The organism is Mesorhizobium sp. WSM4307 (genome assembly GCF_007003945.1).
In the GTDB taxonomy this organism is placed as follows: Bacteria; Pseudomonadota; Alphaproteobacteria; order Rhizobiales; family Rhizobiaceae; genus Mesorhizobium.
On the sequence record NZ_VFTB01000014.1, the window covers coordinates 111699 to 167013 of the forward strand.

General features: G+C 58.9%; 57 protein-coding genes and 4 pseudogenes (2 of these 61 only partly in view). 33 read left to right on the top strand and 28 right to left on the bottom strand.

From position 1 onward, the window contains the following. The 9 genes in view from FJV83_RS29950 to FJV83_RS29990 are tightly spaced (at most 11 nt apart) and all read left to right on the top strand, a layout consistent with a single transcriptional unit that may run on beyond the window. Window positions 1-121, top strand: partial view of a VirB3 family type IV secretion system protein gene (locus tag FJV83_RS29950; RefSeq protein ID WP_095793393.1) — the final stretch only. 161 nt of this gene lie to the left of the window's left edge; only the last 121 of its 282 coding nucleotides appear in the window; the start codon falls outside the window, past its left edge; it ends in the stop codon at window positions 119-121. A gap of 10 nt (window positions 122-131) precedes the next feature. Beyond that, window positions 132-2588 carry a conjugal transfer protein TrbE gene (gene trbE, locus FJV83_RS29955; RefSeq protein WP_142885349.1) on the top strand — a complete coding sequence of 819 codons (2457 nt, stop codon included), beginning with the start codon at window positions 132-134 and terminating at the stop codon, window positions 2586-2588. Continuing rightward, window positions 2585-3343 (top strand): P-type conjugative transfer protein TrbJ, encoded by a 759-nt coding sequence (gene trbJ, locus FJV83_RS29960; protein WP_095774552.1) that lies wholly within the window; start codon window positions 2585-2587, stop codon window positions 3341-3343. The genes trbE and trbJ overlap by 4 nt, the downstream gene beginning before the upstream one ends. An 11-nt stretch (window positions 3344-3354) precedes the next feature. Continuing rightward, window positions 3355-3666, top strand: coding sequence for a putative entry exclusion protein TrbK-alt (trbK-alt, locus tag FJV83_RS29965; protein WP_095774686.1), 312 nt, complete (start codon window positions 3355-3357; stop codon window positions 3664-3666). A gap of 2 nt (window positions 3667-3668) precedes the next feature. After that, on the top strand, window positions 3669-5033 hold the full coding sequence (gene trbL, locus FJV83_RS29970; RefSeq protein WP_142885348.1) for a P-type conjugative transfer protein TrbL: 1365 nt from the start codon (window positions 3669-3671) through the stop codon (window positions 5031-5033). Window positions 5034-5036: 3 nt separating this feature from the next. Next, a complete protein-coding gene (trbF, locus tag FJV83_RS29975; protein ID WP_095789529.1) occupies window positions 5037-5726 on the top strand; it encodes a conjugal transfer protein TrbF in 690 nt (229 codons plus the stop codon). Beyond that, window positions 5723-6784: a P-type conjugative transfer protein TrbG gene (gene trbG / locus FJV83_RS29980; RefSeq protein ID WP_095774549.1), complete on the top strand. Its 1062-nt coding sequence runs from the start codon at window positions 5723-5725 to the stop codon at window positions 6782-6784. The genes trbF and trbG overlap by 4 nt, the downstream gene beginning before the upstream one ends. Further along, a complete protein-coding gene (locus tag FJV83_RS29985) occupies window positions 6781-7920 on the top strand; it encodes a TrbI/VirB10 family protein (protein ID WP_142878003.1) in 1140 nt (379 codons plus the stop codon). Before trbG ends, FJV83_RS29985 begins: the two co-directional genes overlap by 4 nt. Window positions 7921-7923: 3 nt before the next feature. Beyond that, complete coding sequence (locus FJV83_RS29990; protein WP_095774547.1) at window positions 7924-8145, top strand: DUF2274 domain-containing protein; 222 nt, start codon at window positions 7924-7926, stop codon at window positions 8143-8145. Between the two features lie 33 nt (window positions 8146-8178). On the opposite strand, the gene FJV83_RS29995 is transcribed toward FJV83_RS29990, so the two are convergent. Next, entirely contained in the window at window positions 8179-8649 is a 471-nt protein-coding gene (locus FJV83_RS29995; protein ID WP_095774546.1) for an Lrp/AsnC family transcriptional regulator, read from the bottom strand. 126 nt (window positions 8650-8775) lie between these two features. Between FJV83_RS29995 and FJV83_RS30000 the strand changes: the two genes are divergently transcribed. Continuing rightward, window positions 8776-11181, top strand: coding sequence for a transketolase (locus tag FJV83_RS30000; RefSeq protein ID WP_142878013.1), 2406 nt, complete (start codon window positions 8776-8778; stop codon window positions 11179-11181). Between the two features lie 783 nt (window positions 11182-11964). Here the strand turns inward: FJV83_RS30000 and FJV83_RS37800 are convergent. After that, window positions 11965-12100, bottom strand: a pseudogene (locus FJV83_RS37800) (DUF2231 domain-containing protein); the annotation flags it as partial. 134 nt (window positions 12101-12234) lie between these two features. Between FJV83_RS37800 and FJV83_RS37805 the strand changes: the two are divergent. Further along, window positions 12235-12369 (top strand): hypothetical protein, encoded by a 135-nt coding sequence (locus FJV83_RS37805; protein ID WP_348643999.1) that lies wholly within the window; start codon window positions 12235-12237, stop codon window positions 12367-12369. On the opposite strand, the pseudogene FJV83_RS30015 reads toward FJV83_RS37805, so the two are convergent. From FJV83_RS30015 to FJV83_RS36750, 3 genes and pseudogenes are all read right to left on the bottom strand, one after another. Then, window positions 12342-12522 (bottom strand): annotated as a pseudogene (locus tag FJV83_RS30015) (LysR family transcriptional regulator); the annotation flags it as partial. The gene FJV83_RS37805 and the pseudogene FJV83_RS30015 overlap by 28 nt on opposite strands. A gap of 197 nt (window positions 12523-12719) precedes the next feature. Next, window positions 12720-13010 (bottom strand): DUF982 domain-containing protein, encoded by a 291-nt coding sequence (locus FJV83_RS30020; protein WP_095774545.1) that lies wholly within the window; start codon window positions 13008-13010, stop codon window positions 12720-12722. Between the two features lie 282 nt (window positions 13011-13292). Beyond that, window positions 13293-13814 carry a hypothetical protein gene (locus FJV83_RS36750; RefSeq protein WP_142878004.1) on the bottom strand — a complete coding sequence of 174 codons (522 nt, stop codon included), beginning with the start codon at window positions 13812-13814 and terminating at the stop codon, window positions 13293-13295. Window positions 13815-13888: 74 nt separating this feature from the next. Between FJV83_RS36750 and FJV83_RS30030 the strand changes: the two genes are divergently transcribed. The 6 genes from FJV83_RS30030 to FJV83_RS30055 all read left to right on the top strand — a co-directional run bounded on the left by FJV83_RS30030 (window position 13889) and on the right by FJV83_RS30055 (window position 17861). Continuing rightward, a complete protein-coding gene (locus FJV83_RS30030) occupies window positions 13889-14488 on the top strand; it encodes a cupin domain-containing protein (protein WP_095774544.1) in 600 nt (199 codons plus the stop codon). A gap of 405 nt (window positions 14489-14893) precedes the next feature. Further along, window positions 14894-15097, top strand: a complete 204-nt coding sequence (locus FJV83_RS30035) for a hypothetical protein (RefSeq protein ID WP_095789532.1) — start codon at window positions 14894-14896, stop codon at window positions 15095-15097. A gap of 418 nt (window positions 15098-15515) precedes the next feature. Beyond that, on the top strand, window positions 15516-15950 hold the full coding sequence (locus tag FJV83_RS30040) for a hypothetical protein (protein ID WP_095774542.1): 435 nt from the start codon (window positions 15516-15518) through the stop codon (window positions 15948-15950). Next, window positions 15947-17167, top strand: coding sequence for a divalent metal cation transporter (locus FJV83_RS30045; protein WP_142878005.1), 1221 nt, complete (start codon window positions 15947-15949; stop codon window positions 17165-17167). The genes FJV83_RS30040 and FJV83_RS30045 overlap by 4 nt, the downstream gene beginning before the upstream one ends. Then, window positions 17167-17526, top strand: a complete 360-nt coding sequence (locus tag FJV83_RS30050) for a hypothetical protein (protein ID WP_095774540.1) — start codon at window positions 17167-17169, stop codon at window positions 17524-17526. The genes FJV83_RS30045 and FJV83_RS30050 overlap by 1 nt, the downstream gene beginning before the upstream one ends. Before the next feature lie 2 nt (window positions 17527-17528). Further along, complete coding sequence (locus FJV83_RS30055) at window positions 17529-17861, top strand: hypothetical protein (RefSeq protein ID WP_142878006.1); 333 nt, start codon at window positions 17529-17531, stop codon at window positions 17859-17861. Window positions 17862-18725: 864 nt separating this feature from the next. On the opposite strand, the gene FJV83_RS30060 is transcribed toward FJV83_RS30055, so the two are convergent. Continuing rightward, window positions 18726-19028, bottom strand: coding sequence for a hypothetical protein (locus FJV83_RS30060; RefSeq protein WP_142878007.1), 303 nt, complete (start codon window positions 19026-19028; stop codon window positions 18726-18728). 976 nt (window positions 19029-20004) lie between these two features. Here FJV83_RS30060 and FJV83_RS30065 point away from each other — a divergent pair. Next, window positions 20005-20781: a class I SAM-dependent methyltransferase gene (locus tag FJV83_RS30065; protein ID WP_095789653.1), complete on the top strand. Its 777-nt coding sequence runs from the start codon at window positions 20005-20007 to the stop codon at window positions 20779-20781. Window positions 20782-21574: 793 nt separating this feature from the next. Here the strand turns inward: FJV83_RS30065 and FJV83_RS30075 are convergent. Then, window positions 21575-21814 carry a hypothetical protein gene (locus tag FJV83_RS30075; RefSeq protein WP_142878009.1) on the bottom strand — a complete coding sequence of 80 codons (240 nt, stop codon included), beginning with the start codon at window positions 21812-21814 and terminating at the stop codon, window positions 21575-21577. Window positions 21815-22794: 980 nt separating this feature from the next. Between FJV83_RS30075 and FJV83_RS30080 the strand changes: the two genes are divergently transcribed. Both FJV83_RS30080 and FJV83_RS36635 read left to right on the top strand, forming a co-directional pair. Next, window positions 22795-23094, top strand: coding sequence for a DUF1236 domain-containing protein (locus tag FJV83_RS30080; RefSeq protein ID WP_095793424.1), 300 nt, complete (start codon window positions 22795-22797; stop codon window positions 23092-23094). A gap of 519 nt (window positions 23095-23613) precedes the next feature. Further along, window positions 23614-23778 carry a hypothetical protein gene (locus tag FJV83_RS36635; protein ID WP_179296032.1) on the top strand — a complete coding sequence of 55 codons (165 nt, stop codon included), beginning with the start codon at window positions 23614-23616 and terminating at the stop codon, window positions 23776-23778. Window positions 23779-24211: 433 nt separating this feature from the next. Here FJV83_RS36635 and FJV83_RS30090 read toward each other — a convergent pair whose 3' ends face one another. Then, window positions 24212-24658 carry a hypothetical protein gene (locus tag FJV83_RS30090; RefSeq protein WP_245318228.1) on the bottom strand — a complete coding sequence of 149 codons (447 nt, stop codon included), beginning with the start codon at window positions 24656-24658 and terminating at the stop codon, window positions 24212-24214. Window positions 24659-24972: 314 nt separating this feature from the next. On the opposite strand from FJV83_RS30090, the gene FJV83_RS37275 reads away from it, so the two are divergent. The 3 genes and pseudogenes from FJV83_RS37275 to FJV83_RS30105 all read left to right on the top strand — a co-directional run bounded on the left by FJV83_RS37275 (window position 24973) and on the right by FJV83_RS30105 (window position 26311). Then, entirely contained in the window at window positions 24973-25467 is a 495-nt protein-coding gene (locus FJV83_RS37275) for a hypothetical protein (RefSeq protein ID WP_245438105.1), read from the top strand. A gap of 248 nt (window positions 25468-25715) precedes the next feature. Further along, window positions 25716-25874, top strand: a pseudogene (locus FJV83_RS37280) (alpha/beta hydrolase); the annotation flags it as partial. Window positions 25875-25984: 110 nt separating this feature from the next. Next, entirely contained in the window at window positions 25985-26311 is a 327-nt protein-coding gene (locus tag FJV83_RS30105; protein WP_095789540.1) for a hypothetical protein, read from the top strand. A 726-nt stretch (window positions 26312-27037) separates the two neighbouring features. Here FJV83_RS30105 and FJV83_RS30110 read toward each other — a convergent pair. After that, complete coding sequence (locus tag FJV83_RS30110; protein ID WP_142878010.1) at window positions 27038-27310, bottom strand: hypothetical protein; 273 nt, start codon at window positions 27308-27310, stop codon at window positions 27038-27040. A gap of 977 nt (window positions 27311-28287) precedes the next feature. On the opposite strand from FJV83_RS30110, the gene FJV83_RS30120 reads away from it, so the two are divergent. The 3 genes from FJV83_RS30120 (at window position 28288) to FJV83_RS30140 (ending at window position 30602) form a co-directional block, all read left to right on the top strand. Next, window positions 28288-28509, top strand: coding sequence for a DUF768 domain-containing protein (locus tag FJV83_RS30120; protein ID WP_095789654.1), 222 nt, complete (start codon window positions 28288-28290; stop codon window positions 28507-28509). 1485 nt (window positions 28510-29994) lie between these two features. After that, window positions 29995-30204: a hypothetical protein gene (locus FJV83_RS30135; protein ID WP_095789655.1), complete on the top strand. Its 210-nt coding sequence runs from the start codon at window positions 29995-29997 to the stop codon at window positions 30202-30204. Window positions 30205-30299: 95 nt separating this feature from the next. Next, window positions 30300-30602 (top strand): hypothetical protein, encoded by a 303-nt coding sequence (locus FJV83_RS30140; protein WP_245437838.1) that lies wholly within the window; start codon window positions 30300-30302, stop codon window positions 30600-30602. A 233-nt stretch (window positions 30603-30835) separates the two neighbouring features. Here FJV83_RS30140 and FJV83_RS30145 read toward each other — a convergent pair whose 3' ends face one another. From FJV83_RS30145 to FJV83_RS30155, 3 genes are all read right to left on the bottom strand, one after another. Beyond that, entirely contained in the window at window positions 30836-31192 is a 357-nt protein-coding gene (locus FJV83_RS30145; protein ID WP_095789656.1) for a lactoylglutathione lyase, read from the bottom strand. A 658-nt stretch (window positions 31193-31850) separates the two neighbouring features. Beyond that, window positions 31851-32441 (bottom strand): DUF1003 domain-containing protein, encoded by a 591-nt coding sequence (locus FJV83_RS30150; protein ID WP_210202258.1) that lies wholly within the window; start codon window positions 32439-32441, stop codon window positions 31851-31853. Window positions 32442-32729: 288 nt separating this feature from the next. Further along, window positions 32730-32951: a hypothetical protein gene (locus FJV83_RS30155; protein ID WP_095774526.1), complete on the bottom strand. Its 222-nt coding sequence runs from the start codon at window positions 32949-32951 to the stop codon at window positions 32730-32732. 85 nt (window positions 32952-33036) lie between these two features. Here FJV83_RS30155 and FJV83_RS30160 point away from each other — a divergent pair, with 85 nt between their 5' ends. Then, on the top strand, window positions 33037-33897 hold the full coding sequence (locus FJV83_RS30160) for an ATP-dependent DNA ligase (protein WP_095793391.1): 861 nt from the start codon (window positions 33037-33039) through the stop codon (window positions 33895-33897). A gap of 43 nt (window positions 33898-33940) precedes the next feature. Next, a pseudogene (locus tag FJV83_RS37285) lies at window positions 33941-34156 on the top strand (hypothetical protein); the annotation flags it as partial. A gap of 57 nt (window positions 34157-34213) precedes the next feature. On the opposite strand, the gene FJV83_RS30170 reads toward FJV83_RS37285, so the two are convergent. From FJV83_RS30170 to FJV83_RS30200, 6 genes are all read right to left on the bottom strand, one after another. Beyond that, window positions 34214-34399 carry a hypothetical protein gene (locus FJV83_RS30170; RefSeq protein WP_142878453.1) on the bottom strand — a complete coding sequence of 62 codons (186 nt, stop codon included), beginning with the start codon at window positions 34397-34399 and terminating at the stop codon, window positions 34214-34216. 844 nt (window positions 34400-35243) lie between these two features. After that, window positions 35244-35462, bottom strand: a complete 219-nt coding sequence (locus FJV83_RS30180; protein WP_095789545.1) for a hypothetical protein — start codon at window positions 35460-35462, stop codon at window positions 35244-35246. A gap of 6 nt (window positions 35463-35468) precedes the next feature. Then, window positions 35469-35735: a hypothetical protein gene (locus FJV83_RS30185; RefSeq protein WP_095789546.1), complete on the bottom strand. Its 267-nt coding sequence runs from the start codon at window positions 35733-35735 to the stop codon at window positions 35469-35471. A gap of 85 nt (window positions 35736-35820) precedes the next feature. Next, a complete protein-coding gene (locus FJV83_RS30190) occupies window positions 35821-36021 on the bottom strand; it encodes a hypothetical protein (protein ID WP_095789547.1) in 201 nt (66 codons plus the stop codon). Between the two features lie 323 nt (window positions 36022-36344). Beyond that, window positions 36345-36518, bottom strand: coding sequence for an RNA-binding protein (locus FJV83_RS36640; protein ID WP_179296034.1), 174 nt, complete (start codon window positions 36516-36518; stop codon window positions 36345-36347). Between the two features lie 224 nt (window positions 36519-36742). Continuing rightward, window positions 36743-37624 carry an SRPBCC domain-containing protein gene (locus FJV83_RS30200; RefSeq protein WP_185973336.1) on the bottom strand — a complete coding sequence of 294 codons (882 nt, stop codon included), beginning with the start codon at window positions 37622-37624 and terminating at the stop codon, window positions 36743-36745. A gap of 1810 nt (window positions 37625-39434) precedes the next feature. Here FJV83_RS30200 and FJV83_RS30210 point away from each other — a divergent pair. Then, window positions 39435-39626 carry a hypothetical protein gene (locus FJV83_RS30210; RefSeq protein WP_095789551.1) on the top strand — a complete coding sequence of 64 codons (192 nt, stop codon included), beginning with the start codon at window positions 39435-39437 and terminating at the stop codon, window positions 39624-39626. Window positions 39627-40140: 514 nt separating this feature from the next. Continuing rightward, a complete protein-coding gene (locus FJV83_RS30220; protein ID WP_095789552.1) occupies window positions 40141-40443 on the top strand; it encodes a hypothetical protein in 303 nt (100 codons plus the stop codon). A 107-nt stretch (window positions 40444-40550) separates the two neighbouring features. Here the strand turns inward: FJV83_RS30220 and FJV83_RS30225 are convergent, their stop codons facing one another. Both FJV83_RS30225 and FJV83_RS30230 read right to left on the bottom strand, forming a co-directional pair. Beyond that, window positions 40551-41543 carry a glycosyltransferase family A protein gene (locus FJV83_RS30225; RefSeq protein WP_095789553.1) on the bottom strand — a complete coding sequence of 331 codons (993 nt, stop codon included), beginning with the start codon at window positions 41541-41543 and terminating at the stop codon, window positions 40551-40553. Then, window positions 41540-42847, bottom strand: coding sequence for a cytochrome P450 (locus FJV83_RS30230; RefSeq protein ID WP_179296036.1), 1308 nt, complete (start codon window positions 42845-42847; stop codon window positions 41540-41542). Before FJV83_RS30230 ends, FJV83_RS30225 begins: the two co-directional genes overlap by 4 nt. Window positions 42848-43300: 453 nt before the next feature. Here FJV83_RS30230 and FJV83_RS30235 point away from each other — a divergent pair, with 453 nt between their 5' ends. Continuing rightward, a complete protein-coding gene (locus tag FJV83_RS30235; RefSeq protein WP_142878450.1) occupies window positions 43301-44077 on the top strand; it encodes a hypothetical protein in 777 nt (258 codons plus the stop codon). 200 nt (window positions 44078-44277) lie between these two features. Here the strand turns inward: FJV83_RS30235 and FJV83_RS30240 are convergent, their stop codons facing one another. Continuing rightward, the gene (locus FJV83_RS30240) at window positions 44278-44502 is read right to left on the bottom strand and encodes a hypothetical protein (RefSeq protein WP_095774490.1); all 225 of its coding nucleotides are present in this window, start codon (window positions 44500-44502) and stop codon (window positions 44278-44280) included. Between the two features lie 296 nt (window positions 44503-44798). Between FJV83_RS30240 and FJV83_RS37290 the strand changes: the two genes are divergently transcribed. Together FJV83_RS37290 and FJV83_RS30255 are read left to right on the top strand one after the other, a co-directional pair. Further along, window positions 44799-45629 (top strand): pyridoxamine 5'-phosphate oxidase family protein, encoded by an 831-nt coding sequence (locus FJV83_RS37290; RefSeq protein ID WP_246689111.1) that lies wholly within the window; start codon window positions 44799-44801, stop codon window positions 45627-45629. A gap of 416 nt (window positions 45630-46045) precedes the next feature. Further along, window positions 46046-46354, top strand: coding sequence for a hypothetical protein (locus FJV83_RS30255; protein WP_095774488.1), 309 nt, complete (start codon window positions 46046-46048; stop codon window positions 46352-46354). Window positions 46355-46870: 516 nt separating this feature from the next. Here FJV83_RS30255 and FJV83_RS30265 read toward each other — a convergent pair. The 7 genes from FJV83_RS30265 to FJV83_RS30295 all read right to left on the bottom strand — a co-directional run. Then, on the bottom strand, window positions 46871-48217 hold the full coding sequence (locus tag FJV83_RS30265) for a calcium-binding protein (RefSeq protein ID WP_142885347.1): 1347 nt from the start codon (window positions 48215-48217) through the stop codon (window positions 46871-46873). A 556-nt stretch (window positions 48218-48773) separates the two neighbouring features. Then, the gene (locus FJV83_RS30270) at window positions 48774-49778 is read right to left on the bottom strand and encodes a PleD family two-component system response regulator (protein ID WP_095776171.1); all 1005 of its coding nucleotides are present in this window, start codon (window positions 49776-49778) and stop codon (window positions 48774-48776) included. Between the two features lie 14 nt (window positions 49779-49792). Further along, window positions 49793-50812 (bottom strand): chemotaxis response regulator protein-glutamate methylesterase, encoded by a 1020-nt coding sequence (locus tag FJV83_RS30275; protein ID WP_142878148.1) that lies wholly within the window; start codon window positions 50810-50812, stop codon window positions 49793-49795. A gap of 22 nt (window positions 50813-50834) precedes the next feature. Continuing rightward, entirely contained in the window at window positions 50835-53102 is a 2268-nt protein-coding gene (locus FJV83_RS30280) for a hybrid sensor histidine kinase/response regulator (protein WP_142878149.1), read from the bottom strand. Further along, entirely contained in the window at window positions 53099-53803 is a 705-nt protein-coding gene (locus FJV83_RS30285) for a chemotaxis protein CheW (protein ID WP_142878150.1), read from the bottom strand. The genes FJV83_RS30280 and FJV83_RS30285 overlap by 4 nt, the downstream gene beginning before the upstream one ends. Beyond that, entirely contained in the window at window positions 53803-55044 is a 1242-nt protein-coding gene (locus tag FJV83_RS30290; RefSeq protein ID WP_142878151.1) for a protein-glutamate O-methyltransferase CheR, read from the bottom strand. The genes FJV83_RS30285 and FJV83_RS30290 overlap by 1 nt, the downstream gene beginning before the upstream one ends. Next, on the bottom strand, window positions 55044-55315 hold the 3' portion of the coding sequence (locus tag FJV83_RS30295; RefSeq protein WP_095776179.1) for a chemotaxis protein CheW. The gene runs 193 nt beyond the window's last position; the window shows 272 of its 465 coding nt (coding positions 194-465); the start codon falls outside the window, past its right edge; it ends in the stop codon at window positions 55044-55046. The genes FJV83_RS30290 and FJV83_RS30295 overlap by 1 nt, the downstream gene beginning before the upstream one ends.

Consider the following 55315-nt stretch of genomic DNA (forward strand, 5'->3'; position numbering starts at 1 on the left):
GGTCGGTCTCATCATCTGGGCGCTCGGCCATTTCACGGCGGTCTGGGCCGCCAGGCGCGATCCGCTGTTTTTCGAAGTCGGGCGCCGGCACCTGCGGCTGCCCGCACATCTTTCGGTTTGAGGGTCTCGGCATGATGAACCTTGCCGAATATCGTCGGACCGCCAGCGGCCTGGCCGATTATCTGCCTTGGGTCGCCCTTGTCGCGCCCGGTGTCGTGCTCAACAAGGACGGCAGCTTCCAGCGCACCGCGACGTTTCGTGGCCCCGATCTCGATTCCGCCGTTGCAGCCGAACTGGTTGCGGTGGCCTCGCGCATCAACAATGCCTTTCGTCGCCTCGGCTCGGGCTGGAGCATCTTCGTCGAGGCGCAGCGCCATGAAGCCGCGACGTATCCCGAGACCCAGTTTCCCGACGCCGCCTCCGGCCTGCTCGACGCCGAGCGCAAAGCCGATTTCGAAGAAGCGGGGGTTCATTTCGTCTCGAGCTACTTTCTAACCTTGCTTTTCCTGCCGCCGCCTGAAGACGCGGCGCGTGCCGAAGGATGGCTTTACGAAGGTCGCGAGCAATCAAGCGTGGATCCTCGCGCGATCCTGCGCGCCTTTGTCGACCGGACAGAGCGCGTGCTGTCCCTGCTCGACGGATTCATGCCTGAATGCCAGTGGCTCGATGACGGACAAACGCTGACCTATCTGCATTCGACGGTCTCGACCAAACGCCACCGGTTGCGGGTTCCCGAGACGCCGATCTACCTCGATGCGCTCGTGGCCGATGAGGTGCTGACGGGCGGCCTCGAGCCACGCCTTGGCCACCAGCATCTTCGCGTGCTGACCATCGTCGGCTTCCCGACCGCGACAACGCCCGGCCTGCTTGACGATCTCAATCGGCTCGCCTTCCCGTACCGCTGGGCGACGCGGGCGATCCTGCTCGACAAGACCGATGCCGCCAGGCTCCTGACCAGGATCCGGCGCCAGTGGTTTGCCAAGCGCAAGAGCATTGCCTCGATCCTCAAGGAGGTGATGACCAACGAGACGTCCGTGCTCGTCGACACCGACGCCGCCAACAAGGCGGCGGACGCCGACGAGGCGCTGCAGGAACTCGGCGCCGACATGTCGGGCATGGCCTATGTCACCGCGACCGTCGCTGTATGGGATGCCGACCCGCGCGTGGCTGACGAGAAATTGCGGCTTGTCGAGAAAGTCATCCAGGGTCGCGACTTCACGACAATCATCGAGACTGTCAACGCCGTCGAGGCCTGGCTCGGCTCCTTGCCCGGGCACGCCTATGCCAACGTCCGCCAGCCTCCCGTCTCAACGCTCAATCTTGCTCACATGGTCCCACTCTCTGCCGTGTGGGCGGGGCCGGAACGGGACGAGCATCTGGTCAGTCCTCCCTTGCTTTACGGCAAGACAGAAGGCTCGACCCCATTCCGGTTGGTCCTGCATGTCGGCGATGTCGGCCATACCCTGGTCGTTGGCCCTACAGGCGCCGGCAAGTCGGTGCTGCTCGCGCTGATGGCCCTGCAGTTCCGCCGCTACGACAAGGCCCAGGTTTTCGCCTTCGACTTCGGCGGTTCGATCCGCGCCGCCGCGCTCGCTATGCGCGGTGACTGGCACGATCTGGGTGGCGGGCTTGCCGAGAGCGTGGAGGCATCCGTTTCGCTGCAGCCGCTGGCCCGCATTCACGACACATATGAGCGCGCCTGGGCCGCCGACTGGATCGTCGCGATGCTCACACGCCAGGGCCTCCAGATTAATCCAGATGCCAAGGAGCATATCTGGGCCGCGCTGACATCGCTTGCGTCGGCGCCGGTCGAGGAACGCACCCTCACTGGCGTTAGCGTGCTGTTGCAGGCCAATGAGCTGAAGCAGGCGCTGCGCCCCTATTGTGTTGGCGGCCCTTACGGCCGGCTGCTTGACGCCGAGACCGAACATCTCGGACACGCATCCGTGCAGGCGTTCGAAATCGAGGGCCTCATCGGCACGCAAGCCGCACCAGCCGTGCTCTCCTACCTGTTCCATCGCATAGGCGACCGGCTCGACGGCCGTCCGACGCTGCTCATCATCGACGAAGGCTGGCTTGCCCTCGACGATGCGGGGTTCGCCGGTCAATTGCGCGAATGGCTGAAGACGTTGCGCAAGAAGAACGCCAGCGTCGTCTTCGCCACCCAGTCGCTGTCCGACATCGACAGTTCGAACATCGCGCCGGCGATCATCGAAAGTTGTCCGACCAGGCTGTTGCTGCCGAACGAGCGCGCGATCGAGCCGCAGATCACGGATATCTATCGCCGCTTCGGTCTCAACGATCGCCAGATAGAAATCCTGGCGCGCGCGACGCCCAAGCGCGACTATTACTGCCAGTCGCGGCGCGGCAATCGGCTGTTCGAACTGGGCCTCTCCGAAATCGGCCTCGCGCTTTGCGCTGCATCCTCCAAGGCGGATCAGGCCCTGATCGCCAGCATCGTGGCCGAACATGGTCGCGACGACTTCCTGCCGGCCTGGCTGCGCGCCCGAGACGTTGGCTGGGCCGCTGACCTCATTGCCGGGCTTTCTAACCTGAACCTACAAACGCAAAAGGAGTCTCGGTCATGAATACTTATCGTTTGCGCGCGCGCTCTCTTGCCCTTGGCGCCATGCTCTGCGCGCCGCTCGCGATCGCACCGGTGCTGCTGACAACGCCAGCCCAGGCGTTCATCGTTTTCGATCCTTCCAACTACGCCCAGAACGTTCTGACGGCCGCGCGGTCGCTTCAGCAGGTGACGAACCAGATCACCTCGCTGCAGAACCAGGCGCAGATGCTGATCAACCAGGGCCGCAATCTCGCGAGCTTGCCCTTCTCTTCACTGCAGGCGCTGCAGCAATCGGTACAACGCACGCAACAGCTGCTCAACCAGGCGCAGAACATCGCCTTCAATGTCGAGCAGGTCGACAGGATGTTCCAGGAGAAATACGGGAAGGTTTCTCTGTCCGCGCCGGAGCAGCAGCTTGTCGCGGACGCGCGCTCGCGATGGCAAAATACAGTCGGTGGTCTTCAGGACGCCATGCGTGTGCAGGCGGGAGCCGTCGCAAACATCGACACCAACCGCGTGCAGATGTCGTCGCTGGTCGGAGCCAGCCAATCGGCGACGGGCGCGCTGCAGGCGACGCAAGCCGGCAATCAGCTTCTGGCGCTGCAGGCCCAGCAGCTCGCTGACCTGACGGCTGTTGTCGCCGCCAACGGCCGCGCCGCGGCGTTGAGCGAAGCGGAACGCTCCGCGGCCGCCGAACAGGGACGCGAGCAGCGTCGTCGCTTTTTGCGCGCCGGATCCGGCTACCAGGCCGGCAATGGCGCGATGTTCAACCGCTGAGGTTGCGCGACGTGGATGGCAAGATACTCCTTCGCCTGGGCGCCGTCGTCTTCGTCGCGGCGGCGATCGCGGCTGCCCCGCTCGAAATGACCCGCGACAGGCAAACGCCGGACGGTTCTGGTTCGCCGGCCCCGGTCACGCTGGCGCCAAGTGCGCTGCGTGAAGGCCTTCGCCACTGCCAGAGCCTTGGCGAGGCCGCGCTCCTTGACAAGGATTGTTCGCGCCTGTGGGCCGCGCAACGTGATCGCTTCCTCGGCTTCAGATCACCGTCGGCGGGCCAGGCATTGGGCGCCCCAGGTTCGAGTGGCCAAGGGAAACGATAGACATGGGCAACACCGGCGTCATTGACCAGTTCCTCGCTACGTTCACGCGCTATATCGACAGCGGCTTCGGCCTGCTCGGCGGCGAAGTCGCCTTCGTCGCTACCACGCTCATCGTCATCGACGTGACGCTTGCCGCGTTTTTCTGGAGCTGGGGCGCCGATGACGACATTCTGGCCCGGCTCATCAAGAAGACGCTTTTCGTCGGTGTCTTCGCCTATCTGATTTCCAACTGGAACAGCCTGGCGCGCATCGTTTTTGAAAGTTTCTCAGGTCTTGGCCTGAAAGCCAGCGGCACCTCCTTCACGGTCGAGGACCTGCTGCGGCCCGGCAAGGTGGCGCAAACCGGCCTCGATGCCGGGCGGCCGTTGCTCGAAGCCATCTCGGGCCTGATGGGCTATGTCTCCTTCTTCGAGAATTTCATCCAGATCGCCTGCCTGCTCTTCGCCTGGGCGCTGGTGCTGCTCGCCTTCTTCATCCTGTCCGTGCAGCTTTTCGTCACGCTGATCGAATTCAAGCTGTCGACGCTGGCTGGCTTCGTCCTCATCCCGTTTGGTCTCTTCGGCAAGACGGCCTTCATGGCCGAGCGGGTGCTTGGCAACGTCATCTCGTCCGGTATCAAGGTGCTGGTGCTGGCCGTCGTCATCGGTATCGGCTCGACGCTGTTTGGGGAATTTACCCAAGGCTTTGGCGGCGAGAGCCCGACCATCGATCAAGCCATGGCGATTGTTCTGGCGGCGCTGTCGTTGCTTGGCCTCGGCATATTCGGCCCCGGGATCGCGAACGGCATTGTCTCAGGCGGACCGCAGCTCGGCGCCGGCGCGGCCGTCGCCACCGGTCTTGCAGCGGGTGGCATGACGCTTGCCGGGTTCGGCGCAGCCGGTCTGGCGGCGCGGGGCGGGGCGTCAGCGTTGTCGGGAGCGGCGTCGGCAGCGCGCGGCGCGACCGCGCTCGCCGGTGGCGGCTCGGCGGCTTTCATGCTCGCGGCGGCCGGACAGGCCGGCGCCGCCGGCCTCGCCTCCGGCGCGGGCGGCATCGCAAGCGCCGGCGCCTCCGCTGCCGTTTCACCACTCAAGCGCGCCGCGGCACGCGCCGGCCAGTCATTCAAGGCGAGCTTCACCGCCGGCGCCAGTTCGGCGGCCGGGATCACTGGTGGATCTTCAACCATGGGTACGGTTGGCAATGCCGCTTCGCCGCCTACGGTTCCTTCTTCCTGGGTCGGCAATCCATCCGGCACCCAGCCCGAATGGGCCAAACGCCTGCAGCGATCCCAGCGTCTGTCACACGGCGCCCAGACTGCCGCCCATGCCGTGCGGGGCGGCGACAGCCACGGCGGCGGCGCTTCAATTTCTCTTTCTGAAGGCGAATAACCAATGAATGTCTTTCGGCGCCCAGCCGTTCACTACGGCAAGATCCCTCGACCGGAAACGCCTTATCAGAAGGCAGCCCAAATCTGGGATGAGCGCATCGGTTCCGCGCGCGTTCAGGCAAGGAACTGGCGTGCCATGGCTTTCGGGTCGCTGATCCTGTCGACCGGCCTCGCCGCCGCCCTTGTCTGGCTGTCGGCGCGTGGCACTGTCGTGCCCTGGGTGGTGCAGGTCGATGCGCTGGGACAGGCGCAGGCGACCGCGCCCGCGATCGCCGGCTACAAGCCGACCGATCCTCAGATTGCGTGGCATCTCGCCCGTTTCGTCGAACAGGTGCGCTCCATCCCTTCTGATGCGATCATCGTGCGCCAGGACTGGCTGCGTGCCTACGAATGGACCACCGACCAGGGTGCCGCCGCGCTCAACGACTACGCTCGCGCCAACGATCCGTTCTCCAAGGTCGGCAAGCAGCAGGTTTCGGTAGAGGTGTCGTCGGTCATCCGCGCCTCGCCGGATTCGTTTCGTGTCGCCTGGATCGAGCGGCACTACGACCATGGGCAGCTCTCGGGAACGGAGCGCTGGACCGGAATCCTGACAATCGTCATGCAGCCGCCGAGCGACGCGGAACGGCTTCGCGCCAATCCGCTCGGAATCTACGTCAACGCCATCAACTGGTCGCGGGAGATGAGCCAATGAGCCTCAGATTGCGTGTTGTCGCTGTCCCTTCACTCAGAGGATACCTGCTGTCGACCGCGCTGGTGTCGGCAGCAGCATTCCTCGCAGGGTGCGCCGCGACGCCAACAAAGCCGCCGAACATCCGCTACGATCCCTATGTGCCGCCCTTGGCCGCTCTGCCGAAGATCGCACGCGAAGAACGACCAAGGCCGCTGCTCATGCCCCCGGCCTGGGCTCCCGCGCGCGGCGGTGGCGCCGGCAACACACCGACCGCGCGGGTGGAGAACGCCAATGCCGTAGCGCGTGTAGAGCCGCGCCGGAAGGGCTACTACAACGCCATCCAGATCTATCCCTGGAGCGAGGGCGCGCTCTATCAGGTCTATGCCTCACCCGGTCAGATAACCGACATAGCTCTCGAGCCCGGCGAGAGCCTTGCAGGCGAGGGTCCGATCGCGGCAGGGGATACGGCGCGCTGGATCATCGGTGACACCGAAAGCGGATCGGGCATTACCCGGCGCGTGCATGTCCTGGTGAAACCCTCGCGGGCCGACATCAAGACCAATCTCGTCATCGCCACGGATCGGCGCAGCTATATGCTCGAACTGCGCGCGGGGGCCAAGACCTACATGCCCGCCGTCGCATGGTCCTACCCGGCGCCGCGGGCCGGTTCGCGACAAGCCATCCCGACGACGCCGGTGATACCCGACATGGCCGCGCGCAATTACCGCTACGGCCTGACAGGCGATGCGCCACCCTGGAAGCCCGTCAGCGTCTTTGACGATGGCCGCAAGGTTTATGTCGCGTTTCCGCGTGGAATCGTGCAAGGCGAGATGCCGCCGATCTTCGTCATCGGCCCGGACGGCGAAGCCGAGATCGCCAACAGCCGCGTCTACCAGAACATCCTGATCGTCGACCGCCTCTTCGGCGCGGCCGAACTGCGTCTTGGCAGCGGCAAGCGGCAGCAGACGGTAAGGATTGTCCGACTCGACGGACGAGCACAGGGCCGGCTGCGGCAAATGCCGAGCGTCGGCCGCGTTGGAACGGCCGGCGCAAAAACAGGCGGAGGGGAGCAGCCATGACCGATAGCGATGTTGCCGCCGAACCGATGCGGCTTCGCGCCGACCCGCCGCGCGTGACCCGCCTGTCGCGCAAGGTGCTCGCCAGTATAGGCTTGGCCACCTCGCTCAGCATTGGCGTTGCGCTGGTGTACGCTCTGCGGGACGGCGACACGAGCAAACAAGGCGACGAGCTGATTTCGACGTCAAATCGTCAGCCCGCCGATGGGTTGGCAAGCTTGCCGCGCGACTATTCCGGCCCGATCCTCGGGCCGCCGCTGCCTGGCGATCTCGGCAGGCCGATCCTCGATGCGCAAAACAAGGGACAGTCACCGATGATCGCGACCCCCGCGGTGGACGAGGCAGAGCAGCGCCGGGTGACAGAAGAGGAGGCGGCCAGAACGTCGCATGTCTTCTTCCAGGAAGGACAAGGAAGCGCAACGATCGCCGATACATCTGGATCGCTTGCCATGCCAAACCTCGGCGAGCCCGCCGGGCAGGCCGGCCAGCCGAATGCGCAGGACCGCCAATCCGCTTTCCTCAACACCGCGGCGGATCGCCAGACCGTGGCTCCCGATCGCGTCATGCCCCCGGCGTCACCTTATGTGCTCCAGGCCGGCGCTGTAATCCCGGCTGCGCTCGTCACAGGCATCCGCTCGGATCTGCCCGGCCAAATCAGCGCCCAGGTAACGGAGAATGTCTATGACAGCCCGACCGGCCGGGCGCTGCTCATTCCACAGGGAACACGCATTGTAGGCCAGTACGACAACGGGGTTGGGTTCGGGCAACGCCGCGTGCTGCTTGTCTGGAACCGGCTGATTTTTCCCGATGGACACTCCATCGTTCTGGAACGGCAGCCCGGCACGGATCCGCAGGGCTATGCCGGTCTAGAGGATGGTGTCGACTACCATTGGGGAGAGCTGTTCAAGGCAGCGACGCTGTCGACGCTCCTGAGCGTCGGCGCGCAGGCGGGCTCGTCCGGCCAGGAAAGCGAAATTGCGCGCGCGCTGCGAGACGGCGCCTCCGACAGCGTCAGTCGGGTCGGCCAGCAGATCGTCCAGCGCCAGCTCGACATCGCGCCAACGCTTGCGATCAGACCGGGATTCCCGGTTCGCGTCCTCGTCACCCGCGACCTTGTGCTTGAACCTTACGGAGGCTGAAGAATGGCCAAGTTGAAACTGGCTGCGATCACCGACGACAGGCCGGTCAAGATCACGGTGGAGTTGCCGGCTCCGCTGCATCGCGACCTGGTGAGATATGCAGAGATTCTCGGGCGCGAGGTGGGGCAACCCTCTGCTGATCCTTTGCGTCTGATCGCGCCGATGCTTGAGCGGTTCATCGCGACCGATCGCGGCTTTGCGAAAGCCAAGAAAGAGAAGCCCTGATCCAGGGACGCCGCCAAAGCGCACGTCAAGGGTCTACTCGATAGGCAGCGGTTGCGCGTGCTTCACTTGCCCCAAGGCAAAGCTCGATTCTATCGAAGCGACCCCTTCGAGCCGGGTGAGGGTGCGCTTCAGAAAGGCCTCATAGGCCTGCAGGTCCTTTACGACAATGCGCAACAGATAGTCACGCTGTCCTGTCATCAGGTAGCACTCGACGATTTCCGGCCAGCGTTGGACGGCCTTCGCGAAACGGTCGAGTTCCTCTTCGCGCTGCCGCTCGAGCTTGATCGAGGCGAATACGCTGATGGGCAATCCGACTTTCAACTGATCGACGATCGCGACATAGCTTGTAATGACACCGGCCGCTTCCAGATTGCGGACCCTGCGGGCACAGGGGGACGGTGACAATCCCACCGCCTCGCTCAGTTGCTCGCTTGTCGCATGCGCGTTGGATTGCAAGACTGTCAGGATCTTGCGGTCAATATCATCGAGAGCCATGCTTGACATTTTTGGTCTCCAGAGCCGGCAAGGTTCGCTGATATAGCCAATCGTGTGGCATTTTACAGCGCAAATTGGCCAAAATCGCTTTTGGTGGTGGTCTATGGTCGGGTCCGTCAAATGAGGGCGGCGAAGATGGACACACAACAGCTCAAATTGCTGGCGGCGCTGGAGAAAAAGGTGCTGTGGCTCTCCACCTGGATGATCCACAACGCCAATCACATCCGGCCCAACGAAGACGGGCTGAAGGTCGGCGGCCACCAGTCATCGTCCGCTTCGCTGGCGACGATTATGACGGTTCTCTACTTCGCGGTTCTTCGGCCGCAGGACAGGGTTGCGGTCAAGCCGCACGCCAGTCCTGTGTTTCACGCCATCCAGTATCTTTTCGGCAATCAGAGCCGCGAAAAGCTGGAGAATTTTCGCGGCTACAAAGGGGCCCAATCCTATCCCTCGCGGACAAAGGATGCCGACGACGTCGACTTCTCGACCGGTTCCGTTGGCCTGGGCGTTGCCCAGACGCTGTTTGCGTCGATTGTGCAGGATTATCTTCACGCCAAGGGATTGGGCGCGCAACTGCCGGTTGGAAAGATGGTCGCCCTGATCGGCGACGCCGAGATGGACGAGGGCAATATTTTCGAGGCGCTTCTGGAGGGGTGGAAGCATGGCCTTCGCAACACATGGTGGATCGTGGACTACAACCGGCAAAGCCTCGACGCGGTCGTGCGCGAAGGCCTGTGGGAACGGTTCGAGTCGCTGTTCAGGAACTTCGGCTGGGACGTGGTCCTGGTCAAATACGGCCACTTGCTGGAAGCGGCTTTCTCAGAGGCGGGCGGCGCGACGCTCAAACAATGGCTGGATCATTGTCCTAACCAGCTCTATTCCGCGCTGACGTATCAAGGCGGCGCGGCGTGGCGAAAACGCCTGCTTGACGATATCGGCGACCAGGGTGCGGTATCCAAGCTCATAGAGAGCCGCAGCGACGAAGAGTTGGCTCGGCTGATGACCAATCTAGGTGGTCACGACTTGCCGACACTGGTCGAGGCCTTCGCCAACGCGCGCACGCATGATCGACCGGTTTGCTTCATCGCCTACACCGTCAAGGGCTTTGGTTTGCCGCTGGCCGGCCACAAGGACAATCATGCCGGGCTGATGACCAAGGCCCAGATTGACGAGTTGCGCGCTGCACACGGCGTCAGGGCGGGCAGGGAGTGGGAACCTTACGAAGGTCTTTCGCAAGTGTCGGATATCTCTGATTTTGTCCGCAACGCCCCCTTCAATGCCAAAGGCAGAAGACGCTACACATCGGTCCATATCGATGTGCCTGCCGTCCTAAATGTGCCTCTGCAACCGCAAATGTCGACCCAGCAGGGTTTCGGCTTGCTGATGCATGAGATCAGCAAGCGGGAGGACGAATTCGCGAGGCGCATCGTTACGACGTCGCCGGACGTCACCGTCTCGACCAATCTTGGCGCCTGGGTAAACCGCCTTGGGCTGTTTGCGCGCAACGAGATGGCCGATCTCTTTCGCAAGGAACGAATTCCATCGACTTTCAACTGGGATTTCTCACCCAAGGGACAACACATCGAACTCGGCATTGCCGAAATGAATCTCTTCATCCTGCTTTCGGCGCTCGGCCTTTCACACTCGGTCTTCGGCGAACGTCTGTTGCCGGTTGGAACGCTCTATGACCCATTCATCGAGCGCGGGCTCGATGCGTTGAACTACGCCTGCTACCAGGACGCTCGCTTCATCGTGGCCGCGACACCCTCAGGCGTGACGCTGGCGCCGGAAGGCGGCGCCCACCAGTCGATAGCAACGCCGCTCATCGGTATGGCGCAGGATGGTCTGGCCACTTTCGAGCCCGCCTTCGTCGACGAGCTGGCGACGATCATGCGGTTCTCGTTTGACTATGTTCAGCGCTCGGGAGATGCCGAGCCCGATGAGACCACCTGGCTACGGGACGCCGTTGGCGGCTCTGTCTATTGCAGGCTGTCTACGCGCTCGATCGAACAGCCGAGCCGCGAGATCGGGCCGGAGCTTTCCCGGCATATCGTCAACGGCGGCTACTGGATGCGCGAGCCTGGTCCGAACTCGGAAGTCGTGGTGATTTACACCGGGGCCGTTGCTCCCGAAGCCATTGAGGCAGTTGGCTTGATGGGCGAGGACAGGCGAGATGTCGGGCTGCTTGCTGTCACCTCGGCCGACCGGCTCAACGCCGGCTGGACCGCGGCCCTACTTGCGCGAGAACGTGGCGTTATTCACGCAAGAAGCCATGTCGAGAGACTCTTGGACCAGGTGCCTACGAACTGCACGCTGATCACAGTCGTTGACGGTCATCCGGTGACACTTGCTTGGATGGGATCTGTCGCGGGTCACCGCGTTCGACCGCTTGGCGTTGAGCATTTCGGGCAGACCGGCACTATCGCCCATCTTTATCGGCACTATGGCATCGATGCTCAGGGAATAGCGCGCGCGGCAGAGGCGATCTCCGGTGGCAGGCCAATCAGGCATGTGCGCGTCGACTGCTTTCCGCCCGCGTGATCGATCTCATCGTGACCCAACACATCCATGATCTGTCTGGTGGCGGAACACGGATTTAGCTTCAAGGTCCAATGAATAGCCGATATTTGCGCAAGCTCAAAGCAGCGGACCCCCAAGTGGCCTACGGAAGGTTCTGTCGCGCCGCCAAGCGCCGTCGCTTCTCGTTGACATCTTCCAGCACGTTGGCGGCCTCGAGAGCCTGCTGCGCGCGAGCCCATTCAACCTGCAGCATCTCAGGGCCGCCTTCCGTGACGAGGAGCGGAACACAATTGCCCACGATTTTCTGGAGCTTTGAGCAGGTTCAGAAAAGCTGCGGTCGTCGGCAGCATTCTTCTGAAGCTTCTCGAAAACAAGCTGCTTGCCTTCGCGCACACTGCTATCCGATGTTCGGTCACGGCCAAAGATTGCGACCGGCTTATGTGGACGATGTGGCAGAGGCGACCGTAGGAGCGTTGCAGAGTCGGAAACGCGTGCGATCAATGCGGCGGTCCTGGCGTCTACTTCTATAAGGAACTTCTCAGAACCGTTGCACACCCAGCCGGCCTTACACCCATTCTCGTTCCAGTGCCATTTGCTGCTTGGCACGTATTGGTATCGACGGCGCAAATGCTTGCGAGTTCATCCGTCACACCGAATCAAGTGGAACTGATTCAGATCGACAACATGTCATCGCAACAGATACCCGGCTTTGAAGAACTTGGTATTTCGCCAAGGCGAAGGCTCTTCGGCGCTACTCTGCGCCGCCACGATTGAGTGTCTCGAGATCGCGGTGGCGCTGGCCGATCAGTGCACCTCACCTGAGCCGTCGTCAGCGACACCTACGCGACGCTCGGGTAACCATTTCCCAACCCATCCAACCGGTGAACAGAAGGATGAGCACCACGATCAACGACAGCAGCAGTCCAGTGGGCACCACCGCCGCCAGGTTCGGTTTAGGCTGCACGCACTTTGGATCATGCAACCGGTTTGCATGGCGTGTGCCATGCTGTGGAGACGTCGCATGACCAGCAATCCGCGTAGCACGGTAAGCATTGCAGCCATCCGATCCACCCAATGCTGATTTCATTTCCGATAGCCTTCTTCGTAGCGACTCTCGTTTGCGACTTGAACGGCCAACCCTGCGTGGATCGCCGGTACTCGCTGGCTTCTTGGGGCAGGCGAGTCCTGAACGGAGCTCCGGTGGTGTGAACTTCTCCCTCGCGCGCCCAGTCCGGAATTCCATGATTGTCTATGACGATCCACCGGATGGGATCAGGCGTGCCCGCACGCAACGCGGCTAGTCGATCGCGAGATATGTAGACGCCGCTGAACAACTCCCCCCTTCAGGCCGTGAAGATTGAGTTGCAAATTCTGGGCCGGCACTAGCGCGTTGCATCGACGGTGCTAGATCCGTCCACAGGCTTGAGACCGCGGCGCCATGTTTGAAGCAGAGCCTCACCTATCGGCATCGAAAGAGATCACCGCTAAAGGCCATGTGCAGCAGCCGGATACCCAGCCGACGCCAAAATAGGAATTGCTTTTCGACGGCGAAGGCTTCCTCAGAGCAATTCGACGACGCCTGCCCGTTCCTTACCTTCGAACATCGCCGCTCCACTGGCGATTATGCCCGCCCAGCGTGCCCACGCAATGAAGGCTTCCCGAGCCGCTTTGGCCTCACAGCGGCCATCATATGCGGCGCAGCAGGCCTCGCAAGCGCATGCATGCAACTTGCTCCGCTTTTCAAAAGGCCACTCTTCGAGGAACTCGATCGCGTCCATCGCATCACGGATCGACCTCTTGCCGAAAGATGTGTCGTCGACCAGCAGCGGCGGTTCAAAAATGTCTGCCATACGTTCCTCCACTTAATTTTGCCATCGCGGCAGCGAGAAAGCCAACACCCAGAATGGGTCGGGTTCGCTCGCGGCGCCATCCGCAAGATATTGGATGCTCGATTTCCAGCTTCAAGGAACCAGCAATGACGGTCGCCGTTTAGGTTAAACTTCGATCTTTTGTCGCAGATGCGCGCGCTTTCGATCGAGGAAGCAGCTGGAAGGCATGGGTTGAAATTCACCGGCGGGCGGCATGAACGTCCGTAACCATGCCGGCATTATGACGGCAACTCAGCGGTGTCCTCAGAGGCGGCTTAACGCATTGATCGGGCGTGGCAATGGCGCACCCGTTGTCGAAAAAAAGCGGTCCTGCGCGCCTGACGACGGGCAGGACCGCAAGACCACCGCGCAGGTTGCCTTCGCAATCGAGCCCGAATGACCGACGCGGGAGAGGAATGCCGGTGAAGCTTGCCACAGTCCCACGTCGGCCACCGCGGCTTCTTGAGGGGTTGCCGCCCGTAGAAATCTACAACACCCCGAATGGCAGGCAACTCGTTGGTTAAAAACGTACAATGGAACCCTACCGGACCCATCGGACATCGGTTCGAGCTCTAAACCTGCCTGAAGTGCATTGGGCAGCGCTCCGAAGTCACGTTCGAGGATTTGGGGGACTTCGATCCCGACGACAAGATTATTCGCCAGGTCATCGGACGTTAAGCGGCACGCGACGTCTGAGCTGAACATGCCGACCGCAAAAAGTTTTTGTCGGGAAATCCACCAGATTTCGCACTTATCCTGCATGGCAACTGGAGCCAGGCCTGCCAAGCAGGCGGAACCGGTGGACCTTGAAGCATGTTAAACTGAAAGGCTTTTGCATCTATCCGGTGGAGACCGCATTGATGAGCATCCTGCAAACCACCAAAAAGGCGATCGAGTCCATCACCGGTTTCGCGACACCGAGCAAAGACGAAGTCGCCGCCTTCGTGAGGCAGCGAAAATCGAACGAGTTCCGGTTTGTTGACGACGGGCTGGTGCCCAATCATCCGTCCTGGCCGCTTGTTATTTATCGCGGTGCGGTGAAGCTGCCGGAGAGGCTTGATCCGGCCGCCGTCATGGAGGTGATTTTCAAAACAAACGGTTGGGACCATAGCTGGCGAAATGGCATCTATGACTACGTCCACTACCATTCGCAAATACACGAGGTCCTAGGGGTTGCGCGCGGGACGGCCAAGGTCCGGTTTGGCGGTAAGAAGGGGCGGACGCTGACGGTGAAGGCCGGCGACGTGGCGATTCTCCCGGCAGGGACCGGGCACCAATGTCTCGCTTCATCCGATGATTTTTTGGTGGTAGGCGCATATCCCCGGTTCGGCGCTTACGACGAATGTACCACCAAGGATCAGCACGATGATGCGGTCGCGACCATCCCAACTGTTGGCCGTCCTCGTAAAGACCCCCTATACGGAAGCAAGGGTTCCCTGATGACGAGTTGGAAGCGCTAAGGTCTCGGACCAGGGAAAACATGTCTTGAATGGCTGTGAATGACCGCAACGGGCAAGCACGGGTCCGCGAGTATGAGTGTTTCGCGCGATGATGTTCGCGCTTGATGTACTCGGCCCAGATTATTCGTTCAATGTCGAGGACGATGCAAAGTCCGAAATGGTCGGGGCGTGCAACTTCGTTTGGCGTCGACTTTTTCGAGATATGCGCAGCAAGCAGCCCAGAGCCTTTCCTCATTGATGAATATTCGGCCGCGTCCATGACAGCTGCGCGCTTTCCAGAATTGATTTCTTTTGGCGCGGGCATCGACGCTCTCCTCCGGTCAGGGCGGCTGCCGGCTTGTAGAGAGGTTACCGTCATGCTTTGCTGCATGAGCAAGGTTTCAAGCTTCTTCGCTGGGAGTACCTATGGCGGCTGCGAAGTATTATGTTTTCAAAGAAGGGGACCGCTGGAAGATCCGTTACGACGGGAAGGAATACCCATACCATTCCAACGGCGATGCCGTGTTGGCCGCCATCAAGGCTGCGAAAGCCGCCGCCTCACACGGTTACGAAGCCGAGGTCCTGACCCAGGGCATCGACCTGAAATGGCGGACGGAGTGGGCGAGTTAGCAGTTTCAGGCTTAGACGTCGCTGCTGAAAAATCCCTAACGCCGAAAAGGTCAAAACGCCAGGGATCCAGATCCACTCGGCTAAATGGTGCTGCTCTTTCATCGGTGACGAAGCTGCGCGCGGGCGCGTGGATAGATAACCTTTCCAGTGGTAGCGGTGGAAAAGCCAATCGGGTATGTGCAGAGTTTTGGGTCGGACCTTTTCAAACCTATGGGTCAACGAAGCCGGAAATCTCGAGGAGGAACGATCCCATTGCGTGACTAAGGAATGCGATCCGCACGGCATCTAAGGTCAAACGTATCACGGTAGAACAGCAAATTTAAGCAGCAGCATTTGCCGGCAACCCTCGTAGCCGTCACGCGAGTAAGAGCCAAATCGCTTTGCGGAACCTTTTCAAGCGCAATGCTTTACGCGTCCAATGGCACGCATCGCAGCATCGTTCGTCAACATCACACTGTGCCTTCTGCCGGGCGCAGTGATGCTCGCCTGTCTGGCTGCCTGCTCTTCATCCAACGCTGCAGGACAGCAGGCGCAGACCTCGAAGTCCGCCGCGAATTCAGCAATCATGGTGATCGACAATTGGATCGCCGGCGCCGTGCCTTCCCACTATGCGGAAGCCACGTTGCGGTCTTTGGCGCAGACGCTAGCTGATCTCGATCGCCAACTGCAAAGGACGGACGTTTCGGACTCCTCCAAGCAATTGGCCCGGCAGCTTACGGCCGCTGCCGGGCGGGCCGAAGACGCCATCAAGAGCGGCAACCAAGGGCAAGTGGAGCAAGCCCGTCAGGATTTTCGGAATGCCGTTGCTAAGTTGGTGGTGGCAAATCCGGCAGATCAAGCGACAAATCCATGAAAAAAATTCTGGAAATCTCACTCGGCGTCGTCACCAGCGTTGGCGGCTTCCTTGAGGTCGGATCGTTGGCAACAGCAGCCCAGGCCGGTGCATTGTTCCAATTTCAGCTGATCTGGGCCATTCTCCTCGGCACTATCTGCATTATTTTCCTTGTGGAGATGGCCGGCCGTTTCGCAGCCGTCAGCAAGCACACGATAGCGGACGGCATTCGCGAGCGCTTCGGCTTCAATGCGTTCCTTTGGCCTTTGGTCAGCACGTTTCTGGTCAATTTCCTGGTGCTGTCTGCTGAGATCGGCGGGGTCTGCATTGCTGCCGAACTCGCCACCGGGATAGGATTCCAATTGTGGGCCCTGCCGGTAGCCTTCGTTGCGTGGCTCTTGCTGTGGAAAGGCACTTTCGGCCTGATTGAGAAAGGCGTTTCGCTTTTGGGCCTTGTGACGCTCTGCTTCGTGGCAGCGGCGGTTATCCTCAAGCCTGACTGGACGCGGGTCGCCGTCAGTTCGGTGCCCTCCTTGCCGCATCACGACAAGGCCACTTACTGGTTCACGGCGGTAAGCATTCTTGGTGCTTCGATCTCACCATATCTCTTTATGTTTTATTCCGCCGGAGCGATCGAGGATAAGTGGGACAAGACCTATCTCGGCACCAATCGCGCCATAGCCGGGCTCGGCATGAGTTTCGGCGGGACCATTTCCGTGGGCGTGCTTATCGTCGCTGCGTTGGTGCTTGGAGCGAACGGCATCACCCAGGTGGACGATTACCATCAATTGCCGTTGATGCTGACTCCGGTGTTCGGTTTCTGGGGCTTTGTGCTGTTCGTGGCCTCGCTCGGCATCGCCTGCTTCGGCGCCACCGCCGAAATCGCCCTTCAGCAGGCATACCTCGTCGCGCAGGGGTTTGGGTGGAATTGGGGTGAGGACCGGAAGCCTCGTGAGGATCCAGGCTTCACCATGGTCTATACCGTGACGATCTTAGCGGCCGCTATTCCGATCGCACTCGGCATTGATCCGCTCAAGCTCACCATCTTTTCAATGGCCCTGACGGCCGCCAGTTTGCCGCTGACGGTCGTGCCATTTCTCTTCTTGCTCAATGACAAGTCTTACATGGGCCAGCATCGCAACGGCGTTATCTCCAACGCGGCAGTGCTGTTTGTTGTTGCGCTTGGCTTCATCCTCGCGGTTGTCACCATCCCGCTTCAGATATTGGGAGGCAGTTGATGCATCTTATACGAGATGTTTTGGACAAGCAGATTGTCGATGGAAATCAGGTCAAGATCGGCAAGGTGGACGGGATGGTAGCCCAGCTGAGACAAGGCAAGCCCCCAAGGGTCATTGCCGTCGAAATCGGCTCGATTGCGCTGGCGCGCCGCTTGGGACTGCTTCCCGGACGCTGGATGGCCATTCTGGCCGCCAAGCTGGGCGGCAAACGGCACGCCAAGCCTCATCGGGTAGCATGGAGCAAGGCTCGCGACATCGGCCTCCATATCGAGTTCGATATTGATGTGCGCAAGACTGCCATCTTTGACTGGCAGGTCTGGCTTCGCGACCACATCATCGGCAAGATTCCGGGAGCTTGACGATGCATACCGTAAATCTCGACCAACTGGCTGGCCGGCGCGTACTTTCAAGGGAGGGTCATTGTATCGGTCATCTGGAAGAGATCGTCGCCGAGGAACATGGCGACGAATGGGTGGTCACCGAATACCATGTCGGTATTTTCGCGGCGTTCGAGCGCCTGTCAGCCTCGTCAATCGGCACGGCCATCCTCGACCTCGTTCGGATGCGGCACCGCAAGGGCATTTATCGAATTCCTTGGGACAAACTCGACATTTCCGACCCGAGACGGCCGACCGTTTGCTGCTCACAGCAGGAGCTCGCAGCGATTCAATCCAGCGCTTCAGTCAAACGCTGAGGCCACAGTCTGGCGCCAGGCGCTGTCGAGATGATGTTTCGCCCCGATACCTATAGGGCTCTGAGGCTGCGAAGAGGAGTCGCGTCACATGGCTACGAAGGTAACCCTGCAGATATCCACGGAACGTGGCGTGCCGAGTGGGTGAGCTAGCACCACGCCAGCGCAGGGACGCGGCACAGCGACACAGATGCGGCGGTTCGGGCGTGGCGATCGTATGGCAACCGCATGGGTTCTGGGGTGGCGTAGATCTTGGCTTGGTTATCCTGGCCGTCGCTCCGCTGGTCGCGATGTCATATGTTCGGCCGACGGATTGGAACGTTCGCGCTGACCGGGGGCTTGTCGGGATCCACAATACAACGACCTTTCCCCCGATACCCTTTTTGGCGCTGACCTAGTCTAGAGCTGCGGCGATAGCCGCCGGTACCATTACAACGACAATGACAGCGACAATCCCGAACACCATTTGTCAGCCCGGCGATGTCTTGCCGCACGATCTATGTCATCCAAGCTGTGAAGCATGAGCTTGGTTAACTGTGTCGCGGGCACAGCAACCAACCCTTTCGTCGCTCGTTGACCTTTGCTGGTTGATCCCAGCACGCTTCCTGAAACTGCCCGCTGCTCTGCCACGGAACAGCGGGCTTTTTTAGTCGATTTTCAACGTCCCGCTAAGCCACGTGGAATGGAACACCTGTTCAGATTTCTTACCGCGTACTATCCCGCTCCGGCAGCGCTGCCCAAACTGGCCCGCAGCCGGGGTTCCGCCACACAGTACGTTCTGGATCAGCGGCTTCGCAGAACGATTACTGGCAACTATGGGGAAGTCGGCGATTTGGCCGCGTGCTGCGCGGCCACCAGCCACCTCGGTCAGGTGATCTCGTAGTAGAAATCGCAGATCAGATCAGCGACTTTCACGGCCTCGAAGTCCGACATGTGCGCCGCGTTCTCAACAGCGACCGTCTCCAAATCGTCTTGATCGATAGCCACAAGGTCAAGCAATTTTGCAAATTTGATTTTGAGTTCGGGGTCGCCGTCGAATTCGTCGATCGTGACATTCAGAACGTTTACGTTCGCTTCGATCACTCTCGTTTGAATGCTTTCCGAGGAGGCTGCTAGCGCGCGGATCGCGGCGAAGAAGTGTTCACGAGCATTAGTATATTTGTCGTCCATTTGGTACCTCTATCGGCAAAAAACTGCACCCTGGACGCGGGGGGCGAGCTGCGCACCTACGCCTTTCATCGAGCAGATGTCAACAACCTCGGCGGCTTCCTTAAGCGCGCGCAGCGCCATCCACGGCAGGTTGAGGCGGCATACAAACGGACAGCGGGCCCTTTTTCGCGTATAAGCGGAACCCGATATTCAACGGCTTGTTCCTGTGACGGCAGCATTCCGCTGCTGGCCAAGAACCCGCATCCTTGGCCGAGCCCGCTTCTCCCGCCATTGAGGCGGGCCCACTTCGGACTACTCCGTGTGAATTGCCCGCTATCGAAAGGTGGCGGGCTTCGGTCTCTACCAATTGAATGACTAAAGGCCGCCGGCTCTTCAGCAGCTGCCGCTGACCAAATGCCGTCGGTGACGCGCTTGATGATGGTGGCCATGATTGCCACCTCGTCGCCACCTTGATGCTGCCCCGTACAATGCCCTGATTCAAGAGCGGGAAATTGCGGCGGCAAGGTAGCTATATCTAGTTCGATCCTAAGTCGGGGGCCTGGCATCTTGACGCGACTATGCGTCGGGATGCTCGCTGCCTACTTCCGCCTCGCCGTTCCAATGATGCGAGCTCCATCGGGGGTCGAGCATTTTTGCCTTAGCGGGGGCTCACGGCCCCTCAGGGGAAGGCTTCATGCATCACCCGGCGGAAATCGCACCTTTCGACTTTCTGCCCGCAAGTCGCAAAGGCATAAAAGTGGTCGGCGTGGTACAGCGGCCAGCTCCTATGCGCACTTGTGACGCCGGCCCAGCAAAGACAGAAAAACAGGATTAGCGGAGGCGAGATGCGGGCGGCCTGAATTGACCCCCGCCTCTCGGCATAATCGGAATTCTGGCCCCTTCTATAACTATTTGTAAGGCTTGCGTCGTGTGAACGCATGAGGATCGATCAGGACGAGTGAAATCTATTGGCAAGCCCAGAATGGAGGTTGCTGTGATGGGCGATTCTGATGGTGATGTAATGACCGAGCGGTCATTCGAGGGGAGCGCTTATAGCAATTACCGATCGAGCCATAAGACCCCAGGCTACGGCGCCGATTACGCCAAAACCTTCCGTTCGGGCTACTATGCTGCCTTGTGGTCGCGGATCGAACGCCCGCTGGTCGAAAGCATTCTCAGGCCTCTTGGCGGGCCGGGCCGCAGCTGCCTCGACTTCGCGTGCGGCACGGGCCGCGTTACAACTGTTGCAGGACCGTTGTTTGGTGAGGTCGTTGGCGTCGACGTCTCTCAATCCATGCTTGCTTGCGCGCGGGTTCCGGGCAACGTCAAGCTGGTGAAAGCCGATCTGACGGTGGCCCCCCTTTCCAGAAGATTCGACGTGGTTACGGCTTTTCGATTCTTCCTGAACGCCGAAGACACTCTTAAGCGGGATGCACTGTCGGCCATTCATGAGCATTTGAACGACGGCGGGTTGCTGGTGTCGAACATCCACATGAACGCAGCCTCGCCAATGGGGCTGGTCTGCCGCTTTCTGAACCGAATTCGGGGGCGCGTCGTGCGCAGTACGTTGAGCATCCACGCATTTCGCCAGATGCTCGTTGCCAACGGGTTTGTTGTCGAACGGGTCATCGGCTATGGGTTTTTGCCGCGGCCGGGGTGGCTGCTACCAAGGCTTTGCGAAATGTTGGTCGGGCCTGTTGAGGCGATATGCAGGAGAGCCGGTGTGCCAGCACGCTTTGCTCAGAATTTCTTGGTGGTCGCCAGAAAGCGATAGTCGCAGATCGGCTTCCCTCGGGGCGAGGCGTTGTCTACAGCCGATCGAAATCGGCAAGTCCGAGACGCATAAGATCCTTCGCTTGGGTTGAAGCCCAAAGGCGGCCGCTGCGGCGAGCATGCACCCTTATTTGTGGAAAATCTTCTGGCTGGTTTTGGCAAATCGGAAGCCAGTTCGCCAACGAAATGGCACAGCAATATTGGGGGTGAGGCAACGCAAACAGGAGAGTATCATGAAGTCATTCGTGACAACTTTCGCCAGGGTTCTGGCTAGCAGCGCATTCATCCCAGTCCTTCGAACCTCGTCAACGCGCCGAACCCCAGCTATCCGAGTCTGAGCGGACCAAGTCTGACCGGCAAGGTGGCCCGGATGTCCGACACTCAGGTGGCGCGAATGAAGAAGCGTTGCGTCGACGTTCTGAGCAACGCGGGCGCTTATGACCGGGACCTGCACCAGCTCTGCCCGCTGATCGCGCGACGTTAACGTGCAGTTCGGTCGGGTGTCGCTCGGTAATGTCCCGTCAACCGAGCTGCCATCAAAAAAAGCCCGTCACTGCTTCCTCAGTGGCGGGCCTTCTAATGTGGTCCAGAATGTCGATGATGTCTTTACGCAGCCATCGGCTACGTGAGCCCACCGAAGTGCGGTCAGCAAGCTGCTCAATGACCGGCAAGAAGCGAGTGCCGAGGTAAGGCCTGGGCCTCGGCGCCACCCGCATGGTCCCTGCCGCCTTGGCTCGCTCGTGACCGCCTATTGAGGCGAATGAAGGAAGTAATTCTTCCGGTTCTTGTCCGGGCTATTTCCCCATGCTCAACGCAACCAACAGTGCCGGCACGAAGAAGAGTCCAATTGCCATCACTACGACAGCGAAAAGGCCCAGTCTCTCCGTTCGTCTGACGAGGTCCTCAATATTGTCGTCCTCCGCAGAAAGGAGGAGGTCAAGCGCTGACGAGGTATCAGGAGCAGGGGTATTGTTGTCATTTGCGGCGGCTTGATTTGCACCGTCATGGACTGTTGGCCGTTCGACAAAGGTCACGGCCTGCCTCGCTTCTAGGTATCTCACAACGTCACCTCCAAGTCGCATGGACAACAAAGCGGTCCGCCCACGGGCGGCGCCAAAGGGTGCGGTCGTAACGTGCTTGATAGGCCTCGGTTGCGGGGCAGGGACTTCAGTCGGGTAGCCCCCGGACCTTAGCCCTGCAGGGGCACGCAAATGCGTGGACCGTTTGCGCGACCGTTATTAATCGAAATTGGAGGGGAACATCAGGGCCGACGGCTCCAGCCGCGGCTGATCCCGGCAGCGGCTGCCAATGGCGGCCAGCTATTTAGAGCGAGCGGAGGCGACTGAAGCGAACAAAACTCCAGTCATCGGGGGAGTAAGAGCCAAAGATGACCTATTGCACAATGAAATTGCCAACACTCTAATTCGCAGCCAGCCTACCACAGCGACTTTTTCCCGCCTTTTTACCCCTCACGACCTATATGGTTGCGTTCGGTGCGGCTCTGTTCTTCTTCTGGGATGGATTTGTGGATACCGCCTTGACAGCCAAAGCGCGAAATACTTGCCCCGCGAGGCTTCCCAGTTTTCGTGGCCCTCGGTGGCTAAAGTGGGCCGCATAAGAGGAATGCGTGGTGAGTAACAAGTTGAGGACCCGCTAGCCCGCGAGGGGGCAACGCGGGTCCTATCAGCACAGGAAGGGACGTAGCTGTGCCGATCCACTATGTCAGCCAAGAACCAGTCCGGCATTAGCAAAGTGAGCGCCACCGCAAAGTTTGGCGCAGCAACCATCGCGCTTGGCTAACAGTTCTATAAACCTGATGTTCCGGGCAACACTGACCGCCCCTTTCCAGTTCCGCGCAGCTGGAAGGGCCAAGACAGATGCTTTTGCTGTGGGTCTTTAGTCCGATTCATTATGCGACTGAAGTCTGAGCACGGGAACCATGCCGCTAGCGGTAAGTTCGGAACAGCGGCGGGCGGAAGGTCCCGCTGTCGTCAGATTACAAGAGGAGAAAATGATGAGAATGCACCTCACCAGCGCCGCGGCGGCGCTCGTCCTGTTTGCTGGCGTTGGCGCAGTGGCCGCCGAAGATGTTGTCATCACACCTGAGCAGGATACCGTAGTGCGCGAATACGTGAAGAAGCAGCCGCTGGCTTCCGTCAAGCTTCCGGGCGTGGAACTCAACGTCGGCACGCCTGTGCCGGATACGGTCGAGCTCCACGAGGTTCCGAAAGTCAAATACCGCTACGTCGTGATCGACAACCGGACGGTTCTTGTGGATCCGAGCACCCGAAAAATTGTGAAGGTCTATGACTAACCTGGATTGCCCTCGCTCCACCGCCATCGATGGCGGTGGAGCGTTGTAGGCTTAACTTCAAGCAAGAGTACGCGAAGCTCGGATAACAGGGGACTTCCGCCATGGAGGAACCCACCGGCCGGATCCACTAGGAATCTTCGCCCTTCATCGCTGCCGTGCAACAACTTGAGCGGACAAGCTAGCGGACTGCGACACCCGCCCCGGTAATATGTCCGCCATGACAATGAGGTGGCACCACCCCCCCGTACCGGAGAGCACTGTGCAAATTGGAGAGATTATCGCTAATGTGTTCGCCACCGTTTTGCTGCTAGGTCTTCTGGCAATCATGTTCTTCGTCTCCGGAAAACAACTCTTACCCGAACGGACGGCGCGAATGGTGATCGTCTTGCCCGTGGATGCGATAAAGACAGCTGCGTTCAAGAACACGCACTTAAATTTGCCATCCAGTTTTAATGTAGGGGTTGTCCAGCCGCGACCAGATGGTCGGCGACAATGATTGGCAGAAGTGAAAGCAGAAAGATGAAGCTCGAACGCCTGGCGGCGTCGGTACCAAAGCACGAGTTCGAATTTCTGATGAAGCTTGGGCAAATGACGCGAGCGGAAATGTTGGCTCTGATCGAAAAGCATGACGGACAACGTGCCGCAGTTTATGCCGATCTCGCCAAGAAGACCGCGCGGCGATGAAGGTGAAGCGGATGCCACCCGCTCATCCCGCATAGGCCTTGTTCGGGGCATGCGGATTTCGGTGCGAGCGGAGGCGGGACGAGCCCGACGGGCCATTCGAACACAGACACGTTGAAAACGGCTTTTCTTCTGGTCGCGCTTCGGGACGCCGCACGGACCTCGCCTTCCGCGTCAGGGCAGTTCTATCTCACGCACGCGACGATCAGGGCGGTTCTTCCCATTGGCGCCGGCCGCAGGTCTGCTCACAAGCGATACGATTGCTGGGACGATATTTTGCGCATTGCGAAGGCGATTATCGCTGCCAATCACTGGAGGATTGCGACTGTCAGGCTCGAACGTCTGCTGCACGACGCCCAAAGCATCCCTCACTTGGTCCGTCTAGACGGGGGCCCACACCAAACGTCCCCCCACGAACGCAGCGCTGTGTAGATGATCAACTGGATCGGCCGAAGTGACCGGAACTGCGAAGCTTTGCCAATAGCATCGCTGCCGCCCCTCGGAAATCAACACGCGCATGCTCGCTGAGAGGAGATGATTCCCAGGCAGCCAGCTCCGCTACCAACACAGCGGTCTCGCCGTTTACCGACGCGCACCTCAGATCTCCGGTCTTCTCCATCAAAACTATTGCGGTGCCAGCGTCGTCATACCCGATAGCGGCCATCCGTTGGACGTGATTGTCACCATAGATACGAACGTCGAACAAGACAGTTCCCGATGTTTTCGCCGCGGCATCAGCGACGCGATCGCCGAATGGCCGATGCATGCCGTCGCCGTCGCCGAGCGACTGCTCGAATAGCACCATTTCAACATGTTCCGCGACCATGCCGGCCAAGGTGCCCGCACCAGTTCGATTGGCAATGGGTTCGGCGGGGATATCCACACAGCATCTACGCCTAAATTACGGAATTTTAATCAATACCTCAAATGAGCGACGCACGGCCGCGTCGAAGATCAAGCCGTGCGCTAGCGCCTGATTGTTCCGGCGACGAATCGGTCGAACCACCACCCATTGGTTGCGCGGAAAGATCACCACAACACCGGCAGCTTCCGGCGCCTGTCGGATGCGAGTAAGGGGATCTTGTCTTCGCTTAGTTTGGACCTAGCGCCAAGCCTGACGCAGGCCAGTTCAATAGCGCGTGCGCTGATCTGGTTTTGTTGGGCCGTTGGGCAGGCAGGGAGCCGCGACCGGAACCTTTGCTACAACCGAACTTGCCGCAAGATAGCAGACGTGGGATCGATTTTCTCAACGACTGGATCGCGGAACACCTCCCGGAGACCTTCATCGAAGACCCGGCAGCCATCATGGATCTTGCTGATCAGTTGTTGCTCGCGGCGGAAAAACAGGGGGTTATCTCGACGGGATATCTTCGAAGAGGTAGGCAGCCTCTTCCAAGGTCATTCTCGAAGCGATGCAAAACCGATCCGGAGGGCGGTTCTACAGCCGCCGCTGGGGCTAATAAGGCAGTTCCAAGAACGACCAAGGACACCTACGCCACACAAAGGACAGCAGGGAACGTCCCGAGCCGGATTTCTGGCGGGACACGTGGCTGGACGTTTGACGTCAAGCGCGCGCTGACGTCAGGCTACGCCGGTGAACTCCGATATGAACTCCGAATCGATGAGGAACTGGCGGGCAAAACAGATGCCGAACCTAAACCCACGATCGAGCTAAAGCTTCATAAGCGCTGACTCAAGGCTGGCCAACAGCTTCCGTGAGACGACCAAGGCGTCATCTCAGCCGGCGTTTTTCTAATCTTCGTGGGCTTCCTCTGGATGCGAAAATGGCGGCCGGTTGGGCATGCTCGTGGTCCTGGCGCAACGCGTTGAAGCGAGCGGGGTCCACACGACCGTCGCTCATTTGATGCTGATGTGGCCTGATCGATAAGTATCTTCGGAACCCGAACTGCCCAAGCGTGTTTAGGTAGCTGCAGAATGACGTGACGCGACATCGCCATGCCCGGGTGGGCGATCGAAATCTCTTCATCTGCGAGGCGGGCCCAGAGGATGCTCCTGTGGACGGATATTGTTGCTCGTCCTTCCAGTTTCGGCGGCTAATGCCGGCGCTGGCAGATCGCTGGCACACTATCGCCTTCGACTGAGGCTCGAAACGCATTTCGACGAAGCCCTGCCGCTCGTTCGCGATTTCCTTTCGCGCACGCTGAACCGATTGCGGACATGAACAACACTTCGATATAGGGAGACCTTCATGGCCACGAAGCCGACCATTGCGCGCATCTGGCGCGGCCGCACCCGTCGTGACGTCGCAGGCATCTACGAACCCTACATACGGACAGAAGGCATTCCGCCACTTCAAAAAGTGGCGCTCGGCGTGCAACTTTTCCGCGAGGATCAGGACGACGAGACTTGGTTCACTACCATCTCCTATTGGCCGAACATGGAGGCGATGGCCGCTTTCACTAAAGGTAAGCCGGACAAAGTACATCATCTTGATCGTGATGCCGAACTGCTGATCGAATTGCCCGAGCGCATCGAAGTCCACCACATCCTGATCGATGAGCAGAACTTACGCTGATCAGCAGCGGCATGCGCAATCTCGTCTGTTCAGCATCATGTCGTTGATCTGGAGCCTCACTTAGGCAGCGATCAAGTTCGGGCTAGATGCGGATATGCCGCCGATCATGCTGGCTGGGCTGTGCTATGTCCTAACCCGATTCGATCCTTGTCGTCGTCCTCCGGGACCTGCGATCTGCCTTGGCCGAAGCCGATCCGGCCGCACATCGTTTCGGCGCATCGACGAATGCCGGCACCTAGGGCCTCCTGTTTCTTGGGAATGCAGGACCGTGCCTTCCGGCCCGTCGGGCTTGCGACCTCTCGCTGATCCCGGTTCTGCTTTTCGCGTTATCCGTCCTCGTGGGCGAGGAACGGCAAACTTGGCGTCATGGCCTTGTGCTTGGGCTGGGGCTGCATCAGCCTCGTGGACCTGTTCTCGTCTCGTCTGGCCTTGCAGGATCGGGATCCGGTATGGGGCTTGCCGCTATCGTCGCCGGCACCGCTGCTGTTGTCTGGGAAGCACGCTTGCCGAGTATAGGCGGCCCCAAGTCTGAACGCTTGGTCATAAAGCGCCGACCCGGTTCATCGACAAGCGCCTTTTTCCCCCTAGGCGAGACGTGGCTCTGAACCAGACGCACCTTGTCCAGATCAACAGTAACCATTGTGCCCAGCGCGACCGTGACCTTCCTGACCAGGCACCTGCAGGCCGACGCCTATGATGGCTATGGTGAGCCCTATGCCGCGGCCTTCAACTCTGCCGCGATGCAGAGGCCTGAGGCTGCCGGAGTGCAGCGCGGTGCTGAAGCAGGCCGTGAAACGATCGCACTCGCGAATTGACGCCGCCCGGCGGTTGGCGAAGTTTGCTCATAGGGCCGTACTTGTTGAACCGATGCTGATCCAGATGGGCGAGCAGCGCATCGATCTGCCGCTCGGCCAGCGCCTCGAAGGCTGTGCATATATCGATCCCGCACGCCTTCAGGATTTCGCGAGCGCGCTTCGCAGTTTCGTTCCGGTCATGCATCAGGGCAGTCTCCGATTATGGCGGCAGTTGCCTTGTTAACCAGCATAATCGACTTGCCGTATGGCTTGCTAGACCGGAGAGCCAATCCGGGCCGCCTTGGCCGGATGGCCACCTATTATCTCACACAACCGGTTTTGATTCTAAGAGAATTCGTGTGCAGTTGTAGAACGATTTTCGTTTGGGGATATACAACTAAGTGGTCCATCCCTCGTGGGTGTAGCGGCTCCAATCGCAGAAGCCCATCGCTTACGGAATAGCCGCGACGTTCTGTTCTAGGTGACCGACGAAGGAACAATTTTAGCGAGCGATTATTTCATAGGTCAGTTAGCCGAGGGAGGCTATCTTGACCCGACGACTGATGGACGAAGAGCGCTTTGAGCGCGCTGATCGTGAGGCTAAGCCATTAGTCGAAGCAGAGACGAAGGCGCGAAAGGCAAAGACGGCACGGTTGCGGGAGCTTCGTCTTTCGGCACAGCCTACGGAGAAGTCAGCTCCGGTTAAAAGGCGCCGGCCGCCCGCCAAAAAACCGTCGCCGAAGATTATCGAAGTCGACTAAGGCCAAAGCTGCTGTACTGCCTCGAGAACGACGTAGATGGCTGTTGCCAACAAGGATCAGCAGCGCGTCACCTACACATGTGGCTCCCCTGATACGGCGCGGCCCGGCGCGAAGGTGTGGCGCCCACGGCCGGGCCTGACCGGCGGGGGCACGGACTCGATACAGGGCACCGGATCGCGCTTTATATCAGCGCTCACTGAAGCTTCCGCCGTGCAAATGAATGACTGCGCTCAGTTTGCTGCCACCGGTCATTTTATCCGGGTGGCGGGTCTCCTTTTTCTGGAACCCTTTCATCGTTTGCTAATTGAAGTCGCGGCGGCCCGGTGCGTGCCGCTGGCCAACGTTGGCATGACCTTAGTTGGTCGGCCCGCGTCCGCTGCAAATGGGCGCGGGCCAATATGTGAACGTACGGAGGGTGCGGATGAGCCAGCGCGGTGTAGATTTTTTGTACAAATGGATTTCGGCGAACGTGCCCGAAACGATTGGTGCCGATATCATCTCGGTGGCTGAGCTTACCCAGCAGCTGTTCGCCGACGCCAAGGCAGTCGGACTCAGCAGTACCGAGATCGAGGAAGACACAGGTAGCGTGTACGAGGCGATCCTTGATGCCGTAGTGCACCACGATGCCGGCGTGGCGAACTGACTGGCCTTGCTCTATGCCGATAAAATGGGAAAAGGCTGGACGGTTCTAACTCTCATCGACGGAAAGATGAAGCTGACAATGTTCTGCCACGTCTCCAGTTGCAACCATAGCAAAATGCTGGACCTGCAACTGCTCAAGACAAGGCTTGGTACGGACGCTCCCGCTATGGCGGATGACTTGAGCCCGAAATTACACTGCGAGCGATGCGGCTCGGAAAAGGTCGGGCTAATCTACGCGCCAGACCCAAAACTAGATGTCGACGGAACCTCTATGCGGGAGGCAAGGCGGGCGGCCGACCGGCGGCTCTGCAGTGCATGGCGCTGGCCACAGCCGATCGCCAGGACGCGCGCGATACTCCGGCGGCTGCCAGCGAACCGCCGCTCAAGCAACTTCGCATGGCTGTCGCAACGACCCTTGCCGTTTCCGAGTTCGGTATTCGAATCTCGGTCTCCTTGAACCCTGCATCTCGCAGAGCAGCGATCACGTCATTTGGGGCGCGCGGAGTGAAGATATCCGCCGGCATGTTCATCCGGTCCATATGCACCTTCGGGAGGAAGCCCAACACGATGCGCCCGCCTGTACCAAAACGCGCGCAAGCTCCGCTGATCCAGCTTCAAGGCTTTGCCAGAAGTATACCGTGTGGACGCTTAGGGCCTCAAATGTCGAGTCCCGCAAGGGCAGGTCTTCTACTGTCCCGAAGTGGAACTCGGCTCGTCCGGCGCTCACAGCCTCGGCAAACTGACGACAGGGGGTTTTTACGACGTCCTGAGAGCGATCAACACCGCAGACCAATGATGTGCCACGGAGACGTCGAGGCAGTGCTGCGCCGCCCCCGAATCCGACTTCCAGGACTCGATCTTCCGGCACCAACTGGAGTTGATCGAGAGCGTAGCTGTTCAGCCGGGCGTTGCCGCGATTCATTCCTGCCCGAACTAGCCAGCCGCCGATCCCCGACGGCCAAGAGAGCTGCTTAGCTATGAACGTTGGCGCCAATCCGGTCCACCCCATGCCGATCTTAGAACGGTTCGCTAGGGACGAGCAACAGTCGACGAACTGCCTAACCATTCCTAGGGACCTAGAGCCGCATCAAGCTCCAGACTGTGTCCCGCCTAATGTTTGATGCCGTACCCGAGCGACGTAGCCGCTTCTTTGTTAAAGAGTGAGGCCTCTTCTTCGGTATTGAAAGGGTAGGCAGTAGCTGCACCGTCTGGCTTGAGCATGACGGCTAGGAACGGGAAACCCTTCGCAGGCGGGGGATACACGATGAATGCCGGTTTTTTGCCCATCTGGCACCCTTAGCACGAACCACAGCGGTTAAGCCAATTGGGCGGCAGGCTGGACGCTAATACCCACCAATGCCGTGGCCTGCCCCAAAAGCGGCCAGCTACGCAATGGGTAAGCCTGGCATCATCTGCCGCGTGAAACACTTGCGCGGCGAGGAGAATTTGCGGCATGCTTCCCTCCAGGACTTTCGGGAGGAAAATCATGCCAATCCGGCGAAAGGCGACTGATGCCGGTATATTCGACGCAACCGAAGTGGCGCTCCTCGGCAGGGTTTTCGATAAGCTGAAACTTGAGCAAGGGTCACCGGACACCCTCGATACGATCGCATCGCGAATTATCGCAAATTATATGGCCGGCATCAAAGACGAGGCTGAACTCGTCTCGCTTTCGCGATGGCCGCTCCGTCGCTAGGATTGGCCCGGCCAGCCTTCAGGTTGACACAGGATGACTAGCCGGGCCGCGCCGGTTGTCCATTACGCGGTAGTTGTGAGCTTTGTGAAAGTGGAATGCAGTGTGGCAACGTCCGCTACTGCCGTTCGGCCGATCTGATGATGGTCTGTGGCGGGGGCGTCGATCCTCTGAAGCTGAAGTTCTACTGCAACCGCTGCAAGCCCGATATCAAGATCACGCTGCTCGAGGTGCATCCCGAGCACCTTCCCAAGAAGCTGATGATCCACAAGCCGATGAAAATCGGCGGCAGGGCACCTGGTACACGGAACGTTTTCGTGGATAGCGACCGCCTCACAGTCCGATCAGCTGATCAACCCGGGGCGGGCCGTCAGGGCCGGCAAGATGGCGGCGGCGCCTGAGGGCAGTTCAAGGACCGGCGCGCAGCTGCTGTAGAGGTCGCCTAAACCCTCGAGGGCGTCGGGGCGCACTTGCCTCGAAAATCAGCGCGCACGGAACATTAGGCCTAAAAGTTGGTCCCGGCGGCTGGCGGTGCCCCTCCATCGCCTGCCTAAGATCGGGACTCGGATCGACCGCGCCTCTGGGCGCCCACAACGGTGTCCTGCCGACGCCGTCAGGTAGACTTAGCCAAGGTTTATGTATGGAAGGGCCTTGAGGGCGGCTCTGCCAGGGTGATCTGATTTCCATCAGGATCTGCGATTTGCGCGATCCTCCCGTAGTCACCTTTCGATTCACCTGTGAGCGTCACGCCGATTTCTTCGAGCGATTTGCGGGTTCTTTCCATCTCTGGGACGACAATGGTCAGTCTGCCTGACCCAGCATTCTCCTTGTCATGGAAGATTTGAATGTTCGCGCCCGCAACATTACGCCATTGAATCAGTCCATCCATGGGACGATCATCAGGCCTCCGCTCAAAAAGCTGGCTATAAAACTTCTCCGCACCATTCATGCTGGTTGTCGCGAGCGCCGCGTAAATTGCTTGGATTTGCATGCGCATGCCTCCATTTCAAATCTGCTCCTCTAAATGAGAAAGAGCGCAGTTCCGTTCCAAAATTCGTGTCAATCGGGAGTAGCAGTGTTCCCTAGGGTTGAGGACAAGAGGAGCGTCGATGCCGTCGAGACGAATTCGCTGCCCGTGAACTTCGATTGTGATCTCTGAAATCGAGTGGCCAAATATCTTGGCGATGTCCACTACGCTCGATCCCCACGCCCGCTCAGTGATGAACGTTCCACGATCGCTGATAGACGCCGAAATGTGCGTCCCTGCGTTTTGCCAGAACGAGCGGCAATCACGGTGCTCGAAAAGCTACGCGTCCGTTTTGGACCGGACAAGCCCGCCATTGGAGTGGGATCTGAAGCCGCTCGGCTAGAATGCGATGCATGCCAGTAAAAGGAGGTCGGGCAACGACAAAGGTACGCGGATGATGGGAGGAAGGGCTGGCAGCCGGCGGGGTGGGAATCGATATATTTCAGCAATTTCTGGTCGAGATGTTAACGCGTCGAGCATCGTTGCGGTCTTGGCCTACATGGCGACCGGATCAATCTGGAAGGCCTTGTCTCGACCATCCAGGATGGCGCGCGTCAGTACGATGTCGCGATCAGCCTGATCTATAAGTGCGCCGCATGGGAAGTGCCAGGCCTATGGAGCCCTAGCTGGTCGATATAGGCTGCGCGGAGTCAATCGGCGCCGTCCGCTCGCTTACCTCTTCGATCTTATCGAGAACAGCTTCGGGCGCCACGTCGCGCTTGAGCTCCTTCAGTTCGCCGTCTGCTTCGGTGTTTACGTTCAGGCGCTTGGCAATCTCTTCCACCAGCTTGATGAGTTTGGTCGTCTCATGTTCATTCAGCAGGCTCATCTGCAGATCGAGATCTGACCTGGCATCGTCCTCTGCCGCCATGCGATTCTGGTTGATCAGCACGAAGGTTGAGAGAAAGATTGCCTCGACCGAGGCAAACATTGCGAGGATGACCAGCGATGGATCAAACGGCTTGATAAGGGCTGTGACGCCGAGGTTGAGTGCAATCCACGCCCCAAAGAACACAAAGTGGATGTAGACGAACATCATGCTGCCGGCAAAGCTGCTGATAGCTGCGGCCGCGCGTTGCTCCAGGGATGCAGCCGTGGCGTCCCGTTTTCGCCGTTCGACCAGTGCTTCTATATTTCGGGCCAGGGCAGGGGCGAGGCCCTCCGGCGCCGGGGTGGTCGGCCGGACGGAGCCGTTGCTCTGCGAGGTGGCCATGGGATCCATCGTGTCTCTCCTCTTTAAGGCGCCTAACTCCCTGTTCGACAATTCGGTCCATTGGCCGATGTCGGCAGGCGGGAGATGAGGCGTCCAAGCGAATTTGCGCACAGCGTGCTTAGACCGGCGGCTTCTCGTTCCTTCCGAACTTTAGCCGTCGCTAATAGTAGGTGATTTGCGGTACTTGCTTTCCCGCTCCGGCCGCGACCTGCGCGGCCGAGGGATGTGTGGCAAGAGTGGTCGGCGGACGGCCAGCCGCAAACGCGCGCTGGCGGGACTCCTTTCCCATTATTTGGTGCTGGGGGCAGACGGTTTCATCATCACGCGCAACTGCATCTTATCAATAGTTGCGACGATGGCAGCCGCCAGCGCTTCCGCCTCATGGATCAACTCCGGCCCATAGAGGCCGTTCACCGCTTCCTGGCTCGGTAGGACGCCAGGCGGACAATGCTCCTCTATCGTCGCTCTTATCAACCGTAACGCGTCGCGGGCCTCGGGATCGTTTTTCATGCTCGTCGAACACGCTGGTGGGATAAAGGTTCCTGAACTATTTTAGCTAAAGCTGATAGAATCGCGTGTTTTGCGAGTCCTGGGTATGCGTCTGAAATTCATCAAGCCGATGGAGCCTGAACTGGTCGATACCCCGCCGCAAAGCGCGGACTGGATCCACGAGATCAAATACGACGGGCACCGGACCCAGGTCATCAAGGATGATGATGGGATCCGGCTGATCACGAAGAATGGCTACGACTGGACGGGCCGCTATATCCAGCTTGCTGGCGAGGCAGAGGCGATCGAAGCGAAAGACTTCATCATCGACGGCGAGACGATCACCATCAATGAGGCGGGCCTGTCCGACTTCCACGCACTGCAATCAGCCGTCACCAGCCGCAAGCCATCCAGCGACCTGTATCTGGCGGCGTTCGATCTTCTACACCTCAACGGGCACGATTTGCGCGACATGCCGGTGGAAGACCGCCGTGACATCCTCCAGGCGCTGATCCCGACCGGTGGCCGCATCCAGTTCAGCGAAGCAATGCCGGGAACGGGCGATGCCGTCTATCATCTTGTCGACCAAGCCGGCTTGGAAGGCATGGTGTCAAAGCGCAAGGGCAGCAGCTATCGCAGTGGTCCGACGATGAACTGGCGCAAGATCAAGTGCTATACCGAAAAGGAAATGGACATCATCGGCGTGCAACGGGAGGCCGGTAAGCCTGCGATGGTGCTGATGGCCGACAACGGCCGATATGCCGGCGGCGCGTTCGTGGCATTCAAAGCAGATAAGCGGCAACGGCTTTGGGATCGGGTGCAAGGCAAGATTGGCGGCCCGACACCGATAGGTCTGAAAAAGGCCAAGGCTGAGTGGCTGAAGCCTGGGCTGGTCGGACGCGTTCGGTTCCTCAAGGGCGAGGAAAAGCTACGCCACGCCACGCTGAAGGATTTCTGGGATCAGTGATAGCGTTCGCCGGCTCAACTAACTTGCAATCAGCTCTTACACGATAGACCCGGATGAGGAATATAATCCTGAGGTTGCGGCGATATGCTTTCTGGTGGCAGCGGAAGCGCTGCACCTAAGCATTATCAAGCCGTTTATCTCGCCGCACTGCGACCACTACCGAGCAACGCGTGTCCTGTATGAGGTGCTGTTGAAGACCGTCCGGGCAGTGACTGGCAAGGAAGTCGAGTTCATCAGGTGGAACACGACTGGACCCGTGGAGCTCCGACTTGATGGGGACGCGGCCCGGCGCGAAGGTGGCCACCCACGCACAGTCCTAATTCTCCGCATGACTGAACACGACAGCGCCGTTTTCCTTGCGAACCTCGACTGAAACGACACCATCGTCACCCTTTCGGGCCGGGAACATGGAGATCGCGTGATCCTTCGCCATCTTCTCAGCGTCGAAGGTCTCCTTGTCGACAATGCCCTGTCTTCCGTACCAAATGACAGTGTAGGCCATTTTTTTGCTCACCATACGTCCGGCTAGAACATATACCAGTCCAGCCTATTTCGCAGCCATGTAGGAGCCACTATGACGCGCGAAGCGCTTCGCCAGTGTAGGAGGGCGGACACAGGAACGCGCGCTGGCCGGTTTCCGCGATCGATAAATGCCCGGCGCCAAGTAAATGCATGTCTGCTAATATGAGCCATCTCGCACACATTCACGCGTGACGAATATAGGAGATGCAAACATGGAGATGATTTCATCACGATGTTGTAGCCGATCACTGCTCCTTCTACTCGGTCTAACAGGCGCAGCAGTCTTTGGAGGTTGGACATCCACGCAAGCGGCTCAGAAGAACACATCGTGCGCGTGAAATCCCACCCACTACCCCGTTCCGCGGCACAGTCATCCCAATGCCTAGGCTGTCACGGTCGCTAGGGCAAAAATGGCAGCTGGCTTAAGCAGCGGGCCGGTTGTGTCGGCCTTTTCCCCGAACCCGAACCGACGGTGCCACTTACGCCAAACGGTGTGCACTACGTGTGGACTTGGGACGAAGATGGCATCATCGACGTTTAAGTCAGCGACCCAGGCGGCATCACGTTCGCTAACCGGCTGACGCTCCGAAGAAGAAGTGAACACGTAGGGTCGGGCCGGCACCTATGAAAATACGCCGAGCGCCATGCGATACTATTCCTGTAAGTCGGAAGATGCCAAAACTGTCATCAGGCTGCTTGCCGATCTGGCCGAAAATAATCTGCCGCGAGAACCGCCGTTGGGAATGCTCCGGCGACCCTGAGGCTGGGCCTTTGGACCAGCATCAACTAACCGTAGCTCTGGTAAATTTCGGTCGAAATTGGCGTTATCTTCTGACGTCCGGGAACATAATGATTGTCGCGCCATCTTCGGGGTCGAGCGGCTCGTGCCATGCCTGTGCATGCCATAGAACCTGGCGCAGGTTGCGCTGGTCGACCGACTGCCCGCAGTAGGGACAGGAGTAGAAGTGATCTACCTCTCGTGCCGTTTTCCTGCCGTGTCGCTTGCCGGGAATAAGCGGGCCAAGGTCTGAAAGCTTGGTCATAGTGCGTCAACCAGTTTCATCGATCAGCGCCTTTTTCCTCTTGGGCGGGACGTGGCTGTGAACCAGCCGCACCTTGTCCAGATCAACAGTGACCATTGTACCAAGCGTGACCGTGACCGTGTCACCGTCGATCCGCGTGACGTCGCCGGTTAGCTCGATCTGCTGACCCTTCACCACCTTAGTGGCCGGATCGACAATCGAATGGGGAAAATTGTAGCTCGGGATCGAGACGCTTAGGCGGTCTTCGGTGACGCGCTTAAGCACCGTCGCCATTATTGCCACCTCGTCGCCGACCTTGATGCTGAATGCAAGGATTCTGGTGCGGCATCCAACGGCGTCAAGGATTAGCGGAAGCTAATTAATCTCTGCCGACCGCGAACTTGAAAACATCTCGCCGTCCCTGGTCCACCACGCGGAACCAATGAGCCTGCACAGTTCTGACGACGAACGGTCCGGTCATAACTTTGCTGACAGCCTCCAAAGCTGTCGCGCCGTGGGCAATGTGCCGAGCTACAACTTCGTCACCCTGCATTTCATCGATATGGTACTTTGTCGTCATGGGCTCCTCGCCGGTGCCGAGCCCTAAACGTCATTGATCAGCGCAAGTTCCTCGCGGCTCAATTGCCCCCGCAAGCGCGGCCCTTTTTAAGAAACCCTCAGCGCAGATCGGCGGCGAGCTTCTGGCCTTTAGGTACCGTCGCAAGTGTCACTGTCCTTTCGCTATCGCATATGACGCAGCGTCGGCGATATCGCGTAAAATCCGAAGTGGTCCCCCAACGCCCCAGTGGTTTGCGCGGCGTGCGCGTGAGAACCGAGGCGCTGTCGCAAACGGCACCGGGATGGCTTAACGTTATGCAGCACCCTCACAGTTTGAATATTGAATTATGCGCCCTTGGTGGCGCGGCGCTTTGAAAGCGCCCGCCACAAGCCCGCCTCTTCCTGTGTCGCGTCATCAAAAACTTGGAAGGTTTCCGCAGCCAGGTATTCTCGTTGCTCGCAGTCTTTTTTGGCCAGGCGACGTTCTTCGCACAGCCGGTCAAACACGCGCTGGAGCATGTCCAGATCAGCGGGGCAATAGACACCACTGCAACGCGCTAACGACATGGCCGGCGCCCTAAAGCGAGCCTTATTAGCATTATCTCATACAACCGGTTTTGTTGCGACGGGTTTCGTTAGGACAATCCGATTTCCAGGGACCACGCTTACCCCTCTTGCCGGCGTTGGGGCCAGGAGTTATTACCGCGCATGCTCATCCTGCCGAAACGCAAAACTCCGCCGAACTAGTCGGCCTGATTCTTCTTGTGCAATTCAACTTGCATCCAAGGCTCCCACCGTCCAGATCGTAGACGTTGCCACTGTCCGTTCGCGGACTGACCGTCTTGAGCGATACGCCCCCTGAACCGTTGCGTTTCGCTCACTGATTCCCAGTTACCTTCGTTGAGGGTCATACGCGCATCGAGGATGTGCCCATTGCTGTCATAGCTGCGGGTTGCGAACTCCCCAGGGCGTCCTGATGGCGAAATAATTTCCAGTCCGGTCATTTCGCCGTCCTTAAGTACGGCGTGAACATCGTGGAGGAGGAACCGGTTGCCGGGCATCCAACGATACACATCTTCGGCGTGCGATAAGGTGCCGTCGTCATCGCTTCCCAACATCTTGATGGTCGTGTTCCAACCTCCAACGAGGACATCCAGAGTCGCGAGATTTGAGATGTCAGCACCGTCTTCCTGCCTGCCGTCTGGGTCATGCCGTAGGACCCTGGCCAAATTGGAAAGCATCTCTTCCCAAATTGCTTGTGCATCGTCGGGACCCGCGCCTCGCTCAACGAAGTCCAATCGTGTTTTCCGACCATCTGGAACGATCGTCACGTCGATTTGAGCTTCGCCCGCGAAGTGCTTGGGCACCATTAGGCTGAAGGCCAGCCGCCGCGGTCGTTCGACCACGGAGTAATTTCCGTTGTGTGCGATCACTTTTCCTGACGAATACTCAGTTATCGAGTAGGACCCTCCAGGTACAGGACTCGTCAGCGCGGTAATATCGTTGCTAGGCGACTTGAAGAACCATCGCTCCATCATGTTGGGGACGACCCACGCATCAAAGACTGCCTCAGGCGTCGCATCCAGATGTACGGAAACTCTAGCTCGTACATCAGAGGCGACCATCGCATACATCTCCTCTACAACCTGCTTCTTCGATTGAGTGGTTCACAGCGACTAATTTTCGTGAGGCATCCATCCAATCCGTGGTGTACTCAGGTTTGCTGACCGTCGATCTCATGACAAATCTCCATGCTTTCCGCCAAGCGTACAGAAATTCGTATTGGGTACGACACGCGCCGCGCTAGATTCAAACGGAAACACTACCCGAAAATGGGTGGTACTGACACATTCGCGAGGCCAGCTAAGCCTACGCAAATGCGGCCGTCCCTTGTGCTTGTGCTTGAAGACGGAGTTCGGTCAGGTTGGGACCTGGAGGTCTCGCTGGCGGAAGCCCGATCTCTCGCCGCGGCGCAAGGTCATGCGCCGAAGCCGTCGATTTCCTAGATAGTTGCCGGCCGGATGTCGCAGTTCTAGACATTCTCCTTAGCGATCGCCAGTGCATTGATGTCGCAAAGAAACTTCACGCAGATGACGTTACTTCGCTTTACATTCGGCTTAGCACCGACAGAGATCGACGGCGCTTTCCGATCGGGTACGTTCCTAGTCAAGCCTGCGGGAGCGCTCGAAATCGTCGCGGCGGTCACGAAATGGGCCGCCGGAGACCAACGAAGGAACAATTTTAGCGAGCGATAATTTCATAGGTCAGTTAGCCAAGGGAGGCTCTCTTGACCGAACGACGGATCGACAAAGAGCGCATCGAGCGCGCTGATCGAGAGGCTAAGTTATTAATCGAGGCGGGGACGAAATCACGAAATGCAAAGACGGAGCGCTTGCGGGGCGCTACCTCTTTTAGGGCAAAAACCGACGGAGAGGCCGGCTCCGGTTAAAAGGCGGCCGCCGGCGAAAAAGCGGTCCCGGAAAAATATCGAAGTCGACTAAGGCCGGATCCCCCCTAGGAACTTTGGGTGCAACTCATGCCGGGCCTGCCCGACAGCGGTGGCCCAACTCGGACCGATAACGCAGGAGACCTGGCAGTCCAATCGAGGGAGATTGAACTGCCGGCCTCCTTACCGACGGCATGGATGCCGCCAGGTGGGTCAAAAATGCACAGACCTATAGTTAGCCGGCATCATTCGAATGGTGGGCGTCGATTATACTTTTCGCTGACCTGCGGCGCCAGATTCTCTTATCGGTGCGCGGCAGCCAACATCTGCGGAGCCGGCTAGCGATGGAGTGCCTTCGATGGAAAAGACAATGCCGGCATCCTCAAGCGCTTGGCGCATGGCGGTGATGTTGTGGGGACGCGGTTTCCTAAAGCCGTTCTCAAAGTCCCTGATCGTCATTTCGCTAGATTGGCCTTGGCCGCCAGTCGCACTCGCGACCAGTTCAGTAGGGCTCGTGCTGCTTTCGATTGATCTGCTGACAGAAGATTTCTGTTCATAAGGACCTGAACATTCAATAGGGCTAAAATGTTCCCGCGACTTGGCGTGAAGTGGCCATCCAGAGAGCGCTTCTTTAGGGCAGCGCGAGGCGCGGGCGATTGCAATTCCTTATCTCGGAACTTGCTGTTCGGGGCATATCCGTTGATGCAGGATGAGGAACAGCAACTCATTTCCCTTCTGGATCTCGACGCTGTGCGCGATGCCTTCAAGAAGTCTGTCCACGAAACGATGTCTCGCCTGCCGAATCGGGCAACCATGCCCAATGCTTCATTCAGCAACTTACGGTTCACAACCCTTGGGAGGTGGCGGTTAGCCAGGTCACCGAATCGCCGGACGACGAGCCAGCCATAGGCCCGCAAAATCCCACTTGATCGAACGATTTCGATAGCCTTATAAAAAGCGACGTTACCCTTGCTTTCGGGAGGCTTGCGATGGATAACGTGGTCCCGCTCCGCAATGTGTCGGCCCGTGTCGAAGTGGCGGAAGTCTCTGGCGAATGGCTCGTTCGCGTCACCGAAAACGACCAAGAACTTACCCGATCATTTGACGTGGAAGAATATGCGCTGTCCTTTGCGGAAGGTCAGCGTATCCGGCTAGGGCTAGATGAGGTCATGCGGCTTTAGGGCGCTCTACGTCTGTGTGGAAACCAGGCATCAACGCAGCCTTGTTGCCTCAAGTCATCCACCGTTGGGCCGCCAGATTTTATGTTCCATGCAGAGTAAACCGCGGAATTGATCTATCCTGCGGGTGTGATGGCGCCACCCCGGCGCCATGCTGGTGCCGGTTTTTCAGGTAGCGCGCAAAGATCGACAGCTTCTTTTCATAACCTATGCGCACCATGGCTTTGCAGCTGTCGCATCTGAAGCTTCCGATTGTGCGGAGCCAGGAACCAGGCCTTGCCATAGGGGATGAGCAGGCCGGACAGTGGAACTCCATCGTCACGTCGCTCAATTCATCGCACAACGGCATTCCGAAGTTCTCCCAACCCATGTGTTTCCGAACTCACCGCCGGCGGGATGGTTCCTGACGACGGACTTCAGTCGCAGGCTGATCGGACCGAAGGCCCATTCTTACTCGCGCGGCCCTGAAGTCGAAGCTCTCGAGGGAACTTAATTCAGGAAAGACGCTTACTAGCCGATGGGCACACAGGGCGTTGAAATCTTCGCCAAACCGGTCTCACCGGACCATCTATCCGATGATCCGTTGGTGGCGCCCCATATATCAAACGGGATTTTGAAGGCGGCTGAGAACTCCAAGGCGGCCACCAAGTCAGGACCGGCTGAGGCGACTGAAGCGAACAAGAACCCTCTAGTACGCAAGATCCTGACAGCCTGCCGCAGTGACTATTTCCCCGTCCTTTTACTCCTTGCGGGCTATACGCTGGTTGCCTTCGGTGCGGCTCTCATCCTGCTTGTATGGTTGATCGCGCATCGTGCCTAGCAACCGCAAGCCGCAAAATAGAGATGCCACAAATCCACGCTTCAAGAGGGACTTTCCGGCCCGCATTTGTCCACCGCGATAATAGCACCACGCCGCCGACGGCCCTGTCATTTGCCCATTGTCAACCTATAATGCTTGCTCTTGATGCCCAAGAGACCCTGAACCCGCCCAGCTGCTTCGCCTAAGGCTCTTAGCGCATTGAAGAATGTCGCTCCCCCGGTAAAGGGCGCGAGCAACAATAGAACCAACCCCGAAAGTAGTTTGAAAAGCGCGGACAGAGGCGCACGGATCCATTTCGACCCGCGTCGACGATCGGATTTGTCGGATAAGGAAACAAGGGCGTGGTCGCGCGCTCGTTTTATCTGATACCATGGCGACAACCTCGCGCGAACAATCTGCTCACAAACGACTGCCTCGGGCGCCCACCCCGTTTTGGCGCCAACTCTCCATGCGTCACGTAGAAAACGCGTATCTTCTCCTCCGGTTAAATTATAGCGCTCATCGAATCGGAGGTTTTCCTTTCGAACAAAAGGCAGGCTGGCAAGCCAGTTGTTCGTTGACAGGACAATCTGTGCCTCTTGGCCGCTGGCTTTCCTAGCGGCGCATGTTTGCTCCACCTGCTGAACGCGCGACGACAGACCTTTCCAAACGACCCGATTCCAGAAGGTCAATGGGAGCGGGTCGGGAAATGCCCTGATCGGTCCTCCGACAATGTCGTATTGGCCGCGATGTTGTTCCGCCAAGAGTTCGAGAATCCAGCGGGGCGTGACGAGCTCGTCATCATCAACGAACGCAAGGCCCTCGAAATCCGAATCGGTAGCAAAGTCGAGAGCGGCGTTGCGCGCATAAACAATGCCCAGGCGGGGTTCGACGAGGTGGTGAATCTCGATGTGGGCACAGGTTGACGCAAATCGCTCCACTGCTTGCCGCAAGACTTCGCCATTGCCATTCTCGACAAGGATTATTGCTAACTCAAGGTCCGCCTCGATCTCGAGGCGACCAATCGAGTCGAGTAATTCCGAAACCATCCTCGGTCGATCTCTTGAGGCGATGCCGATATAAACGCGGGTCATGGCCTTAGCACGCGGTTCGCGGATCATCGCCTTGCCATCAACGATATCTGCGAGTCGGGACCCGGCTCATAATGAAAATGACCTCTGGCGACAGTTCCATAATTCAACAGCTTGACGGTGAAGTTTTCTGCGAGTTCCTCGACAAGCATGCCGCCCAACTGAAGCGTCCAATTGGCGCCCGGACATCGGTGGTGATCCAGTCCAAGCGGGGCATAGGACGCACTTGAGAATTTTCGGTCGACGAAACGGTCAGGCTTGAAGACATCCGGGTCGACGAACCGGGTCGCGTCCCTGTGCGCTTCCCATATGCAGATTCTGACCCGACTGCGCCTGGGAACAAGGAAGCCTTCAAAAACGATCGACGTCGTGGCAGTTCGAAGGATAAACTCGCTTTGCTGCATACGAAGAGTTTCGGAAACGGCTGATTTCGCCATCATCTCGCGTCGCGCAGCGTCGGGTTCGACCGCTATCGAATTCAGGTAATTTTCCTCGCCAGCCAGTTCGAGAAGTATCCAACGCCACAATCCGTGAAAATCATAACGAGCAAATTCGGTCATGTGTATTAAGTTGCCGACGACCGTGTCATCGAGCATCTGGGATCGTACCATGCATTCCAGCAGGCTCGAAGGCGGCCCTTCCGCCTCCTTCAGGTCATTCGCCAATGTAAGCACCAACTCTCTGATACGCGCGTACTTCGCGTGCTCGGTGGGCGTAATGACAATATGCATGCCATTTGGGGCGTAATCATTGAACGCGTCTGTTAGTTCACGAGCGATGCTGGATCCGTCTTTGGCGCCCAGGACGATCTGCAACATCACCGCCGTCGACGCCTGCTTAAGAATTTGGGCTGCTGCAGCCGACTGCACTCGGCCTTCGCCGGTGGTCAGTTGGGTCAGGCGGCCGTGAAGGATAGCCCGAAGCTCTGCGCTGCGACCTTCAAGGGAAACGGCTCGAAAAGCAGCTAAAAACATGCGCCGATAATCAACGTGTGTCTCTCCTTCCATTGCTCTTAAGAAGCCCTCAGGAAAGATCGGGGTCATATCGATAGTTGCGGCGCGCAGCTTGGCCTTGTTCTCCGTCAGAAACCTCAAGCCTAGTTCATGCCCGACAATGCAGGTCGTGAGCTTTCCACCCGACCAAGTGGTGAAGATGTTGCCATATTGGCGGTGCAGTTCCAAAAGATGAAACTGGTCACGTGGCGACCCGGTGCTCTCTGAAATGATGCTTCCAGGAGCCAGTCGGCTGGATGTGAACATTCCCTGCAGTCGGGCTTGGCCTAGCTTGCTGGCGATTTTGAAGCGGTCTACTAGATGTCTCTTCGCAGCGCCCATTAATGTCATCCCCTGGATTATCGGTGCGCGTTCCCTCAATCGAGACCGACCTTTGGTGTCATCCACTCCATTTGCAGCGCATTAGCTCTGACTCATTTTAGCATAGCTCGCGGCCTTGCTCGCTTCCTACCAATGGCTACAATCCCGACTGGCTCGCAATGGACCTTTGGCGCGCAGAAGCGCGATCAGGCCTGAAATCTCTCCCCACAGATTTTGCGCCCTTTTTGCAACTTCCGGTTTTGAGGGTTTTGAAAATGAACCTACGATATCGGCTAAGGATCAAGCTGACCGCTCTCTTTCCAATTGCTAAACGAACGGCGACAGGGTTAGTTCAGACCGATGAGCGAAAAAACGCAGCGGGTGCGCCATGGCTGTGACGCGCCACCATTGTCGCACCATCGCACTTAATCGGGCATTGTGCGCTTTCCTATGCGAATACTGGCACCGTCTTTTGTGAAGTTGCTTTCGACGCCGACCGCCAAAGAGCGCAAACGCATACTTGCCTCCATGTCCGGCGGGCCGTTCACGTCGAAAACGACACGGCCCGACCGTTTTTTGGACCTGGATGCTGCCATCTTATTGGCCGCTCGGCGCCTGCCGATGGACAAGGAAATCACCGTTCACGATATGGCGGCGTCTGACGGTATTACGTCGCTGGACCTGTTCAACAGGTTAAGCCGTGAGCGGCCTGTTAGGTTAACGGCAAGCGACTATTACAATGAGATCAGCGCGGTCCCCAGAGGAATTTTTTGGGTCTTCTATGACAGCGACCACGTTCTCCTTCAGGTCGCGCTTGGTGCGATCGCACTGACCAACAAGCCAGCAAATGAGTTTTTGGCCTGGTTGTTGTCGCCGAGCCTTGCGAGGGCGACGTCCGTGTCACTTTTCCATCCCGAGGTCATCGCAAAGACTAAAACTGACGGCCGCTTTATGGCAACCAGGGATGATTTCTTTTCACCCTCGCCAGGGCGGTATGATGTCGTGCGCGTGATGAACGCCCTTGGTGCGAGGAACTTTCCTCGTCTTCAAATCGAACGCGCGCTCAGGGCCGTGACAAAGACCGTCGCCGATGGCGGTTTGCTGGTTTTGGGTCGAAGTGCTGATGAACTCGATGGCAGTCCGCAGGCCACGATCTTCCAGCGGCTCCGACATGAATTCATCGCTGTGACGGATATGGCGGGCGGCTACGAACTAAGGGATTTCGTGTTAAAGCTCAGGGCTGACATGTAATTGGACAGGCTGCGTTCGCCTTGGCGGTTTGTGACCGTGATTCGTATTGAAATCATGTGCATTTCGATGAATGCCAAGCTCTCAGATCGCTCGCTACTCCAGGAGGGGCAATTTTCTGACCATGAACTCTTCAAAACCGTTTGCTGCGACCTCATTTGCAATCGAGCTGGAGGTACGCCGGGATCACGCGGATGGGGGCTTTACTTGCAAACTGGAAGCTTCTTCAAGGCCGCCTTCGCTTCCGCCTCGGTTTTATACGTGGCCTTGGTAAGGGCTATGACCAAGGTTCCGTCAGGCTTCTTCGGGACCACCTCGCAGTGCTTCGAAACGGCATCCTTGGCCAGCCAATATTGAGCCGTGTCTCCAAATGCCGAACCTGAAAACTGAATGACCAGCGCTGCCGCAGTTGCGATTTGGCGTAACATTTCTATGCTCCTTATCGCATTAGAACGTTCGGATTTGAGCTTCTGTTCCCTGGACTTATCGCGCGTTCACGCACGCCACGTGGACGCCGCTTGCGCCGTGTGCTTTCGCTCGACCAACCCTTAGCGACGCGCAGACGCCGGAAAGAGGTCGCGAGATAAACAAATTGCGGTCCTTGCTCTGTCGATCGACGAAAATCGCAGCCATGTTGCGACCGAGGCAACTCGGTGGTCCCGAACCGGTCTGTCGCGCTGTCTTAACGATCCTGCTCAAACCAAGTTGTCGTGCTGCCACCGGGATGAGTTACCCTGATCCATTCGCCCATGTCAGGCTCATCGCCGAACGGGATTGTCACTGGCCCCCATACCTTGGCAGCCTCAACAACGTTTTCAGCCAGTATTACGGCACGTTTCACCGCTTTGCCGTCGCATATCAACTCAACGGTGAACCTCTGCATCATGCCTCCCGGCGCGATCCTATTCCTAACCAGTTCGAAGCGAAGACTCACGGCTGGTCCCCCCGGCAAGCGATCGCGAGCCGCCCCTGCTTAGTTTCCGAGGTGGAACGTCGCCGCGCTACGCAAGTTGTAAGCGAGCACATTCACCCTGGAGGACATCCTATGCCCAAGCGTCGAGAGCAAGAGACAAAGCTGACACCCGCCGAGGCGACGGACCGAATCTGGAAACTCGCCGAGGAAATCGACGTTTGTATGTTTGTCACGTGGGACGGCCAATACAATCGTGCGCGTCCGCTCTCCGCACGCGCCTCCCGAGAAGAAAATGCGATCCATTTCCTCGTCAACGACGACAGCGAGAAGAACAAGCAGCTTGCGACCTACCCAAAAGTGACATTGGCCTGGAGTGACAGCAGCCACTACAAATACGTCACCATCTCCGGCTCCGCGGTGGTGACCAATGACAGAAAGAAAATTACCGATCTCTGGGAGAAAACCGACGCGGCTTGGTGGGACAACGCTGACGATCCCGAAATCCGACTGATAACTGTCAAACCTGACGAAGGCGAGTTGTGGGATAGCCCCGGCTTGGTCGTTGCTACGACGAAAATGGTATTCGCCGCTGTCACGGGCTCGAAGCCAGACGTTGGCGACAACGTCAAAGTCGATCTCTGATTGTTCAGCCTATCCTCGGCCATTGCCGGCACCAGAGCACCAACCCGGCGACAAAAGCACAAGCATATCGGAGGCCCTCCAGCGCCTTGACTTTGGCGTTCTCCCGTTCGGCGATTTGGTGGTCCATTCAGGAGGCGCCGCCAGCCGGGCACACTCCAACCTTGTAGCGGCGATGAAGTGCGCTGTCATTGATTGGAGGTGTTCACTCGTGAGATCACCAACGCGTGGCAAGACCAGGTCGCGAGCTCCCTGAAAAGGACGAAGTCATCTCCCCCGGGGCCTTGAAGCGGCCAAGGAGGCCGCGGCGGCGGCAGAGCACCGGGCCAAGCGTCGAACAGGACCGACGGCGGAGGCTGCGTCAACGGAACTTCCCCTTTGGAATGTCATTATCAGGCTGACGCGCAAAGGATTTGAATATGGTACTGGTGGAAATACTGCTCCCTTTGAGTGACAATTCCGGGACACCTTTCCCAACGACGCTCTACCGTGAAGTCCAAGAACGACTCGCCGAGAAATTTGGCGGTGCGACCGCTTACATGCGTTCGCCGGCCAATGGCTTGTGGCGCGAAGGCCGCGGCAGCAGTCACCAAGATGAGGTCGTATTGTTCGAGGTCATGGCCGAGACTCTGGAAGCCACATATTGGCAAACAGTGAAGGGGAAGCTCGCCGAGGAATTCCGCCAGAACGATATTGTCGTGAGGGCGACCAACATAACGCGCCTATAGAACCTTCGACGGTGCGCTTGTTTGATGGATGGGGAGTATTGGTAAACAAGATCAAATAGTTATCGGAGTTCGTGTGCACATATTGCACACGAAAATTCTGCTTCTCTTGCATTTTCGCTCTTGCGATGCGGCAGCCGAGAGATCTCCCGAGGCGGATTTCTCCGCCCGCGCTTGTTGGAAGGTTGGGCGACTGCTTTGCGCCCGAGCCCGTTCGACTTCGGCAATGCCGATCTTTGGGCCGAATAGTTCGGGCCACTCTGGCTTCAGCCCCCACTTCTCGCGATATTCATTGGGGGCCAGGCGGTAGTGGCGGCAAGATGATGCTTCAGGGGCAACCTGCGCCTGCGTCCAGATCGCCCCCACACGTTCGCCAGCGAACTTTCCATGCCGAGGCGGCCAATATCTCTTCTCGAACGCTCTTCAAGGGTCATAGACTTGGTCAAAGAGTGAATTGCGAGGCTTCGGTCGATGTCGGCCTTTCTATTCGGGTCGATGTTGGCCATCCTAAAGGCCCTTTCAAGTCATAAAGGCACCAGGAAAATGGGTGAACTCTATGTGATGCGCACCTCCGTTGCCGTGGTTGTCGAAAGAGAGCGCGCCGGTCGAACTGTTGTAGATGATATGGTCGCTACCATCATGCGTGCCCATGCCGGCGGCGAGGGCGCCATTCGGCGGAGCGCCGGTGTGAAGCCCCAAAGCGTGGTCGAGATGAAACTTTTGTTGGGAGACGCTGAAGTCCACAGGGCGGTCGGCACTCCGGGCCGTAAGAGCAGCTGTATCGAATGCGAAGGCATCGCCGCTGGCATCGGCCAGTGAGGCGAGTCCTATGCCCCCGCCGACACCGGCCGACTCTGTCGTCCAGTGGCTGGCATTGGCGACATGATGGACGCCGTCGGTTCCGTGGATCAAATCGGCACCGTCAGAATCATGATGTCTACCATCGCTGGAATTGGCGACAACTGGAGTGCTCGGTGTACTAGCGGTGCCAGGGCTGCCGTGGGTACCGGAGGTATTGGTAGGAGTACTAGGAGTACTAGAGGTACTAGAGGTACTAGAGGTACTAGAGGTACTAGCGGTCCCAGAGATGCTCGGGGGAGGGATGGTGGGGGCGCTTGCGGCGCTGCTGAGATTATGTTGCTGAAATAAGGCCTGCAGCGCCGGCGAGTCGCCAAGCGCGGTATCGCCCTGTTGAGAGCCCCAGGCATAGGCATAGTCGAAGGCGGGCGATGGCGCTACCTTGGCCCAGTGGTCCAGCATGGTCTGCTCCTGGGCGACGCTGGGAAGGACATATTGGCCGCCCGTATCGGTGGTGTAGTTGCCGCCGCCGAACGTCTGATAAACCGGAACGATCTGGCTGAGCGGAACGCCCGAGGCGACCGCCGCGGCCACGGTCCTGTCGATCATGTTGTAGTCGACCGTGCTTGTGCCGGTGCGCACCGGGTAGGGATCCACGCCGTAATAGTCGATATGGGTGTTGGCGGGATTGAAGGTGTTTGAAAAATCGGGATCAGCCGAAGACCCCATGTTCATCATGGTGATGAAGGTCTTGGCGCCGGGCAGGTGGGTGTGGATCCAGTCGGATTCCGCCTTCAGATTGTCGGCTGTGGCATAGGTTCCCCATTTGCCCGTGGGATCGGGCTCGTCGACGAGGAAGAAGCCGAACACCTTCGGATTGCCGATGAAGGGCGTGACTTTGTCAATGAAAGACGAGGTTGCGCCATTGGCTTCATCGAGCCAGACCAGACCTTTCGTGCCAGCCGGCAAGGCGTTGAGTTCGTCCACGGATGAAACGTCGACAAGATTGAACCCGGCGGTTGCGACGTCCGTCGCTGATCCGCCTGATGCATAATGGAGAGTGGCCATCCAATTTCCTTCGTCTGGTTCGATAGCCCCAGTGCCTGCCTAGCTGAGAACGTATATTAGCGTACAATCAAATACAGGTACTCTTTGACAGAATGATTGATCGTAGACGGGAACCGCCACAAGATTGGTGCTGTGTGCGAGAACGAAGGATCGCTGACGCGTTAAGGCGATACACGAGGTGATTGCCTCTCCCAAGCGGCTCGCCGAACCGAATAGAAATGGAAATCAGCTGATTAGTCAGTCACACGAAAAACACGCAAAGGCGGAGCGTGCTTGCAGATTGAGCCGGCGGTAATAGCCTGGGCGGCAAACCTGACATATCGGCTCCCGCGTTCGTTTTGGGTTTCGCATGGCCGCTGACACAGCTCAGGTTTTTCGGGATTAACCTGTTGTCCTGAACGGAAAACGACGAATGCGTCCGAGTACCTTGACGTACTATAGCGACGACTCGTTGAGATGCATTAGAGTTTGCCCAGACCGTACTGGACCGACCCCGTCTACCCTCTGCGAGTGCCCAACGTCCATTTGGCTCAAATAGTTAAATCGTCACTGCCACCTAGCTGCGGGGCACGTGAAGCGCCACACGATCTCGTCCTTCCGACTTAGCGCGGAAGAGTGCCAAATCGGCGGCATTGACGAAATCGTTTGGCGTCTCGTTCTCGTTGGGCACTGTTGTCGCGACGCCGACGCTGATGGTAACCCGATCCGGGCCGTGCGGGATGTTCAGGTTCCGAACGCCCTGGACGAGCCGCTCCCCGATGCTGCTCGATTGTTCCAGCAAAGTGTCGACCAGAACGATGACGAACTCTTCGCCTCCGTAGCGCGCAGCGAGATCGGTGGAGCGGCCGGAACTGCCCTGGATAACCCGGGCGATTTGCTTGAGCACCTCATCGCCGGCCATGTGGCCATAGGCATCGTTGTATCGTTTGAAGTTGTCGGCATCGATCATCAATAGCGACAAGGGAGACTGTGCGCGAAGCGCGCGTTTCCACTCAGCCGCCAGATATTCATCGAAATAGCGCCTGTTGCCGAGACCCGTCAGGCCATCGATCCGCGTCAGACGCTCAAGCTCGAGATTTGCGCTGATCAGCTGTCGCTGGCTTTCCCTCAGCGCGCGGTACGCCGCGTCTCGCTGGACATGGTCCAGATAGGCCCGCGTATGATACCGAATGCGCGCAATCAGCTCGATGCGATCCGGCAGTTTGACGAGATAGTCGTTGGCCCCGGCAGCGAAAGCTTCGCCTTTGGTAGCTGGATCTTCCTTGCTCGACAGCACAATGACTGGAACCGAGTGTGTCGACGAACGCTTCCTGTATTCTTTCACCAGATGCAGCCCGTCGACCCCGGGCATGACCAGGTCCTGGAGGATTACGGTTGGCTTTACCTCATCCGCGACCGCCATCGCCTTCAATGGGTCGGTGCAGAAGTGCAAGGCGATATCTGGCTCGTTAGCCAGGGCGCGCCTGACCGCCTCGCAAACCATGACCTGATCATCGATGAGCAGAACCATCGACGAATAGTTATCTGCCAGCGGCGGCACCAGCTCGGATTGTTGCGTCATCAGACGATCCCCTTTCACGTGGAGCGCCCGCAGGCTTCGATTATGCGTAAGCCGATAGCGCTCAAAGGAAGAATATCAACCGCCGCACCGATCGCAGCGGCGGCCTTCGGCATGCCATAGACTGCACTGGTTGCTTCATCCTGCGCGATTGTGAGATGCCCCTTGTCGCGCAGCTTTCTCAGCCCGCGCGCCCCATCCCTACCCATGCCTGTAAGCAGGACGCCAATTACCGAACCCGGCCACCATTGCGCCGCGCTTTCGAAAAACACATCCACCGACGGCCGATAGACGTTGTCCTTGGGGGTGGACGTGTAGCCGAGTTGCTGAGCCGATTTGAAAACCAGATGGTCATCCGAACTGGCGACAAGAACGGTGCCCGCTTGAGGCTTCTCCTTTTCTCGCGCCGGACGGATCGGAAGCGGGGTATGCTGCCCGAGCCAATCGACAAGGCCTGGAATGAACTGAGAATCGAGATGCTGGACGAGCACGATTGCGCAGCCAAAATCAATGGGAAAGGCGCTGAGCACCTTTGCAACGGCAGCCGGCCCGCCCGCCGAGGCGCCGATCACTACCAAGCGTTGAGGGGAGGGGTCGGCGGCAACTGATATCGGCCCGCTTGCCTTGGATGGCGCATCACGGACCAGCTTACCGATCGTTGCAATCTTGTTGGTCAGAAGCCGTGCGGATTGCGAGGAGGCGTTGCCTGCGATGCCCACCGACGGGATATCGACCGCGTCGAGCGCGCCATGACCCATTGCTTCGTAGACCCCGGCGACGTTGGCTTCGATACTGGCGGTCACCAGCAAGATCGAGCACGGGGTTTCTGCCATGATCCGGCGGGTCGCTTCCACGCCGTCTATCTCTGGCATTGCTAGATCCATGAGTATCAGATCCGGCAGGTCACGTCTGCAGGCCTCGACCGCTTCACGCCCATTGGCCGCCATCCACGCGACCTGATGTTCGCGGGTCGACACGACCAGCCGGCGCAGAAGCTCGACCGCCATCGGCATATCGTTGACTATGCCGATTCTCATTCCTTGGCTTCCAATTTCGATCTCATCCTGTCGCCTCGCCAATCATGTCCACGACGGCATGAATCAGCGCCTCGTCCTGAAAGCTGCCCTTGGTCAGATAGTAGTCTGCGCCGGCGTCAAGTCCGCGCGAGCGGTCTTCCTCGCGATCCTTGTACGAAACGATCATGATCGGCGTGTTCTTGAGATGAGCGTCCTTTCGGATCAAGGTCACCAACTCGATGCCGTCCATGCGCGGCATGTCGATGTCCGTCACGACAAGATCGAAGGGGCCGGAGCGGACGGCATTCCACCCGTCCATGCCGTCGACCGCCACTTCGACCTCATAGCCGTGATTGCCCAGCATCTTGCGCTGGAGTTCGCGAACCGTGAGTGAATCGTCAATCACCAGCACGCGCTTGCGCCTGCCGGGTTCTGGACCGCCCGCAGCACGCCGAAGGGCTCGAAATCCACCGGATGATGCAAGCTTCTCCACCGATCTTATCAGATCATCCACGTCGAAGATCAGGACAGGCGAACCGTCCTCCATCAGGGCCGCGGCGCTGATGTCCTTGATCTTGGCGAAGCGGGGATCGAGAGGCCGGATTACCAGCTCGCGTTCGCCGAGGAAACGATCGACGATCAAGCCGTATGCTTCGCCCTGACCGGCATCTACGACGACGACCGAGAGAGCGTCCGGTTCGGAAGATCCGGGCTCACCACGGTTCAGCACCTCGCGTGCCGTGACCAGCCCGATCTGTCGGTCGTTCAGACGAAAATGCGGCCGACCCTGAAGGAGACTGATCTGCATCCGCTGCAATTTCAGTGTCTTCGAAATGGCAGCGAGCGGAAACGCATAGGGCTCGCCATCGACATCGACGAGCAGCGTGCGCAGGACCGACAACGTCAGCGGCAGTTGCAGTTGAAACCTAGTTCCGTGCCCGAATTCCGAGGAGACGCTGGTGATACCGCGGACCTCCTTGGTCATCGCCTGCACAGCGTCGAGCCCCACACCACGGCCGGAGACGTCAGTAAGGCCCAGTTTCATCGAAAAGCCGGGCAGAAACAGGAAGGCGAGCAATTCCGTTTCGCTGAGTGTGTTGGCACTTTCCCTGGTTGCGAGGTGCCGGTCGACGATCGTCTCGCGCAGCTCCGCCAAATCGATGCCCCTGCCGTCGTCCACCACGGTTATTTGCAGCAGGCCGGCATTGTGCCGCGCTTCGAGCCTGATGAGACCCTCTGCCGGTTTACCTGCCGCGACCCGCTCCTCGGGCGGTTCAAGCCCGTGGTCTACAGCGTTGCGTAGGAGATGCCCCAGAGGTGCGTCGAGTTGTTCGAGGATGTCGCGGTCGATGCCGGTGGAGCCGCCTACGATCTCCAGCCGCACCCGCTTGCCGAGGGTACGTCCGAGGTCGCGAACCATCCTCGCATAGTGCCGCACGCCGTCTTCAAACGGCCGCATCCGGCTCGCCAACGTCTCGTCGTACAATCTGTTGGCAAGATCGGTGGCCTTTCGATCTACTGAATCCAGCTCATCGAGACGCTCCGCCAGGAACGCCTGGCTCAGCCGAAGCTTTCGCTGCGCTTCGGCCAGCGCCTCCACCACTGCTTCGTCCTTTGAAACAGCCGGCAGCACTGCATGAAGGTCGTCGAACGCACTTGCGAGGTCCGATTGAAGCCGCTTCAGCCGCAGCAGCCCGTCGGCGAACGGCCTGAGCCGCCGCGCTTCCATCAGCGACTCACCGGCTAGCCCGAGCAATCGATTCAGGCTGTCCGCCGTCACCCGAACCATTCTGTCGGAGCCGATGCTTCCTTGGCTTTGCGGCACCGTCGCAACGAGGAGGCTCGCTGAAAGGGTGGTCGCCGGCACCCCCTGGGCATCTGGGAAATCAGCTTCGGATTTGCGGGGCAAGTGGGTGGCATCGGGGAGGGCCAATTCCGCGAACTTGGCGAGAAAGGCTTCGACGTCAGGGGGCACGCTCTCGCTCGATGGTCCCGATGCAATCAATTTCAGAAGGTCGGTGCCTTGCAGAAGCGCATCGATATGCTCCTGTCGCACCCTGAGATGCCCACGTTGCGCGGCGACCAGGCAATCCTCCATCGCATTTGCAACTTTGACCGCGGGCGTCAGGTCGATGATGCGGGCAGCTCCTTTCAGGGAATGCGCGGCTCGCATGCATGCTTCCAAGGCATCGGCGGCGACAGGATCGCGTTCGAGCGCCAGAAGACCGGAGGTCAAAGCCTGCGACTGGCTCTCCAGTTCGGCCTGGAAGAGGCTCAGCATCGAAACCTGGCTGAAGTCCTCGTCTGTCATGCGATGCTCCGATCCAGCATCGCGAGCAGTTGTCCCGGGTCGAGACAGCCAACGGCTCGTCCCTGCCAGGGCAACACGGCAACCGTGGCGGCCGACAGCGCCTTGCTGATCGTGGCCGGCACAGCGAGCGTATCTCCTTCCCGGTAGCGGTGTAAGCCGTGGATCTCGTCGACCGTAAAGGCAACCCGCTTGTCGGGCTCGCCGACCACGACCAGGCGGCGAAATGGCTTGGATCGCGTGCCTAGCTCCCCCTCCTTGCGCTCGTCTATTCCGAGCAATTCAGAGAGCGACAGGCAGATCAGCAACTCACCGCGGACATTGGCAATGCCGAGCACTGCACTGTTCCTTCGGTGCGGGAGCGAATGAACGCGGCGAGACTCAGCCACTTCATGAAAAATCCCGACCGGAAGCGCCAGCCATTCCTCTCCCAAACGGAAGAGAACGGCGGTCTTTACCGCCTCGTCGTCTGCCGAACCGAGATCGGCAGGACCAGATTTGTCAGGCCATTCGCCGGGATATTGCGAGGAGGCTGCACGGTCGAGGAGGCGCCGTGCAGCCTTCTTGTGGGTCGGGCAATTGCGGCAGTGCAAATGCCGCTCGAGTAGCGGACACGACTTGTCGCCGCGCACGCCGATCCGGCGCCAGCAGTCGTCGATTTCAATCTCCTCCACCGGCTGAGCGATCCCTGTCGAAGCCGCCATCAGGTGCCGCTCCTTTTGTGGGCCCGATCCAGCCGGCCGGCCAATGCCTCGGCGCCGCTATGGTCGCCTTGCTTTCGAAGCAGCAAAGCCAGATGGACCAGAGCTTCCCGATGATTTGGCGCGAAATAGAGCGCCTTCCGATAGCTTTGCGCGGCTTCGGGCGCAGCGCCATCCGCATCCTGAACGAGGCCCAGGAGGTAGAAGATTTCCGCCGAAGGACCGAATGCCTTAAGATGCGCTAGGGCAACTTCCTGTGCCTCCTTTACCCGTCCCGCATTGGCGATTCGCTCAACCGCGATGAGGCTTTCCGCGAGCTGGTCTAGCGGCTTGGCCGTGGCCCGCACGCGACCTTCCCTGCCGATTGCCAGCCGAGGCGGAACAACAGGCTTGGCCTTGTTGACCTTCGGGGTTGGGGGCCGCACAGGAACGGCAGCGGAAACTATCGGGGCCGCGGTCTTAACGGGCTCCGACTTCAGGAAGGCGAAGGCCAGTGGCCATTCAGCGGAAACGAGGCCGTGCAACCTTGGAAGCGACGCTTCCGCCGGACCGACCAGAAGAAGTCCGTCCTTGGCCAGGAGGTCCTTCAGGCAGATCAATGCGCGATCCTGCAGCTCTCGATTGAAATAGATCAGCAAATTGCGGCACAGCAGGATGTCATAGACCTCATGCCCGAACCACGCGCGAGGATCGAAAAGGTTTCCGACCCGAAACCGAACCTGTTTTAACACCGCAGCATGGGGCCGCAACCCGCCCTCGGCCGCTTCGAAATAGCGGTCCTTGAATTCGAGATAGCTGCCGCGAAACGAATTGCGCCCATAGACGGCACGTTCAGCAACCGCGACATTGCGGCTGCTGACGTCCACTGCATCGATGTTGAACTCGTGTGCCTCAAAGCCGGCATCGAACATGGCCATGGCAACCGAATAAGCCTCTTCGCCGGTTGAACATGGCAGACTCAGGACTTTTATCGGCTGAGGACGTTTGCTCACACGGGCATGCCGCGCCAGCATCGTGAACGCTTCCCGGTCGCGAAAGAACCAGGTCTCCGAGACCACCACAGCATTGATCAGCTCCTGCAGTTCCTGCTGCGAACCGGTCAGCTGTTCCCAATAGGCCTGAAGGTTGGTTATCCGGCATGCTGCCATTCGATCTCTGACCGCCTGGCGGACCACTGTCGGCCCAACGCTGGCACTGTCCAGTCCAATGGCTTCCGTCAGGAGTTTTTCGATTGCGCCGGTCATCAATCACCCATCGCGGCCTGGTGGAACAATGCGGTACGAATCTCTTCCGAAAGCAGCGCTTCCGCTTTGACCCACTGAATGATCTCCAGGCCATCCGAAGCCACCGGACCGAGATAGGGCGGTGTTCCTGGCTCCAGTCCGAACGGCGCGAAGTCGGCAGGGTCCCGCTCAAGCGTGTCCGTCACCCGTTCCGCGATCAGCCCGAGCAGGCGTTGCTCGCCACCTTGCGTCGGATAGCGCGTCACAACGATCCGGGTGCTCAACCGCGGCT

What these genes read in the sequence shown, in the direction of transcription:
- trbE (WP_142885349.1), top strand. Translation starts at nt 132, where the DNA reads ATGATGAACCTTGCCGAATATCGTCGGACCGCCAGCGGCCTGGCCGAT.
- trbJ (WP_095774552.1), top strand. Translation starts at nt 2,585, where the DNA reads ATGAATACTTATCGTTTGCGCGCGCGCTCTCTTGCCCTTGGCGCCATG.
- trbL (WP_142885348.1), top strand. Translation starts at nt 3,669, where the DNA reads ATGGGCAACACCGGCGTCATTGACCAGTTCCTCGCTACGTTCACGCGC.
- trbF (WP_095789529.1), top strand. Translation starts at nt 5,037, where the DNA reads ATGAATGTCTTTCGGCGCCCAGCCGTTCACTACGGCAAGATCCCTCGA.
- trbG (WP_095774549.1), top strand. Translation starts at nt 5,723, where the DNA reads ATGAGCCTCAGATTGCGTGTTGTCGCTGTCCCTTCACTCAGAGGATAC.
- FJV83_RS29985 (WP_142878003.1), top strand. Translation starts at nt 6,781, where the DNA reads ATGACCGATAGCGATGTTGCCGCCGAACCGATGCGGCTTCGCGCCGAC.
- FJV83_RS29990 (WP_095774547.1), top strand. Translation starts at nt 7,924, where the DNA reads ATGGCCAAGTTGAAACTGGCTGCGATCACCGACGACAGGCCGGTCAAG.
- FJV83_RS29995 (WP_095774546.1), bottom strand. Translation starts at nt 8,649, where the DNA reads ATGTCAAGCATGGCTCTCGATGATATTGACCGCAAGATCCTGACAGTC.
- FJV83_RS30000 (WP_142878013.1), top strand. Translation starts at nt 8,776, where the DNA reads ATGGACACACAACAGCTCAAATTGCTGGCGGCGCTGGAGAAAAAGGTG.
- FJV83_RS37805 (WP_348643999.1), top strand. Translation starts at nt 12,235, where the DNA reads ATGCTGATTTCATTTCCGATAGCCTTCTTCGTAGCGACTCTCGTTTGC.
- FJV83_RS30020 (WP_095774545.1), bottom strand. Translation starts at nt 13,010, where the DNA reads ATGGCAGACATTTTTGAACCGCCGCTGCTGGTCGACGACACATCTTTC.
- FJV83_RS30030 (WP_095774544.1), top strand. Translation starts at nt 13,889, where the DNA reads ATGAGCATCCTGCAAACCACCAAAAAGGCGATCGAGTCCATCACCGGT.
- FJV83_RS30035 (WP_095789532.1), top strand. Translation starts at nt 14,894, where the DNA reads ATGGCGGCTGCGAAGTATTATGTTTTCAAAGAAGGGGACCGCTGGAAG.
- FJV83_RS30040 (WP_095774542.1), top strand. Translation starts at nt 15,516, where the DNA reads ATGGCACGCATCGCAGCATCGTTCGTCAACATCACACTGTGCCTTCTG.
- FJV83_RS30045 (WP_142878005.1), top strand. Translation starts at nt 15,947, where the DNA reads ATGAAAAAAATTCTGGAAATCTCACTCGGCGTCGTCACCAGCGTTGGC.
- FJV83_RS30050 (WP_095774540.1), top strand. Translation starts at nt 17,167, where the DNA reads ATGCATCTTATACGAGATGTTTTGGACAAGCAGATTGTCGATGGAAAT.
- FJV83_RS30055 (WP_142878006.1), top strand. Translation starts at nt 17,529, where the DNA reads ATGCATACCGTAAATCTCGACCAACTGGCTGGCCGGCGCGTACTTTCA.
- FJV83_RS30060 (WP_142878007.1), bottom strand. Translation starts at nt 19,028, where the DNA reads ATGGACGACAAATATACTAATGCTCGTGAACACTTCTTCGCCGCGATC.
- FJV83_RS30065 (WP_095789653.1), top strand. Translation starts at nt 20,005, where the DNA reads ATGGGCGATTCTGATGGTGATGTAATGACCGAGCGGTCATTCGAGGGG.
- FJV83_RS30080 (WP_095793424.1), top strand. Translation starts at nt 22,795, where the DNA reads ATGAGAATGCACCTCACCAGCGCCGCGGCGGCGCTCGTCCTGTTTGCT.
- FJV83_RS36635 (WP_179296032.1), top strand. Translation starts at nt 23,614, where the DNA reads ATGAAGCTCGAACGCCTGGCGGCGTCGGTACCAAAGCACGAGTTCGAA.
- FJV83_RS30105 (WP_095789540.1), top strand. Translation starts at nt 25,985, where the DNA reads ATGGCCACGAAGCCGACCATTGCGCGCATCTGGCGCGGCCGCACCCGT.
- FJV83_RS30110 (WP_142878010.1), bottom strand. Translation starts at nt 27,310, where the DNA reads ATGCATGACCGGAACGAAACTGCGAAGCGCGCTCGCGAAATCCTGAAG.
- FJV83_RS30120 (WP_095789654.1), top strand. Translation starts at nt 28,288, where the DNA reads ATGAGCCAGCGCGGTGTAGATTTTTTGTACAAATGGATTTCGGCGAAC.
- FJV83_RS30135 (WP_095789655.1), top strand. Translation starts at nt 29,995, where the DNA reads ATGCCAATCCGGCGAAAGGCGACTGATGCCGGTATATTCGACGCAACC.
- FJV83_RS30140 (WP_245437838.1), top strand. Translation starts at nt 30,300, where the DNA reads ATGCAGTGTGGCAACGTCCGCTACTGCCGTTCGGCCGATCTGATGATG.
- FJV83_RS30145 (WP_095789656.1), bottom strand. Translation starts at nt 31,192, where the DNA reads ATGCAAATCCAAGCAATTTACGCGGCGCTCGCGACAACCAGCATGAAT.
- FJV83_RS30150 (WP_210202258.1), bottom strand. Translation starts at nt 32,441, where the DNA reads ATGGCCACCTCGCAGAGCAACGGCTCCGTCCGGCCGACCACCCCGGCG.
- FJV83_RS30155 (WP_095774526.1), bottom strand. Translation starts at nt 32,951, where the DNA reads ATGAAAAACGATCCCGAGGCCCGCGACGCGTTACGGTTGATAAGAGCG.
- FJV83_RS30160 (WP_095793391.1), top strand. Translation starts at nt 33,037, where the DNA reads ATGCGTCTGAAATTCATCAAGCCGATGGAGCCTGAACTGGTCGATACC.
- FJV83_RS30170 (WP_142878453.1), bottom strand. Translation starts at nt 34,399, where the DNA reads ATGGCCTACACTGTCATTTGGTACGGAAGACAGGGCATTGTCGACAAG.
- FJV83_RS30180 (WP_095789545.1), bottom strand. Translation starts at nt 35,462, where the DNA reads ATGACCAAGCTTTCAGACCTTGGCCCGCTTATTCCCGGCAAGCGACAC.
- FJV83_RS30185 (WP_095789546.1), bottom strand. Translation starts at nt 35,735, where the DNA reads ATGGCGACGGTGCTTAAGCGCGTCACCGAAGACCGCCTAAGCGTCTCG.
- FJV83_RS30190 (WP_095789547.1), bottom strand. Translation starts at nt 36,021, where the DNA reads ATGACGACAAAGTACCATATCGATGAAATGCAGGGTGACGAAGTTGTA.
- FJV83_RS36640 (WP_179296034.1), bottom strand. Translation starts at nt 36,518, where the DNA reads ATGCTCCAGCGCGTGTTTGACCGGCTGTGCGAAGAACGTCGCCTGGCC.
- FJV83_RS30200 (WP_185973336.1), bottom strand. Translation starts at nt 37,624, where the DNA reads ATGGTCGCCTCTGATGTACGAGCTAGAGTTTCCGTACATCTGGATGCG.
- FJV83_RS30210 (WP_095789551.1), top strand. Translation starts at nt 39,435, where the DNA reads ATGGATAACGTGGTCCCGCTCCGCAATGTGTCGGCCCGTGTCGAAGTG.
- FJV83_RS30220 (WP_095789552.1), top strand. Translation starts at nt 40,141, where the DNA reads ATGGGCACACAGGGCGTTGAAATCTTCGCCAAACCGGTCTCACCGGAC.
- FJV83_RS30225 (WP_095789553.1), bottom strand. Translation starts at nt 41,543, where the DNA reads ATGATCCGCGAACCGCGTGCTAAGGCCATGACCCGCGTTTATATCGGC.
- FJV83_RS30230 (WP_179296036.1), bottom strand. Translation starts at nt 42,847, where the DNA reads ATGGGCGCTGCGAAGAGACATCTAGTAGACCGCTTCAAAATCGCCAGC.
- FJV83_RS30240 (WP_095774490.1), bottom strand. Translation starts at nt 44,502, where the DNA reads ATGTTACGCCAAATCGCAACTGCGGCAGCGCTGGTCATTCAGTTTTCA.
- FJV83_RS37290 (WP_246689111.1), top strand. Translation starts at nt 44,799, where the DNA reads ATGAGTTACCCTGATCCATTCGCCCATGTCAGGCTCATCGCCGAACGG.
- FJV83_RS30255 (WP_095774488.1), top strand. Translation starts at nt 46,046, where the DNA reads ATGGTACTGGTGGAAATACTGCTCCCTTTGAGTGACAATTCCGGGACA.
- FJV83_RS30265 (WP_142885347.1), bottom strand. Translation starts at nt 48,217, where the DNA reads ATGGCCACTCTCCATTATGCATCAGGCGGATCAGCGACGGACGTCGCA.
- FJV83_RS30270 (WP_095776171.1), bottom strand. Translation starts at nt 49,778, where the DNA reads ATGACGCAACAATCCGAGCTGGTGCCGCCGCTGGCAGATAACTATTCG.
- FJV83_RS30275 (WP_142878148.1), bottom strand. Translation starts at nt 50,812, where the DNA reads ATGAGAATCGGCATAGTCAACGATATGCCGATGGCGGTCGAGCTTCTG.
- FJV83_RS30280 (WP_142878149.1), bottom strand. Translation starts at nt 53,102, where the DNA reads ATGACAGACGAGGACTTCAGCCAGGTTTCGATGCTGAGCCTCTTCCAG.
- FJV83_RS30285 (WP_142878150.1), bottom strand. Translation starts at nt 53,803, where the DNA reads ATGGCGGCTTCGACAGGGATCGCTCAGCCGGTGGAGGAGATTGAAATC.
- FJV83_RS30290 (WP_142878151.1), bottom strand. Translation starts at nt 55,044, where the DNA reads ATGACCGGCGCAATCGAAAAACTCCTGACGGAAGCCATTGGACTGGAC.